General features: G+C 68.8%; 56 protein-coding genes (1 of these 56 only partly in view). 21 read left to right on the top strand and 35 right to left on the bottom strand.

The genetic code is table 11. The features are described 5' to 3' along the window. Window positions 1–191, top strand: partial view of an RNA polymerase sigma factor gene (locus ACIQLD_RS13285; protein WP_402608451.1) — the 3' end only. 1,111 nt of this gene lie to the left of the window's left edge; the window shows 191 of its 1,302 coding nt (coding positions 1,112–1,302); its start codon lies beyond the left edge, outside the window; the stop codon is at window positions 189–191. Here ACIQLD_RS13285 and ACIQLD_RS13280 read toward each other — a convergent pair. From ACIQLD_RS13280 to ACIQLD_RS13270, 3 genes are all read right to left on the bottom strand, one after another. Beyond that, a complete protein-coding gene (locus tag ACIQLD_RS13280) occupies window positions 188–550 on the bottom strand; it encodes a hypothetical protein (protein ID WP_402608450.1) in 363 nt (120 codons plus the stop codon). The genes ACIQLD_RS13285 and ACIQLD_RS13280 overlap by 4 nt on opposite strands. A gap of 16 nt (window positions 551–566) precedes the next feature. Continuing rightward, entirely contained in the window at window positions 567–1,499 is a 933-nt protein-coding gene (locus ACIQLD_RS13275) for a hypothetical protein (protein ID WP_402608449.1), read from the bottom strand. A 193-nt stretch (window positions 1,500–1,692) separates the two neighbouring features. Beyond that, window positions 1,693–2,271 (bottom strand): TetR/AcrR family transcriptional regulator, encoded by a 579-nt coding sequence (locus ACIQLD_RS13270; RefSeq protein WP_402608448.1) that lies wholly within the window; start codon window positions 2,269–2,271, stop codon window positions 1,693–1,695. 86 nt (window positions 2,272–2,357) lie between these two features. On the opposite strand from ACIQLD_RS13270, the gene ACIQLD_RS13265 reads away from it, so the two are divergent. Further along, window positions 2,358–3,359 carry an SDR family NAD(P)-dependent oxidoreductase gene (locus ACIQLD_RS13265; RefSeq protein ID WP_402608447.1) on the top strand — a complete coding sequence of 334 codons (1,002 nt, stop codon included), beginning with the start codon at window positions 2,358–2,360 and terminating at the stop codon, window positions 3,357–3,359. Between the two features lie 107 nt (window positions 3,360–3,466). Further along, complete coding sequence (locus ACIQLD_RS13260) at window positions 3,467–3,847, top strand: VOC family protein (RefSeq protein ID WP_292767690.1); 381 nt, start codon at window positions 3,467–3,469, stop codon at window positions 3,845–3,847. Between the two features lie 52 nt (window positions 3,848–3,899). On the opposite strand, the gene ACIQLD_RS13255 is transcribed toward ACIQLD_RS13260, so the two are convergent. After that, window positions 3,900–4,505 (bottom strand): flavin reductase family protein, encoded by a 606-nt coding sequence (locus ACIQLD_RS13255; protein ID WP_402608446.1) that lies wholly within the window; start codon window positions 4,503–4,505, stop codon window positions 3,900–3,902. Between the two features lie 12 nt (window positions 4,506–4,517). Between ACIQLD_RS13255 and ACIQLD_RS13250 the strand changes: the two genes are divergently transcribed. Beyond that, window positions 4,518–5,261, top strand: coding sequence for an ArsR/SmtB family transcription factor (locus ACIQLD_RS13250; protein WP_402608445.1), 744 nt, complete (start codon window positions 4,518–4,520; stop codon window positions 5,259–5,261). A 9-nt stretch (window positions 5,262–5,270) separates the two neighbouring features. Here ACIQLD_RS13250 and ACIQLD_RS13245 read toward each other — a convergent pair whose 3' ends face one another. From ACIQLD_RS13245 to ACIQLD_RS13220, 6 genes are all read right to left on the bottom strand, one after another. After that, window positions 5,271–5,531, bottom strand: coding sequence for an NUDIX domain-containing protein (locus ACIQLD_RS13245; protein WP_402608444.1), 261 nt, complete (start codon window positions 5,529–5,531; stop codon window positions 5,271–5,273). A 37-nt stretch (window positions 5,532–5,568) separates the two neighbouring features. After that, on the bottom strand, window positions 5,569–5,727 hold the full coding sequence (locus ACIQLD_RS13240) for a hypothetical protein (RefSeq protein WP_402608443.1): 159 nt from the start codon (window positions 5,725–5,727) through the stop codon (window positions 5,569–5,571). Window positions 5,728–5,762: 35 nt separating this feature from the next. Continuing rightward, entirely contained in the window at window positions 5,763–6,485 is a 723-nt protein-coding gene (locus ACIQLD_RS13235) for a 3-keto-5-aminohexanoate cleavage protein (RefSeq protein ID WP_402608442.1), read from the bottom strand. 44 nt (window positions 6,486–6,529) lie between these two features. Beyond that, on the bottom strand, window positions 6,530–6,760 hold the full coding sequence (locus tag ACIQLD_RS13230; protein WP_402608441.1) for a hypothetical protein: 231 nt from the start codon (window positions 6,758–6,760) through the stop codon (window positions 6,530–6,532). A gap of 96 nt (window positions 6,761–6,856) precedes the next feature. Further along, window positions 6,857–8,053, bottom strand: coding sequence for a MalY/PatB family protein (locus tag ACIQLD_RS13225; RefSeq protein WP_402608440.1), 1,197 nt, complete (start codon window positions 8,051–8,053; stop codon window positions 6,857–6,859). A 216-nt stretch (window positions 8,054–8,269) separates the two neighbouring features. Then, on the bottom strand, window positions 8,270–9,334 hold the full coding sequence (locus tag ACIQLD_RS13220) for a hypothetical protein (RefSeq protein ID WP_402608439.1): 1,065 nt from the start codon (window positions 9,332–9,334) through the stop codon (window positions 8,270–8,272). A gap of 126 nt (window positions 9,335–9,460) precedes the next feature. Here ACIQLD_RS13220 and purL point away from each other — a divergent pair, with 126 nt between their 5' ends. The 3 genes from purL to ACIQLD_RS13205 all read left to right on the top strand — a co-directional run bounded on the left by purL (window position 9,461) and on the right by ACIQLD_RS13205 (window position 12,346). Then, window positions 9,461–11,794 (top strand): phosphoribosylformylglycinamidine synthase subunit PurL, encoded by a 2,334-nt coding sequence (gene purL / locus ACIQLD_RS13215; protein WP_402608438.1) that lies wholly within the window; start codon window positions 9,461–9,463, stop codon window positions 11,792–11,794. Next, window positions 11,791–11,946 (top strand): hypothetical protein, encoded by a 156-nt coding sequence (locus ACIQLD_RS13210; RefSeq protein ID WP_168441047.1) that lies wholly within the window; start codon window positions 11,791–11,793, stop codon window positions 11,944–11,946. Before purL ends, ACIQLD_RS13210 begins: the two co-directional genes overlap by 4 nt. Before the next feature lie 76 nt (window positions 11,947–12,022). Continuing rightward, window positions 12,023–12,346 carry a cupin domain-containing protein gene (locus tag ACIQLD_RS13205; RefSeq protein ID WP_402608437.1) on the top strand — a complete coding sequence of 108 codons (324 nt, stop codon included), beginning with the start codon at window positions 12,023–12,025 and terminating at the stop codon, window positions 12,344–12,346. 9 nt (window positions 12,347–12,355) lie between these two features. Here the strand turns inward: ACIQLD_RS13205 and ACIQLD_RS13200 are convergent, their stop codons facing one another. After that, the gene (locus tag ACIQLD_RS13200) at window positions 12,356–12,928 is read right to left on the bottom strand and encodes a TetR/AcrR family transcriptional regulator (RefSeq protein ID WP_402608436.1); all 573 of its coding nucleotides are present in this window, start codon (window positions 12,926–12,928) and stop codon (window positions 12,356–12,358) included. A gap of 69 nt (window positions 12,929–12,997) precedes the next feature. Between ACIQLD_RS13200 and ACIQLD_RS13195 the strand changes: the two genes are divergently transcribed. The 4 genes from ACIQLD_RS13195 to ACIQLD_RS13180 all read left to right on the top strand — a co-directional run bounded on the left by ACIQLD_RS13195 (window position 12,998) and on the right by ACIQLD_RS13180 (window position 17,228). Continuing rightward, the gene (locus tag ACIQLD_RS13195; RefSeq protein ID WP_402608435.1) at window positions 12,998–15,544 is read left to right on the top strand and encodes an MMPL family transporter; all 2,547 of its coding nucleotides are present in this window, start codon (window positions 12,998–13,000) and stop codon (window positions 15,542–15,544) included. Window positions 15,545–15,751: 207 nt separating this feature from the next. Then, a complete protein-coding gene (locus ACIQLD_RS13190) occupies window positions 15,752–16,102 on the top strand; it encodes a TraR/DksA family transcriptional regulator (protein WP_402608434.1) in 351 nt (116 codons plus the stop codon). Between the two features lie 39 nt (window positions 16,103–16,141). Further along, window positions 16,142–16,579 (top strand): VOC family protein, encoded by a 438-nt coding sequence (locus tag ACIQLD_RS13185; protein ID WP_402608433.1) that lies wholly within the window; start codon window positions 16,142–16,144, stop codon window positions 16,577–16,579. Between the two features lie 25 nt (window positions 16,580–16,604). After that, window positions 16,605–17,228: a hypothetical protein gene (locus tag ACIQLD_RS13180; RefSeq protein ID WP_402608432.1), complete on the top strand. Its 624-nt coding sequence runs from the start codon at window positions 16,605–16,607 to the stop codon at window positions 17,226–17,228. 6 nt (window positions 17,229–17,234) lie between these two features. Here ACIQLD_RS13180 and ACIQLD_RS13175 read toward each other — a convergent pair whose 3' ends face one another. The 7 genes from ACIQLD_RS13175 to ACIQLD_RS13145 all read right to left on the bottom strand — a co-directional run bounded on the left by ACIQLD_RS13175 (window position 17,235) and on the right by ACIQLD_RS13145 (window position 26,024). Further along, a complete protein-coding gene (locus tag ACIQLD_RS13175) occupies window positions 17,235–18,320 on the bottom strand; it encodes a tartrate dehydrogenase (protein ID WP_402608431.1) in 1,086 nt (361 codons plus the stop codon). 84 nt (window positions 18,321–18,404) lie between these two features. Further along, complete coding sequence (locus ACIQLD_RS13170) at window positions 18,405–19,433, bottom strand: ABC transporter ATP-binding protein (protein ID WP_402608430.1); 1,029 nt, start codon at window positions 19,431–19,433, stop codon at window positions 18,405–18,407. Beyond that, a complete protein-coding gene (locus ACIQLD_RS13165; RefSeq protein WP_402608429.1) occupies window positions 19,430–20,452 on the bottom strand; it encodes an ABC transporter ATP-binding protein in 1,023 nt (340 codons plus the stop codon). Before ACIQLD_RS13165 ends, ACIQLD_RS13170 begins: the two co-directional genes overlap by 4 nt. Next, window positions 20,449–21,351: an ABC transporter permease gene (locus ACIQLD_RS13160; RefSeq protein WP_402608428.1), complete on the bottom strand. Its 903-nt coding sequence runs from the start codon at window positions 21,349–21,351 to the stop codon at window positions 20,449–20,451. Before ACIQLD_RS13160 ends, ACIQLD_RS13165 begins: the two co-directional genes overlap by 4 nt. After that, window positions 21,348–22,313 (bottom strand): ABC transporter permease, encoded by a 966-nt coding sequence (locus tag ACIQLD_RS13155; protein WP_402608427.1) that lies wholly within the window; start codon window positions 22,311–22,313, stop codon window positions 21,348–21,350. Before ACIQLD_RS13155 ends, ACIQLD_RS13160 begins: the two co-directional genes overlap by 4 nt. 43 nt (window positions 22,314–22,356) lie before the next feature. Continuing rightward, on the bottom strand, window positions 22,357–24,057 hold the full coding sequence (locus ACIQLD_RS13150) for a peptide ABC transporter substrate-binding protein (RefSeq protein WP_402608426.1): 1,701 nt from the start codon (window positions 24,055–24,057) through the stop codon (window positions 22,357–22,359). Window positions 24,058–24,164: 107 nt separating this feature from the next. After that, entirely contained in the window at window positions 24,165–26,024 is a 1,860-nt protein-coding gene (locus ACIQLD_RS13145) for an alpha/beta hydrolase family protein (RefSeq protein ID WP_402608425.1), read from the bottom strand. Between the two features lie 166 nt (window positions 26,025–26,190). On the opposite strand from ACIQLD_RS13145, the gene ACIQLD_RS13140 reads away from it, so the two are divergent. After that, on the top strand, window positions 26,191–26,910 hold the full coding sequence (locus ACIQLD_RS13140; RefSeq protein WP_402608424.1) for a TetR/AcrR family transcriptional regulator: 720 nt from the start codon (window positions 26,191–26,193) through the stop codon (window positions 26,908–26,910). Between the two features lie 149 nt (window positions 26,911–27,059). On the opposite strand, the gene ACIQLD_RS13135 is transcribed toward ACIQLD_RS13140, so the two are convergent. Both ACIQLD_RS13135 and ACIQLD_RS13130 read right to left on the bottom strand, forming a co-directional pair. After that, window positions 27,060–28,160, bottom strand: coding sequence for a M20 family metallopeptidase (locus ACIQLD_RS13135; protein WP_402608423.1), 1,101 nt, complete (start codon window positions 28,158–28,160; stop codon window positions 27,060–27,062). Beyond that, window positions 28,157–29,032 (bottom strand): alpha/beta fold hydrolase, encoded by an 876-nt coding sequence (locus tag ACIQLD_RS13130; protein WP_402608422.1) that lies wholly within the window; start codon window positions 29,030–29,032, stop codon window positions 28,157–28,159. The genes ACIQLD_RS13135 and ACIQLD_RS13130 overlap by 4 nt, the downstream gene beginning before the upstream one ends. Before the next feature lie 202 nt (window positions 29,033–29,234). On the opposite strand from ACIQLD_RS13130, the gene ACIQLD_RS13125 reads away from it, so the two are divergent. The 3 genes from ACIQLD_RS13125 to ACIQLD_RS13115 all read left to right on the top strand — a co-directional run bounded on the left by ACIQLD_RS13125 (window position 29,235) and on the right by ACIQLD_RS13115 (window position 31,747). Beyond that, window positions 29,235–30,071 carry a hypothetical protein gene (locus ACIQLD_RS13125; RefSeq protein WP_402608421.1) on the top strand — a complete coding sequence of 279 codons (837 nt, stop codon included), beginning with the start codon at window positions 29,235–29,237 and terminating at the stop codon, window positions 30,069–30,071. Between the two features lie 72 nt (window positions 30,072–30,143). Then, window positions 30,144–30,902, top strand: a complete 759-nt coding sequence (locus ACIQLD_RS13120; protein WP_402608420.1) for a spermidine synthase — start codon at window positions 30,144–30,146, stop codon at window positions 30,900–30,902. Further along, a complete protein-coding gene (locus tag ACIQLD_RS13115; protein WP_402608419.1) occupies window positions 30,899–31,747 on the top strand; it encodes an SMP-30/gluconolactonase/LRE family protein in 849 nt (282 codons plus the stop codon). Before ACIQLD_RS13120 ends, ACIQLD_RS13115 begins: the two co-directional genes overlap by 4 nt. A 93-nt stretch (window positions 31,748–31,840) precedes the next feature. Here the strand turns inward: ACIQLD_RS13115 and ACIQLD_RS13110 are convergent, their stop codons facing one another. Both ACIQLD_RS13110 and ACIQLD_RS13105 read right to left on the bottom strand, forming a co-directional pair. Then, complete coding sequence (locus ACIQLD_RS13110) at window positions 31,841–32,695, bottom strand: fumarylacetoacetate hydrolase family protein (RefSeq protein ID WP_402608418.1); 855 nt, start codon at window positions 32,693–32,695, stop codon at window positions 31,841–31,843. A 13-nt stretch (window positions 32,696–32,708) separates the two neighbouring features. Continuing rightward, window positions 32,709–33,683, bottom strand: coding sequence for a C-terminal binding protein (locus ACIQLD_RS13105; RefSeq protein ID WP_402608417.1), 975 nt, complete (start codon window positions 33,681–33,683; stop codon window positions 32,709–32,711). A gap of 240 nt (window positions 33,684–33,923) precedes the next feature. Between ACIQLD_RS13105 and ACIQLD_RS13100 the strand changes: the two genes are divergently transcribed. Further along, window positions 33,924–34,670 carry an SDR family NAD(P)-dependent oxidoreductase gene (locus tag ACIQLD_RS13100; RefSeq protein WP_402608416.1) on the top strand — a complete coding sequence of 249 codons (747 nt, stop codon included), beginning with the start codon at window positions 33,924–33,926 and terminating at the stop codon, window positions 34,668–34,670. Next, complete coding sequence (locus ACIQLD_RS13095) at window positions 34,663–35,013, top strand: nuclear transport factor 2 family protein (RefSeq protein WP_402608415.1); 351 nt, start codon at window positions 34,663–34,665, stop codon at window positions 35,011–35,013. The genes ACIQLD_RS13100 and ACIQLD_RS13095 overlap by 8 nt, the downstream gene beginning before the upstream one ends. A gap of 114 nt (window positions 35,014–35,127) precedes the next feature. Here the strand turns inward: ACIQLD_RS13095 and dinB are convergent, their stop codons facing one another. Further along, window positions 35,128–36,324, bottom strand: a complete 1,197-nt coding sequence (gene dinB, locus ACIQLD_RS13090) for a DNA polymerase IV (RefSeq protein ID WP_402608414.1) — start codon at window positions 36,322–36,324, stop codon at window positions 35,128–35,130. A 117-nt stretch (window positions 36,325–36,441) separates the two neighbouring features. Between dinB and ACIQLD_RS13085 the strand changes: the two genes are divergently transcribed. Further along, entirely contained in the window at window positions 36,442–37,272 is an 831-nt protein-coding gene (locus tag ACIQLD_RS13085; RefSeq protein WP_402608413.1) for a hypothetical protein, read from the top strand. Between the two features lie 190 nt (window positions 37,273–37,462). Here ACIQLD_RS13085 and ACIQLD_RS13080 read toward each other — a convergent pair whose 3' ends face one another. Genes ACIQLD_RS13080 through ACIQLD_RS13065 form a run of 4 tightly spaced genes read right to left on the bottom strand, consistent with a single transcriptional unit; the run spans window position 37,463 to window position 41,607 of the window. After that, window positions 37,463–38,314 (bottom strand): SDR family NAD(P)-dependent oxidoreductase, encoded by an 852-nt coding sequence (locus ACIQLD_RS13080; protein ID WP_402608412.1) that lies wholly within the window; start codon window positions 38,312–38,314, stop codon window positions 37,463–37,465. Window position 38,315: 1 nt separating this feature from the next. Further along, entirely contained in the window at window positions 38,316–39,392 is a 1,077-nt protein-coding gene (locus ACIQLD_RS13075; protein ID WP_402608411.1) for an enolase C-terminal domain-like protein, read from the bottom strand. Further along, window positions 39,389–40,159, bottom strand: coding sequence for an SDR family NAD(P)-dependent oxidoreductase (locus tag ACIQLD_RS13070; RefSeq protein WP_402608410.1), 771 nt, complete (start codon window positions 40,157–40,159; stop codon window positions 39,389–39,391). The genes ACIQLD_RS13075 and ACIQLD_RS13070 overlap by 4 nt, the downstream gene beginning before the upstream one ends. 53 nt (window positions 40,160–40,212) lie before the next feature. After that, window positions 40,213–41,607, bottom strand: coding sequence for a hypothetical protein (locus tag ACIQLD_RS13065; protein WP_402608409.1), 1,395 nt, complete (start codon window positions 41,605–41,607; stop codon window positions 40,213–40,215). 314 nt (window positions 41,608–41,921) lie between these two features. Here ACIQLD_RS13065 and ACIQLD_RS13060 point away from each other — a divergent pair, with 314 nt between their 5' ends. From ACIQLD_RS13060 to ACIQLD_RS13050, 3 genes are all read left to right on the top strand, one after another. Next, the gene (locus tag ACIQLD_RS13060; RefSeq protein ID WP_402608408.1) at window positions 41,922–44,648 is read left to right on the top strand and encodes a LuxR C-terminal-related transcriptional regulator; all 2,727 of its coding nucleotides are present in this window, start codon (window positions 41,922–41,924) and stop codon (window positions 44,646–44,648) included. 142 nt (window positions 44,649–44,790) lie between these two features. Beyond that, window positions 44,791–45,441, top strand: a complete 651-nt coding sequence (locus ACIQLD_RS13055) for a GntR family transcriptional regulator (RefSeq protein ID WP_402608407.1) — start codon at window positions 44,791–44,793, stop codon at window positions 45,439–45,441. A 5-nt stretch (window positions 45,442–45,446) separates the two neighbouring features. After that, window positions 45,447–46,286 carry an SDR family NAD(P)-dependent oxidoreductase gene (locus ACIQLD_RS13050; protein ID WP_402608406.1) on the top strand — a complete coding sequence of 280 codons (840 nt, stop codon included), beginning with the start codon at window positions 45,447–45,449 and terminating at the stop codon, window positions 46,284–46,286. A gap of 124 nt (window positions 46,287–46,410) precedes the next feature. On the opposite strand, the gene ACIQLD_RS13045 is transcribed toward ACIQLD_RS13050, so the two are convergent. The 8 genes from ACIQLD_RS13045 to ACIQLD_RS13010 form a co-directional block, all read right to left on the bottom strand. After that, window positions 46,411–48,576, bottom strand: coding sequence for a peptidase C14 (locus ACIQLD_RS13045; RefSeq protein WP_402608405.1), 2,166 nt, complete (start codon window positions 48,574–48,576; stop codon window positions 46,411–46,413). A gap of 108 nt (window positions 48,577–48,684) precedes the next feature. Next, window positions 48,685–49,608 (bottom strand): GNAT family N-acetyltransferase, encoded by a 924-nt coding sequence (locus ACIQLD_RS13040; RefSeq protein ID WP_402608404.1) that lies wholly within the window; start codon window positions 49,606–49,608, stop codon window positions 48,685–48,687. After that, entirely contained in the window at window positions 49,605–50,561 is a 957-nt protein-coding gene (locus ACIQLD_RS13035) for a hypothetical protein (RefSeq protein ID WP_402608403.1), read from the bottom strand. Before ACIQLD_RS13035 ends, ACIQLD_RS13040 begins: the two co-directional genes overlap by 4 nt. Further along, complete coding sequence (locus ACIQLD_RS13030) at window positions 50,558–51,571, bottom strand: hydroxyacid dehydrogenase (protein WP_402608402.1); 1,014 nt, start codon at window positions 51,569–51,571, stop codon at window positions 50,558–50,560. The genes ACIQLD_RS13035 and ACIQLD_RS13030 overlap by 4 nt, the downstream gene beginning before the upstream one ends. A gap of 8 nt (window positions 51,572–51,579) precedes the next feature. After that, window positions 51,580–52,641 carry a dihydrodipicolinate synthase family protein gene (locus ACIQLD_RS13025; RefSeq protein ID WP_402608401.1) on the bottom strand — a complete coding sequence of 354 codons (1,062 nt, stop codon included), beginning with the start codon at window positions 52,639–52,641 and terminating at the stop codon, window positions 51,580–51,582. Then, window positions 52,641–53,675, bottom strand: coding sequence for an NAD-dependent epimerase/dehydratase family protein (locus ACIQLD_RS13020; protein ID WP_402608400.1), 1,035 nt, complete (start codon window positions 53,673–53,675; stop codon window positions 52,641–52,643). Before ACIQLD_RS13020 ends, ACIQLD_RS13025 begins: the two co-directional genes overlap by 1 nt. Window positions 53,676–53,694: 19 nt before the next feature. Next, window positions 53,695–54,600: a carbohydrate ABC transporter permease gene (locus tag ACIQLD_RS13015; protein WP_402608399.1), complete on the bottom strand. Its 906-nt coding sequence runs from the start codon at window positions 54,598–54,600 to the stop codon at window positions 53,695–53,697. Then, window positions 54,597–55,502 carry a carbohydrate ABC transporter permease gene (locus ACIQLD_RS13010; protein ID WP_021200218.1) on the bottom strand — a complete coding sequence of 302 codons (906 nt, stop codon included), beginning with the start codon at window positions 55,500–55,502 and terminating at the stop codon, window positions 54,597–54,599. Before ACIQLD_RS13010 ends, ACIQLD_RS13015 begins: the two co-directional genes overlap by 4 nt. Window positions 55,503–55,663: the final 161 nt, after the last annotated feature.

The raw sequence follows: 55,663 nt of genomic DNA, 5'->3' as shown, positions 1-55,663 counted from the left end.
CCGAAGCTCTCGAGAGCTCGCTGGGAGGACACCACCTCTACTCAGCGGTGCGGGGAGATCTCCTGCAGCGCCTCAAGCGCGACGAAGAAGCGAGCTCCGCGTTTCGCGATGCCGCACGCACCGCTCCGACGGAACGCGAGCGACGGTCATACTCCCAGCACGCTGACGACATCGCCTCGGCATCGACCTAGCCTGCGGCGGGATCAAGCGCGTTCTCGTCAATGATGCGAACTCGTCGAGGGGAGAACACCAACACGGCTCGGTGTACGAATGATTCCTCACTCAACGCAGGGAGACGAGCCAGCTCCATTGCCCCCGTCACCACCCTCATCACCAGAGCCGCGAACACAAAGACCGGCCCAATCCATGGCACCTCGGACCCGAACTGGAATCCCACAGCGACAACGCCGCCCACGATGACCACGTTGACGATCGCTACGACTACGCCCAGACCTCGAGGGAGGGTCATCCCGGAACTGATACCGATACTGACCCCCAGGGCACAGATGACGAGGTAGACAGCGAGCTCGCCGCCGATCTCCAAGATCATTGCCATCGCTCCTTCGTCAGCATGTCACCCTCATGATGACCCCTGGCACCGGCGCAGCAGTGAAGAACAAGCAGGTCTTAGGGTTGTCTCCCTGAGCGATATGCGCCTGAGCCACAATGTATGAGCCAAAGACGGCGCACGCCTGGAACACCTTCGGCAGCGCCTTTGCGAAGATTCCACACATCCCGACCGCAGCCGTGTAGTCCCGGACCCGCGAGGTTTCAGCACGCGTGAGCTTCATTCCCCAGATCGGGCCGTTCCAGATCCAGCTCGGATCAGCCACCACCGGGTACGCGGTTGTGGCGCTCGGGGTCACAACCTGGAACAGCTCATCCCCTCGCACCTCGTACCGCGTTTCCACCGCGGCACCATTCGCGTCAGTCGCCCACGGAGCGGCGACAGGAACGTAGTCGCCGGTCTCGTCCAAGAAGATCACTTCACCGGTGTCACTCTGGTACGGCTGATAGCCATCCATGCGGTATCCGAATTCGCGTGGGCTCTCGGCACCGCCCAACACGGTCTGGATGCGCGTCGATCCGTCGGCGAGCGTCTGCACAGCAACTGCATCACCCGAACTGTCGTCGGCAGTGAAGACGACGGTGCCATCCTCAGCCACCACACCATCGCTGATGGGGATTTCGTCAGGTAGCTCGATCGCCCGACTTTCCGTCTGGGTGCCTCCATCAATCGGCACACTCACAACGACGTTCTCTTCAGCCGAAAGCGGTACTGCCGCTGAAATCTCCCCTACCGTCGTGCTCAACTGGCCGCCCTGGACCATCCCCGGCTGGGACAGAGTCGTTGTCGGGGTCGCCGCCTCAATCGTGGCCGCGACAGACTCCGCGTCGTCAACGTCGCTGTCCGACGCATGAGCCGGCAAAGCCATCGTTATCGTGAGGGCAATGGTGGCGGCTATCGCCACGAGGAGTTCGCGCGTTCTTTGCATCATCTCTGGGGTCCATTCACTCGTAGCGGCCCGCCGATAGTTGGCCTCGCCTGTCAAGCTTGGCCATATGAGAAATGAAAGCATACATATGAGGACGTTACTGATATGCTGCGTTCGGTCAAGCCGCATACGCCACCCGTCACGTGGCCGCGAGCGCCTCACGCCTCATCGACCACACGCCGACGAACGCAGTGCCTCAGCGACCAGCAACCGCAATCCCCCGCAGCAACCGCACCACGGTCTCCTCCACCCGCTCCGCACTTAACGGCTGCCCGATCAGCGCAGAGTACGACGCCATCGCGATGAACTGATCTGCGATCGCGGCCGCATCCACATCCGCCCGCACGTCCCCGTTGGCACGCCCGCGCGACACCCGCTCGCCCACCCACTCACGGATCGGCGCCGCCAGCCGCTCGTTCAACACCAACCCCAGCTCGGGATCGGCCGCCGTCACCTCGATCAGCGCCCGCGCCAGCGCCACGCCCTCGGGGCGAGCCAGTCCGGCACTCATCGCCGAGAACCACGCCCGCAGATCCGCTCCGAGGTCTGCCGTCATCGGCACCGACACCTCGGCTCCCGGCAGCGCCCCCTCGAGCAGCGCCTCCCCGAGGATCGCGGCCTTCGACGGCCACCACCGGTAGATCGTCTGCTTCGAGACCTCCGCTTCGGCGGCGAGGCCCTCGATCGTCACGGCCTCGTAGCCGTCTGCGGCGAGCGCACGCCGCATCGCGTCCAGTACGGACTGGCGGGCTTTCTCACTTCGAGGACGGGGCACCTTTCGAGCGTACCCAGGCGTACACTGGAACATAAGTAGACGCACCGTTGCGAAACCTGCACGGGACCCGAACAAGGAGAAAGAGCATGGCCCTCACCGCACACTCCACCATCGGCGACTGGATGAACGACCCGACCGGCGGACCTCTCATCCGCGGACTCTTCGAGAAGACGGGCGCCGACCCCGAGCTGCTCACCCCCGTGCTCGGACTCCCCCTGCAGCAGCTCGTCGCGATGAGCCAGGGCCAGCTTCCCCAGTCGGTCGTGGACGACCTCGTGCGCGCGGCCAACGGCGGCGAGATCCCCGAAGACGACGCCTCCGAGGGTTGGATCGAGAAGCCCACCTCCGGCCGCTTCGCCGGCAAGACCGTGATCGTGACGGGCGCCGCGTCCGGTATCGGCAAGGCCACCGCCTCGCGCATCGTCCGTGAAGGCGGACGCGTGATCGCCAGCGACATCGCCGCCGAGAAGCTCGACGCCCTCAAGGCCGAGCTGCCGGATGCGGACATCGTCACGGTCGCGGGCGACCTCACGAAGCAGGACGCGATCGACGCCGTCATCGCTGCCGCGGGCGACCGCATCGACGGCCTCGCGAACGTCGCCGGCATCAACGACGACTTCTCCCCCGCGGGCGAGACCCCGGATGCCGTCTGGGACCGCGTCATCGCGATCAACCTGACCGCTCCGTTCAAGCTCATGCGCGCGGTCATCCCTGTGATGGAGGCAGCCGGTCGCGGTGCGATCCTCAACGTCTCGAGCGAGGCGGGCCTGCGCGGCAACGCCTCGGGCAACGCCTACACGGCCAGCAAGCACGGCATCATCGGCGTCACGAAGTCCGCAGCCTTCATGTACGGGCCGAAGGGCATCCGCGTGAACTCCGTCGCCCCCGGCGGCGTCGCCACCGGCATCCCGATGCCCCCGCACATGTCGGAGTACGGCTCCGGCCGTTTGGCCCCGTTCCAGCAGGCCATCCCGACCGTGGCGACCGCCGAGCACCTTGCCGCCTCGATCACGTTCCTGCTGTCGGACGACGCCGTGAACATCAACGGCGCCATCCTCGCCTCCGACGGCGGATGGTCGGTGCAGTAAGCCCGCACCCGCGAGATCAACGCCCCGCCGACCCGAACGGCGGGGCGTTTCTCGTATCCGACATCTCCCGATAGCCGCGTCCGCACCCTCCACCTACACTCGACGTCATGCTGAAGCTCGTGTCGGTCGTGATCCGCGTGACGGACCTCCCTGCGCAGTCCGCGTTCTGGAAGGCAGCCCTGGACTACGTCGAACGCGATCCGGCCGAAGACGACTGGGTCGTGTTGAAGCCGCGCGACGCCGACGCTCCCTGCATCGCCCTCGACGCCCACCACTCCGAGCGCATACTGCCTCCGCGCATCCACCTCGACATCTACGCGGAGGACCAGAGCGCCGAAGTGCGACGGCTCCTCGACCTGGGCGCACGCGAGGTGCACTGGGACGGCCGCCCGGCCGACGCCGACTACGTGATCATGGAAGATCCCGAAGGCAACCGCTTCTGCATCGTCGACCGGCCCGACTGGGCGGGCTGGGGCGGCAGACGTTGAATCGGGCCTCGGGCCATCCGCACGACCTGTCGCACATTCCGGACTGAACGATTCACTGTTCCGCGCGAAAGCTCACCCCGACCCTCTCGCCTTGCGAGAAGTAGTGCCGGAACGTGTAATACACCGGGTTCCAGGCGTCCAGGTCGATGTGCGAGGTTCCCGGCACCGTCAGCGCCTGATGCACGTGCGTGCGCAGGACCTTCGCGTGGACGATGGTGGCGTCTCCGTCCTCACCCAACGGCGTCATGTTCGTGACCCGGGCCTCCATCTGAACGGGGCATTCGGCGATCCGCGGGGGCAGAACCACCCCGCTCGGCCGCGGAGTGAATCTGCCGAGCGTCCACTTGTCCGGCTCATACCTGTACTTCTCCCGCTTGTGGCGCGGGACTTCAGCAACCCCGGTGGTGTCGGCGATCCTCTCGATCGACTCCCACAGCGGGGCGTCGGGCAGGTTGATGACCAGCTCACCGTTCTCGCGGAGATTGCGCATCGCCCGGCCCGAATTGCTCAACCCCAAGACATAGGTGTCATCCAGAGCCCAGGTTGAGGAGATGGGAGTGATGTTCGCTGTTTCGTCTCCCGGCATCAGCGTGCTGAGCAGGGCGACGGGGGTCCCGAAGTAGAACACGGAGGGTTCGATTGCCAGAGTCGGGTTCATGAGGTCCAGTCTGTGGCGGGAACGGTTCGGGCTGGACCGAACAATGCCGGCGATAAAGTTCTTGCAATGAAGGAAACGAGTAGTCCGGAACTGGCGGCGACGGCCGCCGTCTTCGCCAACGACGCCCGCGCGTCGATGCTGCTCCTGATGCTCGATGGAAGGGCATGGACGCTCACTGAACTGTCCAAGACCGCCGACATCGCTCGGTCGTCAGCGAGCGAGCACGCCGACAGGCTGCTGGACGCCGGGCTTGTCGAGGAGATGCGGCAGGGTCGGCACCGCTACCTCCGGCTCGCCGGGACCCCCGCCGCTGAACTGGTCGAGTCACTCGCAGCATTCTCCGGTCGCGTCCGGCCTGCCAAGCCGTCACTCGACGCCCAACACCGTGACCGCGCCATCAGGGAGGCACGTACCTGTTACCGCCACCTCGCGGGCAGACTCGGCATCGCACTCACCGACGGTATGCACGCGAAGGGCTTGATCGAGTCAGACTTCTCGCTCACCCCGCCGGGACGGGCCTGGCTGACGTCGCTCGGCATCGACCTGCCGAAGCATCCGAAGCGCACTCTCACCCGTCCGTGCCTCGACTGGACGGAACGACGCGAACACCTGGCCGGGCTCGCCGCAGACATGCTCCTCGCGACGTTCAAAGAGAAGGCATGGATCGAACAGGTTCCGTCCAGCACCCGCGCGGTGCGGCTCACCGCCGCGGGACGGGAGGGTCTCGCGGACCTGCTTTCGACAGACCGCTTCTGACGGCACGCCCTAGTCGGCTCCGGCCAACATCCGGTCGACCCAGAGCGGATGCGGCAGCTCTGCGACTTCGGCGCGCGTAAACCATCCGACCTCGTCCGGATCCTCCCCCGGCTCGACCCCACCACCGATCAGACCCCATTCCTCCGAACCCGCCGTGCGTGCGAGAAGGAAACGATCGCCCTCGCGGATCACCGCGGTCACGCCCGGCAGCAGCAACAGGTCGTGACCGATCCGCACGCGGATCGACCGGACATAGTCAGAGAGGGGCATGCCGCGAGTCTAGGTGGCGGTGCTCGACGCCCTCCGGTCACACCTGACCGGAGCGCCCGTCCCTCGCCATCGCCTGCCGGTGCGATGTCAGCGCCGCGCGCACGGCCGAATAGATCACCAGCCACGTGACGAGGATCCCGATGAGGATGTACGCGAGGTTCATCAGAAGGAAAGGAAGGAGCGAGTCAGCGAACATCGCCCCAGGATGGCGCACGACGGGCACCGGACCGGTCAGACTCCCCGCATCCGCGCCACGGCCGCCCGCACCAGCGCGGTATTCCCCGGCGCGGGCGCACCGTCGGGAAGCAGCAGGGTGTCTTCCAACCCGATGCGCGAGGCCAGCCCGAGCTCGGCCGCGAGGTCGAACACCGGCCACGTCGAGCCCTCTTCGCCGTGGAGCAGGATCGGCAGATCAGGCTCCTCGAGCTCGACGTGCGCGATCATCCCCTCGGCGTGCTCGCGCAGCATCTCGGTCGGCTCGTCGGGAAGCTCGATCAGCACCCGCAGGCACTCACCTCTCACAGGCGAACGTTTCCACACCTCGAAACCGGCCGCGTCCCACAGTCCGGCTTCAACCGCGATCCCACGCTTCAGCAGCAGAGCGGCTACCTCGTCAGCGCCGGCCTCGTGCCAATTGACCGATGCGTGATCGGGCAGCTCCGTCCACGACTCGATCGCGGCGAGACGACGCGCGACATCGGGCTCCGCCCACGCCCCCGTGGTCGCCCCGACCGGCACGCCGGGAATCGCGGCACGCACCGCCCGCACCCACCGCGCGACATCATCGGCAGCGAGACTGTCCCGACCCGCCGCATCCTTCGGGTGCACGTGCACCTCTTGCGCCCCGGCAGCCACCGCACGCGCGGCGTCGTCGGCCACGACCGAGGCATCCGCGCTCAGCCACGGGTGCTCGACCGCATCACGGGCGCCGTTGACACATACCTGCAACTGCATCCGACGCGCAGACCGGGCAGGAGGGTCGGAGTCCGACGCCACCGTCAACGGCCGATCAGCTCGCGCGGGTGCAGATCGTAGGCGGAGGAGTCGGCCGACGGGCGCTCTTCCGTCCGCACCGTGTGCTCGACCTGACGTGCGACCGCCGCACTGCGACCGACCTTCACCGCCTCGGCTTCGCTCTCGAAACTGCTCCCCAACGTCTGCGATTCCCCTTCGATGCGGTTGAACCAGATACCGTTGCGGTGGAATGTCTCGATGTCGCCTGCAGCCATGGCGGGATCCCTTCTCTCGTATCCTTTTCTACGTGAGACCACCGACACGGCAGAGGGGCTTGACAGCCTCCACGGCGCCGCCCGAGCACCCCCGGCTCAGACCGTAAGACCAGCCCGGCGCACGGCATCACCCATCGCCACGAACGCCTCTTCGAGGATCGGACGCGGTGTCGCGAAGACCACCCGAACGTGGCCCTCGGCGCCACGCCCGAGCAGCCTGCCCTCGGTCAGCACGACCCCGGCCCGCTCACGGAAGAACTCGGCCGGCGGTCCCGGAATCCCCAAGGCGGCAGTGTCGATCCACCCGATGTACGTCGCCTCGGGCACGCGATACACAGCCCCGGGAAGATGCTCGTCCACCAGCCGCGCGAGCTCGTGCCGCGATCCGTCGAGGTACGCGATCACCTCCGTCAGCCACGGCTTTCCCGCCCGATACGCCGCCGTCGAGGCCACCACGCCGAGGGTCGCCGCGCCATGCTGCACCGCGAACCCGAACCGCTTGTACAGCTCCTGGTCGGCATCGTTCGACGTGATCAGCTGCGCGGTCTTCAGCCCCGGGATGTTCCACGCTTTCGAGGCACTCGTGCCTGTGACTGTGTGCGCGGCGGTCGCCGCCGACACCGACGCGTAGGGCACGAACGGCGCACCGTCGTAGCGCAGCGGTGCATGGATCTCATCCGCGAACACCCGCCCGCCGTGGCGCTCGACGATCTCCGCGATCGCCTCCAGCTCTTCCCGACCGACGATCGTGCCGGTCGGGTTGTGCGGGTTGCAGAGCACGAGCGTCCGCGCCCCTGCAGCGAACGCCTCGTCGATGCGCTGCAGATCGTGCTGCCAGCGTCCGTCGATCTCGACGCCGGGGACCTCGATCACCGGATGCCCGATCGCCGGCAGGTATGTCAGGAACGGCATGTACGCCGGAGTCGGCACGATCACGGGCGACCCCGCGGGCGCATACTCCTGCACCGCGACACCGAGCGCCGCCATCACGTCCGAGACCGGATGCACACGCTCGGGGTCGACCGCCCAGCCGTACTCATCCTGCATCCACTCGGCCGTCGCCTCCCCCAGCTCCGCGGCCTGCGGAGGGGAGAGGTAGCCGAGATTCTCGTCGTCGATCGCGCGATGCAGTGCCTCGGCGATCTCGGGAGCGACCCCGAAATCCATCTCCGCCACCCACGCCCCGATGCGACCGGGATGCAGACTCCACTTGCGACTCTGCGGCCGATCGAGGAAGAGACGGGTGCGCGCATCGAAGGGATGCGACGGTTGCGAGGAACGGTCCGTGGTCATGATTTGGGTGCCCGCCGGCTCAGCCGACGGCGTCGATACAGGACGCGTGCAGGACGCGGATCTCGGACACGGGGACTCCATTCGCAACGGCTCCGACCAATCTACGGACACCGCTGTGCCGTCGCATTTCGCGTTTCCATCCATGACGGCCAGGTCGAGCGGAAGCGGCCGGGCCGAGCGGAAGCGGCCGGGCCGAGCGGAAGGGCGAGGCCGCGATCACTGCGGGGCGGGGCGCCCACGGGTCAGGTGCTCGACGGCCATGGTTGCGATCGACGTCATCGTCGATGCATCCTCACCTTCGGACGTCGTGAAGCGGAGCCAGTCGGCGCCGACGCGAACATCGAGAACGGAGCGCCCATAGAAGTCGGTACCGGAGAGCGCGGTGTCTGCACCCTCGATGGAGACGGGGCTCCCGCCGTCGAGTTCTTCGAAGGCCCAGGCACCGGACGGGAGCGTGGTGAGGGTGACCAGGGTGGCGTCGTGGTAGATATCCGAGCCTTCCGCGTACATGCAGTACTGCCCTCCGCCGTTCACGTAATACACCTCTGCAGGAATGCCCCACACTCCCAGCGTGGTGAACTCCACGATCTCGACATGTGTGCCCACCAGGGCGGAGACCTCCTCCCCCGTGAGCATGGTCTCGCATCGGGCTGCGGCGATCTCGCTCGCACCGTATTCGAAGTCTCGAAGTGTGCCCGCTGCGGTCGCAAGCAGCCCTTCCATTGCTTCACGCACGCGATCCTGGTCGCCTTCGACGAGGTCGGGAGCCGTGAGCGCCCCCGTCAGCAGAACGTCACCGTCTCGAAGCGTGAACATGCACCCTCCTTCGTAGCACCGGACGACGATGTCGACGTTGCCTGCCGCCCCGCGACTCGCCGCACCGTCGAGGATCATCTGCGCATCGGGGACCATCGCGACCGACCAGTAGGTGTCCTGCGACTGCGAATCGAACCTCGCCGGATCGCCCGCGGAACAGGCGATGCCTCCCGCCCTCTGCATCATGTATTGCGCAGGACCCGGGTACCAGTTCGGCGAGGACGTCAGCCCCATGGTCTCGCTCACCCCTCCCAAGGATTCGCCCAGCAGGCCGGTGGTGACGCTGTCCACCTCGGCACAGGTGACATCGAACGCGGCCACGGGTGCCAGTATCGGCTCGACGGTGGGAGTGGGCGTCGGAGTCGACGACGCCCACGGGCTCGGCGACACCTCGGGCGCCGGGGAGCACCCGGTCATGACGAAGACGGCGACGAGGCTGACGACAGCAAGAGGACGCAGATGCACACGATCAGCGTAGAAGGCGGCCGATGAACCGCTACGTGCGCCACGGCAACGATCCGGCGTCGAAACCGCAAGACGCCACGCCGGTAGACTGAAGCTGCCCCGCCGGCCCCTTCCTTTGGAGTGCGCGTGACCACCGCCCCTGCACCTTCCCACCAGCACGTCCCCGACTCCGTCGAGAACGCGATCGCGACGCCCGAGAAGGAGCAGCCGTACGCGGCCCTCGGACTCAAGCCCGACGAGTACGAGCGCATCAAGGAGATCCTCGGACGCCGCCCCACCTCGGGCGAGCTGGCGATGTACTCCGTCATGTGGAGCGAGCACTGCTCGTACAAGTCGTCGAAGAACTACCTCCGTCGCTTCGGCCAGAAGGTCTCCGACGAGATGAAGGAACGCCTGATGGTGGGCATGGGCCAGAACGCGGGCGTCGTCGACGTCGGCGAGGGCTGGGCCGTCACCTTCAAGGCCGAGTCGCACAACCACCCGTCGTTCATCGAGCCCTTCCAGGGTGCGGCGACCGGCGTCGGCGGCATCGTCCGCGACATCATCTCGATGGGCGCCCGCCCGGTCGCGGTCATGGACGCCCTGCGCTTCGGTGCGGTCGACCACCCCGACACCGCCCGCGTCGTGCACGGCGTGACCAGCGGCATCAGCTTCTACGGCAACTGCCTGGGCCTGCCGAACATCGGCGGCGAGACGGTCTTCGACGCCGTCTATCAGGCCAACCCGCTCGTGAACGCGCTCGCGGTGGGCGTGCTGCGTCACGAAGACCTCAAGCTCGCCAACGCGACCGGCGTCGGCAACAAGGTCGTCCTGTTCGGCGCGCGCACGGGTGGCGACGGCATCGGCGGTGCGAGCATCCTTGCCTCCGACTCCTTCGACTCCACCGGTCCGACCAAGCGCCCCGCGGTGCAGGTGGGCGACCCCTTCGCCGAGAAGGTGCTCATCGAGTGCTGCCTCGAGCTGTACCGCGGCGAGCTCGTCGAGGCGATCCAGGACCTCGGTGCCGCCGGCATCTCGTGCGCGACCAGCGAGCTCGCGGCCAACGGCAACAGCGGCATGAAGGTCTCGCTCGACAACGTGCTGCTGCGCGACCCCACGCTCACGGCAGAGGAGATCCTCATGTCGGAGTCGCAGGAGCGCATGATGGCGATCGTCGCGCCCGAGAAGCTCGACGCCTTCCTCGCGGTCGTGAACAAGTGGGAGGTCGAGACCTCCGTGCTCGGCGAGGTCACCGGTGACGGACGCCTCATCATCGACTGGCAGGGGGAGCGCATCGTCGACGTCGACCCCTCGACGGTCGCGGTCGACGGCCCCGTCTACGACCGCCCGGTCGCCTACCCGACCTGGATCGACGCCCTGCAGGCGGATGCCGCCGAGAACCTGCCCCGCGCGAACGACCCGGAGACGCTGCGCGAGCAGTTCCTGAACCTCGTCGCCTCGCCGAACCTCGCCGACACGAGCTGGATCACCAACCAGTACGACTACTACGTGCTCGGCAACACGGCCCTGAGCTTCCCCGACGACGCCGGCATGATCCGCGTCGACGAGGAATCCGGCCTCGGCTTCGCGGTCTCGACCGATGCCAACGGCCGCTACTGCCAGCTCGACCCGTACGCGGGCGCACAGCTGGCCCTCGCCGAGGCGTACCGCAACGTCGCCGTCACCGGTGCCGTGCCCACGGCGATCACCGACTGCCTGAACTTCGGCTCTCCCGAGAACCCCGAGGTCATGTGGCAGTTCGGTCAGACGGTCGACGGCCTCGCCGACGGCTGCTACGAGCTGGGCACCCCGGTCACCGGCGGCAACGTCTCGTTCTACAACCAGACCGGCGACGTGCCGATCCACCCGACCCCGCTCGTGGGTGTGCTCGGCATCATCGACGACGTCTCGCGCCGCATCCCCTCCGGATGGCAGGACGAGGGCCAGAACATCTACCTGCTCGGCACCACCTCGACCGAGCTCTCGGGCTCTGCCTGGGCAGAGGTCGTGCACCAGCACCTGGGCGGACTGCCGCCGAAGGTCGACCTCGCGGGCGAGAAGCGCCTCGCCGGTCTGCTCGCCGCGGCTCGCGACGAGTGGCTGATCTCCTCGGCGCACGACCTCTCCGAGGGAGGCCTCGCGCAGGCACTCGCCGAGGGCGTCATGCGTTTCGGCGTCGGAGCTCGCGTCTGGCTGAACGAGATCATCGAGCGCGACGGAGTGGATGCCGCATCCGCCCTGTTCTCCGAGTCGACCGGCCGCGTGATCGTGACCGTGCCGCGCGAAGACGACGTGAAGTTCCGCGGCCTCTGCGAAGGACGCGACTATCCGGTGATGCGCATCGGCGTGACCGACAGCGAGGGCGCGAAGCTCGAGGTGCAGGGCGTCTTCACCGTCTCGGCCGCCGAGCTTCGTGAGCGCTCGCAGGCCACCCTCCCGTCGTACTTCGGCCCGACGGTCACAGAGCAGGTCACCGCATGAGCGACGTCAGCCGGCAGAACCCGAACGACGAGGACTACGGCGACCTCGGCGAGAAGCGCAACCGGCGCATCCGCATCGTCGCCTGGACCGTCATCATCGCGCTCATCCTCGGCGGTGGCGGCGCGACCGTGCTGACGCTGCTCCTCGGCTGAAGCACACTCGAGCCGGCACGCCACCTCTCGACCGCTCCCTTCCGAAGGCGTACCCTCGGGCGGGAACGGAGGCACCATGAGCATCCAGCCCGTCGACGTGGCCCACGACGAAGACATCGAGGGGTACATCCTCGGCTCGCCCGTGAGCATCATGCGCGAGTTCATCGCAACTCCGGGGAGAGGGCCGCGTCTTCATCGTCATCCGTACGCCGAGACGTTCGTGATCCACCACGGCCGTGCGCTGTTCACGGTCGGCGAGGAGCAGGTTGTCGGCATCGGCGGGCAGATCCTCGTCGTCCCGGCGCTCGTCTCGCACCGGTTCGAGGTGCTCGACGGCGGGACCTACGAGGCGACGCACATCCACGCGAACGACCGATTCGTCACCGAATGGCTCGAGTGACGCGAGGTCTCAGCGGGTGAAGAGGTACCTCGTCAGCTCGATGATCCCGTCGGGTCCGTGGCTCTCACGTCCGAGCGATTCCACGATGATCGCGCCCAGGATCGCCCGGCCGATCTGCGCGATCGGGGCGTCTTCCGGCAGCTGACCGTCGCGGATCCCCCCGCGCAGCCGCTCGGACAGGTGCTGCTCGACCCCGAGGCTCGCCCCGAGGTGCGCACCGACCGCGGCGTCTTCGGCGGCGGCCGCGACCAGGGACTGCAGCAGCGCCTGGCCCTGCGTGCTCGCGAGGATCCCGAAGACCGACTGCAGCCAGGTCTCGACGTCGGCGAACAGGTCGCCTGTGTCTGGTACGACGAAGTCGACGGGGATGAGGCGGCCGTCCACGAGGCAGTCGGCGATCAGCGCTCCGCGCGACGGCCACCAGCGGTAGATGGTCTGCTTGCCAACCCCGGCTTCCTTGGCGATGCCCTCGATCGTGAGCCGGTCGTACCCCTGGGCATGGAACAGTCGGGAGGTCGCATCGAGGATCGCCTCGCGCGCCGCCGTGCTGCGCACGGGCCCGCTCCGATGCTCGTTGACCATGGACTCAGGATAGCCACAGATCTCTAGACGAGACGTGCCGTATGATCTTCGAGTCTGAAGGAGACCACTGTGGCATCACTGCTCTACCGTCTGGGTTCGTTCGCTGCGCGCAAGGCGTGGACGGTGATCGTCTCGTGGGTGCTGATCCTCGGTATCGGCGTCGGCGCCTTCCTCACCCTCGGCGGCACGCTGAGCAACAGCTTCGACATCCCCGGCACCGCCTCGGGCACGGTCATCGACGAACTCGCCGACAAGCTTCCGGACACCGCCGGCGGCACCGGCACGGTCGTCTACAAGACCGAAGACGGGTCGCCCTTCACCGACGAGCAGAAGAAGGAGATCTCCGCCCTCGCCGTGAGCGCCGAAGACCTCGACGGCGTCGCCCGCGTGATCGATCCGTTCGACGCGCAGACGCAGCAAGACGAGCAGGCGCAGAAGATCGCCGACGGCCAGACCCAGATCACCGACGGCCGCGCCCAGCTGGATGCCGCCCAGACCCAGCTCGACGACGGCCGCGCGCAGCTCGAAGCCGGTCTCACACAGCTCACGGCCGCCCGCACCCAGGCCGAGCAGTCCGGCGCGGGATCGGCACAGCTCGCGGCCCTCGACGCGCAGATCGCGGCAGTGAACGCCCAGCTGGCTCAGGTCGCAGCGCAGAGCGCCCAGCTCGACCAGGCCCGCATCACCCTCGACGACAACGCCGACCAGGCGGAGCTGGGCTCGACCCTCCTCGATCTCGCGGACGGCATCGGTGTGGTCTCCGAAGACGGATCGACCGCCATCGTCAACATCTCGTTCGTCGACCCGCGCCTCGAACTCTCCGAAGAGGTCAAGCAGGGCGCGATCGACCACTTCGAATCCGCTCCCATCGACGGCGTCGAGGTCGACTTCGGCACCGACATCGCACAGGGCGTCCCGGAGATCTTCGGCATCGGCGAGGCGGTCGGCCTCGCGTTCGCGGCGATCGTCCTCATCGTGATGCTCGGATCCCTCATCGCCGCCGCCCTCCCGATCGTCACCGCGATCGTGGGCGTGGGCGTCGGCGTCACGGCATCCCTCGCCTTCTCGGGCATCGTGAACATGGCCTCGGTGACCCCGGTGCTGGGTGTCATGCTCGGGCTCGCGGTCGGCATCGACTACTCGCTGTTCATCGTCAACCGGCACCGCAAGCAGCTGCTCGCCGGGGTGCCGGTACGCGAATCCATCGGCCTCGCCACGGGCACCTCCGGCACGGCGGTCGTGTTCGCCGGAACCACCGTGATCGTCGCGCTGCTCGCCCTCAACGTGACCGGCGTGCCCTTCCTCGGACTCATGGGCACGGTCGGCGCGGTCTGCGTCGCGGTGGCCGTGCTCGTCGCGATCACCCTCGCCCCCGCAATTCTCGGACTCGTCGGCACCCGCCTGCTCAGCCGGCGCGCGCGGGGCACGATCGGCCAGGAGCACGCTGCGGGCAAGCCCGTGAAGCGCATGTCGACCCTCCGCGCGATCGTCACCGCCCTCGTGAGCGTCGTCGCCCTGCTGATCATCGCGATCCCCGCCATGTCGATGCGCCTCGGGCTGCCCGACGGATCGAGCGAGCCGAGCGACTCCACCAGCTACCGTGCGTTCCAGACCGTCGACGAGCAGTTCGGCGAGGGCGCGAACGGACCGCTGCTGGTGACGGCGACCCTCGACGAGGCGGTCAGCGACGACGACCTGCTCTCCACGCAGGTCACGATCGCCCAGGCCATCGCCGACCAGGACGACGTGGTGGCCGTCGCGCCGATCGCGACGTCGGACGACAACACGCTGCTCGCGTTCCAGGTCGTGCCGAAGGAGGGGCCGAACAGCGCCTCGACCGAGAAGCTCGTGCAGGACCTGCGTTCGATGCCCGCGATCGGCGACGGCATCACCCTCGGCGTCGCGGGTCAGGCCGCGATCAACATCGACATCTCCGAGGCCCTGGCCGGAGTCCTGCCGCTGTACCTCGTGGTCGTGGTCGGGCTCTCGCTGCTCATCATGATCGTGGTGTTCCGGTCGCTGCTGGTGCCGATCATCGCGACCGGCGGGTTCGTGCTGTCCCTGTTCGCGACCTACGGGCTGATCGTGGCGGTGTTCCAGTTCGGCTGGGGCGCCGAGATCATCGGGCTGCACAGCACCGGGCCGATCCTCAGCTTCCTGCCCGTGATCCTCGTCGGCATCCTGTTCGGGCTCGCGATGGACTATCAGCTGTTCCTCGCCTCCGGCATGCGCGAGGCGTATGTGCACGGCGCCTCGGCGCGGGATGCCGTCGCCCAGGGCTTCCGTGCCGGCCGCTCGGTCGTGATCGCCGCCGCCCTCATCATGGTGTCGGTGTTCGGCGGGTTCATCTTCTCGGAGTCGACCATCATCCGCTCCATCGGCTTCGGACTCGCGTTCGGCGTGCTGCTCGACGCGTTCGTGGTGCGGATGCTGCTGATGCCGGCACTCATGCACCTGCTCGGACGCTCGGCCTGGTGGCTGCCGCGCTGGCTCGACCGCATCCTGCCGAACGTCGACATGGAGGGGGCGGCGCTCGAACGCGATCACCCCGGGATGAAGGCCGTGGCCGTGCCGACGACGACCGACTCGGTGCCGACGAGCCGCACCTCCGCCTGATCGGGAGCTCGGAGACACCTCGCCCGGCGGAGTTCTCCGTGTCGGGAGGAGGGTTCGGGGGCGAAACTTCCGCCCGACACGGAGTTCTCCGCCCGACACGGTGCCCCACACGGAGCACGACCCCGACGTCACCGGAGTTCTCCGCCCGACACAGTGCCCCACACGGAGCACGACCCCGGCGTCAGAGGCCATGTCTAGAGTGGGCGCATGACCGCCGACGCCCGGGAACGCCTGCTCGCGCTGCGCGCCCACGCCGAGGCACGGGTGCAGGCGACGGCGGTGACCCTCGATGAACTCACCCACGACCGCGCGGGCTCGAACGACGACGACGAGCACGACCCCGAGGGCGTCACCCTGTCGTCGGAGTGGTCCCGCCTGACCGGTCTCGCCGAAGCCGCAGCGTCTGAGCTGCACCAGGTCGACGAGGCACTGGCCCGCGTGGATGCCGGCACCTACGGAATCTGCGCCAACTGCGGTAAGCCGATCCCCGGCGGGCGCCTGGAGGCTCGACCGTTCGCGGAGTACTGCGTCGCCTGCGCCGAGAGACTCGGCCGATAAGCCCTGACGCGGGCGACGATCGCGAGTAGCATCCCACCCATGCCCATCACACTCGAGAACGTCGGCATCGCCGTCCGCGACCTGGAAGCCACCATCTCCTTCTTCACCGACCTGGGCCTCACGGTACTCGGCCGCGACGAGGTGAGCGGGGAGTGGGCATCGACCGCCGTCGGGCTCGACGGCAACCACGCCAAGATCGCGGTGCTGCAGACCCCCGACGGACACGGTCAGATCGAGCTGTTCGAGTACATCCACCCCGACGCGATCGAGACCGAGCCGACCCTGCCGAACGAGATCGGCATGCACCGCATCGCCTTCTCGGTCGACGACATCGACGAGTCCCTCGCCGTCGCCGCTCGCCACGGCTACCACTCGCTCCGCGGCGTCGCGAACTACCAGGACGTCTACAAGCTCACGTACCTGCGCGGCCCCAGCGGGATCCTGGTGATGTTCGCGCAAGACCTCACGAAGAGCTGAGGCCGGCGCCGACTACGATTCCTGTGTGGACAAGCAGACGACGACCGCCCTCCTGCGGACCGACTTCTACCCGGTGTTGAAGGCGCAGGGGTTCGCACGCACCGGAGACATCCTGCGCCGCGTCGACTCCCCCGTCGTGCACGTCGTGGAGGTCGTGCACCAACCGCGGCGCGGGGTGTTCCGCGTCGACCTGGGCGTGCACCTCACGCTGCTCGGCGACGTGTCGCACCATGCGATCGATCCGGCGAAGATCCGCGGGGCCGACTGCGCCTGGCGGTCATCGATCATCCCGGGCTTCCGCAACGACCACGACCCCGACTTCGTCTACGGCTCGACTCCCGAGGAAGCGTCCGAGTCGGTCGCGTTCCTGGTCTCCGAGTGGGACCGGCAGTCGAGCGCGTTCTTCGGTCCCCTGACCCGCTGGCCGGAGGACTTCCACGAGGCCGCGTGCGCGGCGGTCGCCGATCCACCGCACCCCGCACATCTGCTCACCTGGGCCCGGGTCGCGGCGCTGGTCGGCGACGTCGACCTCGCTCACCGCTGTGCCGAGGTCGCCCTCCCGAGCGTCCCCGAGCGCGCGACCGGACTGCGCGAGAACCTGGAAGCGATCCTCCGCGATCCGCGGACCGCGGTACCGCAGCTGCGCTGACGCCGGTCAGACGGTCGCAACGGCCTCGGCGATCGCCGCACCCAGCTCGGCCGTCGTGGCTGTGCCACCGAGGTCGGGCGTGAACGGCGCCGTATCCGCTCCCCTCGCCAACACGTCTTCGATCGCGGCGAGCACGGCGGCACCGGCCTCCTCGAAGCCGAGGTGCTCGAGCATCATGGCCCCGCACCAGATCTGACCGATCGGGTTCGCGATGCCCTTGCCCGCGATATCGGGCGCCGAACCGTGCACGGGCTCGAACAGGCTGGGGAAGAGCCCCTCGGGGTTGATGTTGGCGCTGGGCGCGATGCCGATCGTGCCGGTGCAGGCCGGCCCCAGGTCGGAGAGGATGTCGCCGAACAGGTTGCTCGCCACCACCACGTCGAACCAGTCGGGGTGCAGCACGAAGTTCGCCGTGAGGATGTCGATGTGGAACTGGTCGCGCCGCACGTCGGGGTAGTCGGCACCGACCGCGGCGACCCGCTCGTCCCAGTAGGGCATCGAGATCGAGATGCCGTTGCTCTTGGTGGCAGAGGTGAGGTGCTTCGCCTCGCGCCTCTGGGCCAGGTCGTAGGCGTAACGCAGCACCCGGTCGACACCGGTGCGGGTCATCACGGTCTCCTGCAGCACGAACTCGCGATCGGTGCCCTCGAACATCCGCCCGCCGATCGAGGAGTACTCCCCCTCGGTGTTCTCGCGCACGACGTAGAAGTCGATGTCGCCCGGCGCACGGCCCGCCAGCGGCGAGACGACTCCGGGCATGAGCCGCACCGGCCGCAGGTTCACGTACTGGTCGAACGCCCGGCGGAACTGGATGAGGCTTCCCCACAGGCTGACATGGTCGGGCACCACGTCGGGCCAGCCGACCGCACCGAAGAAGATCGCGTCGAAGCCGCGCAGGGTCTCGAACCAGTCGTCCGGCAGCATCTGTCCGTGCTGCTGCCAGTAGGCGGCACTCGCGAAGTCGAACTCCTCGAACTCGAGCGCGATGTCGAAGCGGGCAGCCGCGGCCCGCAGCACGCGCAGCCCTTCGGGCATGACCTCGGTGCCGATGCCGTCTCCGGCGATCACGGCGATGCGGTGGGTGGTCGTCATGGGGTTTCCTTCCGGTGGGGCTTTCGAATCGCGCAACTGGTCGCAAACCGCAGCGAAATGGGACCATCTGCGCGATTCGAAAGCTCAGAGGACGTCACGCTCGGCGGGGTGGTGGCAGGCGACTCGGTGCGAGTCACCGGGGGCGGCGATTGCGGGTTCGGCGAGCTCGGGCACGACCTCGGCGCAGATCTCGGTGGCCTTCCAGCAGCGGGTGCGGAAGCGGCACCCGCTCGGAGGCGACACCGGGCTCGGCACGTCGCCGGTCAGCACGATGCGCTCCCGCGCGCGCTCTGCCCGCGGGTCGGGCACCGGGATGGCGGAGAGCAGCGCCTGGGTGTACGGATGCAGCGGCCGCTCGTACAGCTCGTCGACCGGCCCCTCCTCCACCAGCTTCCCGAGGTACATGACCCCGACCCGGTCGCTGAGGTGCCGCACCACCGAGAGGTCGTGCGCGATGAAGAGGTAGGTGAGTCCGAGGTCGCGCTGCAGGTCGTCGAGCAGGTTGAGCACGCCGGCCTGCACGCTGACGTCGAGCGCACTGACCGGCTCGTCGAGCACGATCACCTCGGGTTCGACGGCGAGGGCCCTGGCGATCCCGAGTCGCTGCCGCTGTCCGCCCGAGAACTCATGCGGGAAGCGGTCGGCGTGCGCGGGGTTGAGCCCGACCTGCGCGAGCAGCTCTTCGACGCGGCGGTCATGGTCTCCACGGTGCAGACCGTGGATCACGAGGGGCTCGGTGAGCGTGGCCCGCACCGACTTGCGCGGGTTCAGCGAGGCGTACGGGTCCTGGAACACGAACTGCACTCGCCGGCGCAGTGCCCGCAGTCGCGAGCCCTCGACCCCCGTGATGTCGTCGTCGCCGAGCCGGATGGAACCGCCGTCGCTGGGCTGCAGCCGCGCGACGCTGCGCCCGAGCGACGACTTGCCGCAGCCGCTCTCGCCCACGAGCCCGAACGTCTGTCCACCCTCGATGGACAGACTCACATCCGACACCGCCTGCACCACATCGCGCGTGCGGCCGAACAGCCCGCCGCCGATGCGGTACTCCTTGACGAGATTCTGCACGGTGAGGCCGGTGCTGCGCACCGAGCCGCTCGTGACGGAACTGCTCATGATGCCGCCTCCTTCTGCCACTCGTCGACGCGCACGCACGCCGCCGTATGGCCGTCACCGACCGCGATCGGCTCCGGCACGGCCACGTCGCAGCGTCCGACCACCGCGTGCGCACATCGCGGCGCGAAGCGGCATCCGACCGGCCAGGCCGTCGCCACCGGGGGTTGTCCGGCGATCTGGTACAGCCGTTCGTCGCGCGACGCCCGGCGGTCGATGCGCGGCAGCGAGGCCAGCAGACCCGCGGTGTAGGGGTGGGCGGTCTCGTAGAACAGCGGATCGACATCGGCCGTCTCCACCAGGCCGCCCGCGTACATCACGAGCACGCGATCGGCGGTGCCGGCCACGACCCCGAGATCGTGCGTGATCAACAGCACCGTGGTGCCGGTGCGGCGCTGCACCTCGCGCAGCACCTCGAGCACCTGCGCCTGCACCGTCACGTCGAGCGCGGTCGTGGGTTCGTCGGCGATCAGCAGGTCGGGCTCGTTGGCGATGCTCATCGCGATCATGACGCGCTGCCGCATGCCGCCGGAGAACTCGTGCGGATAGCGGTCGACGCGCAGTTCGGGCGACGGGATGCCGACCAGGTCGAGCAGCTCGATCGCCCTGGCGCGACGCTCGGCCGCGGTCGACTCCGGCGTGTGTACCCGCACGGCTTCGACCAGTTGCTCTCCCACGCGCATGACGGGGTTGAGCGCGGTCAGCGCATCCTGGAACACGATCGCGATGTCCTTGCCGCGGATCTCTCGCAGCTCGTCGTCCGCGAGTCCGACCAGTTCTTTGCCGCGGAACCTGATCGACCCGGTGACGACGGCCTTCTTGGGCAGCAGTCCCATGATCGCCATCGCGGTCATGGACTTGCCCGAACCCGATTCGCCCACGATCCCGACGGTCTCGCCCTCGTGCAGCACGAAGGAGACGCCCTCGACGGCCTTCGCGAGTCCCGCGTCGGTCGGGAAGCTGATCGACACGTCCTCGACCTCGAGGAGCACGGCACGGGTGTTCACGTCGGCGGCGCTCACAGGTTCTTTCCCTGCGGGTCGAGCGCATCGCGCAGTCCGTCTCCGATGAAGTTCACGCAGAGCACCGTCACGAGGATGAAGAGGCCGGGGAAGTACAGCAGGTACACCTGGGGCGTGCCGACGTAGCCGGCCGCCTGACTGAGCATCGACCCCCAGCTGGTCTGCGGCGGCTGCACCCCGAACCCGAGGAAGCTGAGCGTCGACTCGGCGATGATCGAGGATGCCACGGCCAGGCTCATCGCGACGGCGATGACGCCTGCGAGGTTCGGCAGCAGGTGCGAGATCACGATGCGAGGGCCGGAGGCGCCGATGCCCCTGGCCGCGTCGATGAAGTCCTTCTCCCGCAGCGACAGCACCTGTGCCCGCACCACGCGGGCGATGTAGGTCCATCCGAGTGCCGTGAGCGCCAGCACGATGGTGGTCGGAGAGGGTCCGAGGCCCTGCAGGATCACCGCGAGGAGCGCGATCGCCGGCACGATCAGGAACAGGTCGGTGATGCGCATGATGAGCTCGCCGATCCACCCGCCCACATAACCCGCGATCGCGCCGAGCGCGGTGCCGACGACCGTGGCGAGCAGCGCGACCGCGAGTCCGATCGCGAGCGACACCTGCCCGGCGAACAGGATCTCGCTGAGGTAGTCGCGGCCCAGCTCGTCGGTGCCGAGCCAGTGCTCGGGCGAGGGAGCCGTCGGCCCGAGCAGCAGATCCTGCTGCCCCTGCGCATACGGCGCGATCAGCCCGGCACCGAAGCACGCGATCAGCAGGATCACCAGCACGATCAGGCTCACGACGCCGAGCCGGTGCCGGAGGAAGCCCTTCAGCAGTTGACGGGTGGGCGCCTTCTGCGGATCCTGCTCCGACAGCAGCTCCTCACTCCCGGCGATGCCTGCACCGCTCATGACAGCCTCACTCTCGGGTCGAGCACCGCGTAGGCGATGTCGGCGATCAGGTTGCAGAGGACGACCGCGACGGCGACCACGAGCATCCACGGCAGCAGGACGAACACGTCACCCGCGACGAGCGACTGCAGGAAGAGCCGCCCCATGCCGGGGATCGCGAAGATCTGCTCGGTGACGACGAGCCCGCCGATCAGGATCGCGGCGTCGAGCGCGACGACCGTGACGAACGGAGCCATCGAGTTGCGCACCGCGTGCTTCCAGATGACCTGGCGCCGGGGAACGCCCTTCGCCCGTGCGGTGCGCACATAGTCGCTCGACAGGGCATCGAGCATGGCAGCCCGCCCGAACCGGCTCCACGACGCGACGAGCGCGATCATGAGGGCGGCCACCGGAAGCACGAGGTGGCGGATGTAGTCGAGCACCCCGGTCTGTCCGGGAGAGTTCAACCCGATGAAGAACAGCGGCGGCTCGCTGAGCCCGAACGCCTCCTTCGGCCAGACCGCGAAGGTCTGGATGAGGATCAGCCCGAACCAGAAGGCGGGCATCGCGATGCCGATGTACGAGGCCCCGGTGAGCAGGTTGTCGCCGAGGGAGTACTGCCGCACGGCGGAGTAGACGCTGATGCCCCCGGCAATGAGGATCGCGACCAGCAGCCCCCAGAACGCGAGCTGCAGCGTGGGCCACAGCGCCTCCCCGATCAACGGCAGCACAGGGGTGCCGGTGCGGGTGCTCACGCCCCAGTCCCCGGTGACCATCGCCCGCAGCCAGAGGAAGTACTGCTCGGGGATCGACCGATCGAGTCCGAGCCGTTCCACCTCGCGGGCGAGCGCCGTCGGATCCTGCGCCAGGCGCAGCTTCGCGAGCGGATCGAATGTCGCCCTGACCGCCCAGAACAGGATGAACGAGGCGACGAGGATGACCGGCACCGAATACAGCACCCGTCGTGTGATGAAGGTGATCACGTCGTCGCCTCGTTCCTGTCCTGACTGCCGAACCCGAGCGGCCTCAGCCGGCCAGGCCCCACTCGGCGAGGTTCCAGAACGGACCCTCGACCGGGTTGATCTGCAGCGGACCGCCGACCTTGTCGCTCCACAGCAGCACGTTGGGCACGGTGTCCAGCGGGAGAGACGGCACGTTCTCGGCGATCAGCGCGTCGGCGTCGTGCGACGCGGAGATGCGAGCATCGGTGTCGAGTTCGCTGTCGACCTGGCCGAGCAGGTCGTCGAGACCGGGGATGTTCGTGCGGTAGAAGTTGATGCCGGAGAAGCCGTTGGCCTCGCCCGGGATGTTGACCGAGGAGAACGTCGAGCTGAGCGTGGGGTCCGGGAAGGTGTCCACGAGCGCCCAGAGTCCGGCCTGGAAGTCGCCCTGCGGGGCGATCGTGCCGAACAGGTCGGCCGGAGTCACCTGGTCGATGGTCATCTCGAATCCGGCATCCTTCAACTGCGACTGCAGCACCTGCACCGTGAGGTCACGGCGCTTGTTGCCGGCCAGGGTCTTGATCGAGAACGTGGCCGTCTCGCCGCCCTTCGCCCAGACGCCGTCGGAGTTCTTCGCCCATCCGTCGCTCTTCATGAGCTCATCGACCTTGTCGAGGTCGAGCGTGTACTCGGAGAAGTCGTCGGCGGCGAACGGCGCGACCATCGGGGTGTTGAAGCTCTGCTGGGCCTTGTCGATGCCGAGGCTGCCGAACAGGCGCTTCACGATGGCGTCGCGGTCGATCGAATAGGCGAGCGCCTGACGCACCGGGACCGAATCGAAGGGGGCGACGGCGTTGTTCAGCCAGATCGCCTCGAGGTTGCCGCTGCGGGCGTCGACCTGAGACTTGATTCCGGGGAGCCCCGCCTCGATCTGGGTGAGGGCGTCGAGCTGCGGCGACGGGTACAGCGCGCTGACCTGTCCGCTCTTGAGCGCCTGGAACGCCGCCGTCGTGTCGGGCAGGAACAGGAAGGTGACCTTGTCGAGGTGCGGCTTCTCACCCCAGTAGTTCTCGTTCGGGACCAGCGTGACCGAGGTGCCGCGGGTCCACTTCTCGATCTTCCACGGGCCGCCGCTGAAGTCGTAGCCGTCCGACATCAGCGCGCTGCGGTCCTTGCCGTCGAGCAGGTGCGCCGGCATCAGGCCGTAGACGCTGAACAGCGTGCGCCACCCGGCGTACGCCGAGCTCAGGTTCACCACGACCTTCTGCGGGTCGCTCGCATCGATCGATGCGATGCGGTCGTAGCCGGTCTTGTCGAAGATGTCGTCGCCGTCACGGATCTGCAGTGCGGTGTACTCGAAGTCCGCCGAGGTGATGGGCTCGCCGTCGGACCACACGGCGTCGGGGTTGATCGAGTACGTGATGGTCTGGGTGCCGTCGTCGGCGACCTCGGCCACCGGTTCCTCGGTGACGAGGTCGGAGGGCACAGGCACCCACTCCTCGTCGACCTGACGCGTCTGGAAGACACCGGGCAGGGTCGGGGTCTGCATGATGTAGCTGCCCCAGATGGAGCCCGCGCAGGTGGCGATCCAGTCGGCGCAGTCCGGCTCCTGCTCGGCGCCGATCACGAGTTCCCCACCGTCGACGACGGCGACATCGCTGGGTTCGGGAGTCGAGTTCGATGTGGTGCAGGCGGTGAGCGAGCCGACGAGCGCGGTGACGGCGAGCGCGGCGACGAGTACGCGACGGGATGAGGGTACGACGGTGCGAAGGGGTGATTTCGACATGGACGGATCTCCAGTGATCGAGCGACTGAGGGGGCAGTGCGAACGTGCTGTCGTGCGGGTAGTGGTCTGACTCTAGAGCCGACCGGAGGAGATAGCAAGCACTTTAGTCAATGTTCGTGACTAGGAGTGAGATCAGTGCTGTCCCAGCGCTCTCCGGCGAGCGTGCGGAGGGCCAGTTCGTGCATGCGGCGCTGATCGTGAGCAGCCCCGTTGAGCCCTGTCGGCTCGTGGCCGCCCTCGAAGATCTCCAGCACGGCGTCGCCACCGCGGGCGCGCAGCCGGTCGACGTAGCCCTGCACGCCCACGACTGGAGTGCGGGTGTCGATCGAGCCCTGGTTGACCCAGACGGATGCCGTGACGTCGTCGAGGTACGAGATGGCCGAGAAGCGCTCCACGAGCTCCGGCGGCACCCACGAGCTCCAGACCGTGCGGACCGCGGGGTTCATGGCGTCGATGGTCACCGACCAGTCGGCGACCGCGACGTGGGCGAGCCCTCCGGCGAACAGCTCGGGGAGCCTCCCGACGCTCAGCAGCGTCATGTGTCCGCCGTATGAGGCACCCGTGACGAAGGTCGAGGCGGGGTCGGCGAGACCCTGCTCGCGCAGCCAGGCGATCGCGGCGGAGACATCCTCGATCTCCCGGTCGCCACCCGCGTTCCAGAAGCCCTCGCGGAAAGCACGACCGAAGGTCACGGAGCCGCGGTAGTTCAGCGAGGCGTAGGCGAAGCCGGCATCGATCCAGGCCTGGGCGGAGGGGTTGTAGGCATCGACGGCCACGAGCATCGGTCCGCCATGGATCTCGAGCACGGTGCCGAGCGACTCGCGTCCCGCGGGACGCCCCGACCACAGCTGCACGCGGGTACCGTCGGCGCTCGTCACGAGGGTCGACGTGAGCGGCTGCCCCGGCGGCACGGCCGCGGGCGCGATCAGCACGGTCTCGACGCCGTCGGACGCGACCTCGGTCACGTGGATCGGCACGTCCCAGCTCGAGCGCAGGGCGCGGACGGCACCGTCGGGCGCGTAGTAGGACGTCCAGTAGAACGGATGCAGGTTGGCGATGTCCGGCTCGGCGAAGCTCCCCCCTTCGAGCACCGTAGGCACAGAACCGTCAGCCTCGTCGAGTTCGATCAGACGGTGGATACCGCCGTCGACATGCAGGGCGAGGATGCGGCCGCCCGCGGCGTTCCAGTCGAGGGCGATCACCTCTCCGGCGAGGTCGGGCAGGTCGAAGTCGTGTCGTTCCCCGGTGCGCGGGTTCCAGACCGCCGGCCGCGAGAAGCCGCCGCGCTCGGTGTTGAGCAGCAGCCGGTCGTCGCCGGTGACCGAGGAGAACCGCACGGCGCGGATCGGGCCGTCGGGCAGATCGTCGAGCGTGGCGACGGTGTCGCCGGTCACACCGTCGACCACCGTGATCAGAGGACGACGGATGCCGGGGTTGTGGTCCGTCGTGTCGATCGACACGAGCGAGGCGTCGGCGGCCGGAAGTCCGAACCACGCCTCGACGGGATTCGAGTAGACGACCCGCGGCTCGCCCCAGGGGGATGCGGGGATCACCAGCACGTGGAAGCCCTCCTCGTCGACCACCGTGGCCACCAGGGCGGAGCCGTCGAACGACATCGCGAGCCCGCGGAGCACGTAGGGGTCGCGTCCCGGGGTGAGCTCGACGCGCTCGGAGCCGTCGGCGGATGTCGCGACGAGGGTGCCGACCTCGGAGCCGCCGCCGTCGTCGAGATCGACGATCCATCGTCCGTCGTTCGTGACGATCGCGCCCATGCTCACGGCGAACGGCAGAAGTGCACCCGGTGCTTCCGGCGCATGCCAGAGGCGACCGCGCGCGCCCTCGGGGTGGTTCTCGACCACGAGGGCGCGGTCGACCGGGCCGACGGACGGGCGCACGGTCAGGAGGTACGGAACCGCAAAGCGCTCATCGAGCGTCTCGGTCGTGGATTCTTCCGGGGTGTGCAGCATCCTTGCTCTCTCCTCGTCGTCGCCAATGGCGTTGACTATAACACTGGCTAACGTCGTTTGGACAGGGCCATCACATTGTCGATGACGCTGACAGACACCGTGACGAGGGTGAGGTACCGTGATCTCTGCGTGACCGATACCGGTGACGAGCGAACGGAGGAACTCGATGGCGACTCGGAAGACCGCGGAATCGGCGAAGACGCCTGCACGCGCGAAGAGCACCACCACCGCACGCCCCCGGCGCGCACGAGACTCACTCAGTCGGGAGATCATCGTCGCAGCTGCCGACCGGGTGGTGGAGCGCGAAGGCCTCGACCGCCTCACGTTCCAGGCGATCGGCGAAGAGCTCGGCGCGCACCCCACGTCGATCTACCGCCACTTCCGCGACAAGGACGAGCTGCTCCTCGCCCTCATCGACACCCTCCGCGCCCGCTCGTACAGCGGCGCGATGGTGCGCACCGACGACTGGCTCGCCGACCTGCGCACGCAGGCGCACCTGATCCACGACCACTACATGCGCTACCCCGAGTTCGCGCTGCAGATGGCGCTGCGCCGCCCGACCGACCTCTCCTCGATGGAGTACTCGATCGGCGCACTGCGCCGCGGCGGGTTCGACCGGGAGCAGGCGACGCTCTACGCACGCGCACTCGGCCAGCTGATCCGCTCGGCCTCCAGCATCCAGGCCGCTCTCACCGCTCTTCCCGCCGACGTGCAGGATGCCGACGAGCTCACCTGGCAGATGGACCTGCGCAAGATCGACGCCGAGGAGTTCCCCGAGATCGCCTGGGCCGGCGAGGTGCTTCCCGATGTGCGGGACCCACGAGCCTGGGAGACCGCGCTCGACCTGCTTCTCGAGAGCATCGCCCGCCACGCCCCCGGCACCTGAGACCGCGCCTGTCGGGGCCTGAGCACGCACCTGTCGGGGCCTGAGCACGCACCTGTCGGGCGGAGAACTCGCTCTCGAGCGGAGGAATCTCGGGTAAGGAGTCCGCCCCACAGGGAGAACTCCTCCCGACGAGAGAGGTGGCACGCGCCTCAGTGCACGCGAGCGGCCGCCAGCTCGTCGAGCATCCCGGTGAGCAGATCGATCCGCTCCACCATCGAGTCGACCGAGACCCACTCGTGGTCGGCATGAGCGCCGGCTCCGCGGGGTCCGAGTCCGTCGAGCGTGCGCGCCCCGACCGCGGCGGTGAAGTTGCCGTCCGAGGCTCCACCAGCCGACACGGCCTCGACCTCGGCATGCCCCAGGCGCCCCGCGACGAGCCGCGCACAGGCGAGCAGCTCCGCGGACGAGCTCTCCTCCATCGGCGGGCGGTTGATGCCGCCGATGACCTCGACGCTCACGCCGTCGGTGTGCGGATCGAGGCGCTGCATCTCGGCATCCACCCGTTCCAGCTCGTCGAGCGTCCAGGCGCGCACATCGACGCGCACCTCGGCATGCTCGGGGATGACGTTGGTCACGGTGCCGGCTCGCGCGACGGTCGGGCTGACGGTGGTGCCGCGCTCGTCGTCGGCGAGGTCGGGCAGGGCGAGCACGTGGTGCGCGAGCTCGGTGAGGGCACTGCGCCCCTTCCACGGTTCGAGTCCGGCGTGAGCGGCCCTGCCGGTGAGCTCGACCCGGTAGATGCTGCCCCCGCGGCGGGCGATCTTCAGGGCTCCGTCGAGGCTCGGCTCCAGCACCAGTACGGTGCCGGTACGCGCAGCCTCCCGCTCGATCAGGGCGCGCGAGGTGAGCGAGCCGACCTCCTCGTCGCTCGTGAGCAGCACAGCCACCTCACCGGGGTTCGCGACGCGGGCGAGCGCGGCGGCCATGATGACGATGCCCGCCTTCATGTCGAAGACGCCGGGGCCGGTGGCGGTATCGCCCTCGAGGCGGAAGGGCCGGTCGACAGTGGTGCCCTTCGGGAAGACCGTGTCGAGATGGCCGAGCAGCAGCACCGAGGGGGCAGGCCCGCCCGACCAGAGCAGGTGGTCCACGCCGTCGACGGTCTCGATCGTCCCGGGTTCGCCCACCACGGGATCGAGCCACTCCCGTACCAGCCGCTGCGCAGCCGCGAGGCCCGCCGCATCGCCGGTGGGGGTCTCGATCGAGACGAGTGCGTCGAGACGCTCGATCGCCTGTGCACGTGCGGTCATGCGGCCACCTCCGTGGTGAGAAACGAGCGGAGGGCGGAGGCTGTGGCCTGCGGCGCCTCTTCCGCGAGATAGTGATCGGCCGCGATCGACGCCCCGGTCACCCCCGGAGCGAACGGCGCCCAGGTCGCGAGCACGTCGAAGTTGCGGCCCACGTAGCTGTGCTCACCCCAGAGCGCGAGCACCGGGATGTCGAGGGTGCGTCCGGCCTCGCGGTCGGCGCGGTCGTGTTCGAGGTCGATGCCCGCGGCGGCACGATAGTCGGCACCAGAGGCGTGTACGGTGTCGACGTCGAAGCAGCGCAGGTACTCGTCGTACGCATCAGGCAGCGCGTCGCCGTCGTATCGACGTCCGGTGAAGCGGCTGCGCAACCAGGTCTCGCGGTCGGCGGAGATGAGCGCCTCCGGCAGCCCGTCGCTGCGGGCCAGGAAGAACCAGTGGAAGTAGGCGGTCGCCATCTCGCGGTCGACGTTTTCGAACATGTGCAGCGTCGGCACGATGTCGAGCACTGCGAGCGCAGTGACGGCATCCGGATGATCCAGCGCCAGGCGGTGACCGACCCGCCCTCCGCGGTCGTGCCCGACCACGGCGAACCTGCCGAGGCCGAGCTCGCGCATGAGGGCGATCTGATCGGCGGCCATCGCGCGCTTGGCATAGCTCGCGCCGCGGGGCTTGGCGGAGTCGCCGTAGCCGCGCAGGTCAGCGGTCACGACGGTGTGGTCACGCGCCAGGTCGTCGGCGACGTCGTTCCACATCGCCTTCGTCTCCGGATACCCGTGCAGGAGCAGCACGGCCGACCCCGAACCGCGCACCTCGGCCGCGATCTCGGTGCCGTCGCAATCGATCGTCAGCGACGTGCGGGGTGTGGTCATCATCGTCCAACTCTCCGATCCAGCATGCAAGTCAGTTGCGTTGACTATATCAATGACCAAGTATTTCGGAAGCCCCGCACCCGCCTTCCTCCGCCCCGGTCGCACTTTCTGCCGCCTGCCGCATCCGAAAGCGACCAAAAGTGCGACCGGAAGGTGAGAACCCGGGAGTTCGTGCGAGCCCACCGAGAAGTAGGCTGAACGCATCATGCAAGAGTTCTTCCAGTGGGCGGGCAACTTCTGGTGGCTCATCTTCCCGATCATGGGAATGGCCGGCGGGGCCGCGAAGGCGTGGGAGCGGGGCTCCAAACGCCGTCACGAGCGACGCCTCGAGACGCTCAAGGTCAAGGCGCAGCTGAAGACCGCCGAGATCGAGGCCCGTGCTCTGACCCAGCAGGCCAAGCGCCGCGGACCCTCCGTCGTCGACACCACGGCATCCGTCGCGCCGAACGATCTGGTCGCGCGCCTGTTCACCGAGCACGATGAGATCACCGCGCGGTGGCTCGACTACGAACTCGACGTCGCGAAGCTCATCGCCTTCCCCGCCATGAGCGACGGACGCCAGCCCCTGACCGCCGCTTTCCTGCGCGCGAAGAAGACGGCGGATGCGCTGCGTCCGTCCTCTGCCGACGCCAAGGTGTCCGAGCAGCAGGTCACGGAGTACCTGCAGGCCGTCGGCGACTACGCGGTGGCGTTCGAGATCGCCGAGAAGGATGCCAGACGCCTGCGCGATTCCACGTTCACCGAGCCGGAGCGCAAGCGGCTCGACCGCGCACAGCAGCTGCTGAAGGTCGCGGTCGACGAGTCGGCCACCCAGGCCGAGCGCAACGTCGCCTACAAGCGTGTGCGCGAAGAGCTCGACGGCCTCATCCTGCTCTCCGACGAGGCGGTCACGGTGCTCGAGAAGCAGGTGGCCCGCGAGATCTCCGCCCCGGCCGAGCCGTCGGCATCCCCTGCGCCCACCGCCCCGGAGTCCGCCGCCCCAGCGACCTCCACCCCGGAGCCCGAGCGGATCAAGCTGCCCCGTCGCGACGATCAGTCCTGACGCGCGACCACACCCGCGGGTTCCCCCCGCACCCCGTCCATCCGGACGAACGACGACGGAGGCATTGCTGCAGTGATCACTCGGTTCGAAGAGCTCGACTGGCAGGCCACCCCGATCGGCGACCTCACCCTGCGCAGGCGCACGGAGCCGGCGGTGGGACAGGAGATCTACGAGGTCAAGCTCGGCGACGAGTACCTGATGTCGAGCCTGTTCACGGTGGCGGAGGAAGAGCTCGCGGATCTGGGCCTGGCTGCGGTCGCGGGCGAGGGCCTCTCGGTGCTGGTCGGCGGGCTCGGGCTCGGATACACCGCTGTCGCGGCGCTGCGGGACGCACGTGTGACGTCACTCACGGTGATCGACCGCCTGGGCGCCGTGATCGGGTGGCACGAGCGCACGCTGCTCCCGGTGTCGGCCGAACTCGTCGGCGACGCGCGCACGACTCTGGTCGAAGACGACTTCTTCGCGGTCATGCGGTCGGCACCCGCAGAGGGGCAGGGGGGATACTCGGCCATCCTTCTCGACGTCGACCACTCGCCGCGTCACCAGCTCGACCCGACACACGCCGACCTGTACGACGCCGCCGGGCTGCGTGCACTCGATCGGCATCTCGCCGCCGACGGCATCTTCGCGCTGTGGTCGGATGACCCGCCCGACGACGACTTCATGGTCGAGCTGAACGCCGTGTTCGATGACGCGGTCGCTCATGTCGTCGACTTCACGAATGCCGTCACCGGGGGAATGTCGTCGAACACCGTGTACGTCGCGCGCAGTCGCGGTGAGCACGGCGCCTCCGAGGCCGCCGCCCTGCCGCACGCCGGCGAGGACGCATGACCCCCGAGAACGTCACCGGACCCGTCGCGCATCACGCCGAAGGCCCCATCTGGTCGCCGGGGTGGGGCGGGCTGCGCTGGGTCGACGGGGAGGCCGGCGACCTGCTCGCACTGCGCCCCGACGGCGTGACCCGTCAGCACATCGACGACGAGTACCTCGCGTTCGCCCGTCCCCGTTCCGGCGGAGGGCTCGTGGCCGTCGGGGCGCGCACCCTGTATCTGGCCGACGATGTCGACGGTGAGGTGCGGGCCGTGGCCTCGCTGGGCACTGATCCGCAGGTGCGCATGAACGACGGATGCTGCGATCCTCGCGGCCGCCTGCTCGCAGGTTCCATGGCCTACGACGCGGCCCCGGACGCCGGAACCGTGCTGCGGGTCGGTGCCGACCTCACCGTGACGACGGTGCTGCCGCAGACGACGGTATCGAACGGCATCGGATTCTCGCCCGACGCCAGGCGGGCCTACTACGTCGACACCCTGACCCATCGCATCGATGTGTTCGATGTGGTCGAGGGCGAGCTGCGAGGACGCCGCGCCTTCGCCCGCCTCCCGCACGAGCAGGGGCTGCCGGACGGCCTCACCGTCGCCGCCGACGGCAGTGTCTGGGTGGCTCTGTGGGACGGGAGCGCTGTGCACGGCTACGACGCGACCGGCGCCTTGGTCGCGCGCATCGAGCTGCCGGTGCCGAAGGTGACCGCGTGCACGTTCGGTGACGATGACCTCGGCACGCTCTACATCACGACGTCGGCGCAGGGTCTTGGCGCCGATCACGGCACCGAGGCGGGTTCGGTGTTCGCCGTGCGACCGGGCGTGCACGGCATGCCCGTGACACCGTTCGCCGGCTGAGACCCTGGATCCCGACGACCTCTGCCCGAGGCACGGTGCACTCAGCGAAAGGAACCGTGCCCCGGGCACAGGCCGCCGGGTGGGACGCGTCGCTCAGCCGAGGTGCACCCGCTCGGTGCGCTGGTGCTGGTGGCCGAGGCCCTCGATCTCGATGGTCATCTCGTCGCCGTCCTGCAAGTACGGGAACCGGCCGGACAGCGCGACGCCCTGCGGGGTGCCGGTGTTGATCACGTCACCGGGCTCGAGCACCAGATACTGACTCAGCTCGTGCACGATCTGCAGCACGGGGAAGATCATGTCGGCGGTCGACGAGTCCTGCCGCGCCTCACCGTTCACGAAGGACCGCAGCCGCAGCGCCTGCGGATCGAGCTCGTCGGCGGGGACGAGCGCGGGCCCCAGCGGGTTGAACGTCTCGGAGCACTTGCCCTTCGACCATTGCCCGCCTGACACGTCGAGCTGGTACGCGCGCTCGGACACGTCGTTCGAGATCGTGTAGCCGGCGATGACATCGCGTGCGGCCTCCGGTGACGACAGGTAGCGCGCCGTCTTGCCGATCACGATCGCCAGTTCGACCTCCCAGTCGACCTTCTCGGCGCCGGGCGGCAACAGCACGACGTCGTTCGGACCGACGACCGTATTCGGATGCTTGAAGAAGATCACCGGATGCTCGGGCGGCTCCGATCCCGACTCGGCCGCGTGGGCTGCGTAATTCTGCCCGATGCAGACCACCGCGGTGGGGCGGGCGACCGGGGCGCCGATGCGCAGCCCGTCGACGTCGGCGGTGGGGAGCTCGCCGCGACCGAGGGCTTCGCGCACACGGGCGATGCCGTCGGCCGCGAGGAACGCGCCGTCGATCTCGGTGGTGAGAGATGCGAGGTCGTAGGCGACACCGCCCTCACGGACGTAAGGACGTTCGTGGCCGGCGCGGCCGAGTCGCAGGAGTTCCATTTCGGTCCTTCGGTCAGCGCGCGGCGGCGTAGGTCGGGTTGACGATCGGCACGGACTCCCCGGCGCGGTGGCGGATGACGTTCTCGGCCGCGTGCACGGGAAGATCCGCCAGCGCCTCGGGCGAGTACCAGGCGGCGTGCGGGGTGAGCAGCACGCTGTCGAGATCACGCAGCGGGGAGTCTGCGGCGAGCGGCTCGCCGGCGAACACGTCGAGGGCGGCAGCACCCACGTGTCCGGAGTGGAGCGAGGCGGCGAGCGCCTCCTCGTCGATGAGCGGGCCACGGCAGGTGTTCACCACGACCGCTCCCGGCTTCATGGTCGCGAGGGCGGCCGCGTCGATCAGGTGGCGGGTGTCGTCGGTCAACGGCACGTGGAGGGTGAGGATGTCGGCCTGCGCCACAGCATCCGGGATCTCGACGAGTTCGCAGTCGGCCTCGCGCACCGCGTCGCCGGAGGCGTACGGGTCGGCGACCAGCACGCGGAACCCCAGCGCGCGGCAGCCACGGGCCACCATCGAGCCGATGCGGCCGAAGCCGAGCACCGAGACCGTCGTGGCCGAGGGGCGTACGGCGAGCGGGCGGGCGTCGACGGCCTTCCAGGTGCCTGCGCGCACCGCGCGGTCGTAGGCGGGGAGGCCGCGGGCCTGGGTCATGATCATCGCGATCGTGTGCGCGGCGACCTCTTCGATGCAATAGTTCGGGGTGTTCGCGACCGCGATGCCCCGGGCGGTGGCCGCTTCGACGTCGACCATGTCGTAGCCGATGCCGACGCGGCTGATGATGCGCAGGTTCGGCATGCGGTCCATCACCTCGCCGGTGATCTGCGCCCACTGCACGACCAGGCCCTCGGCGTCGGAGCCGAGAGCGGCGATGTCGTCAAGGCTTCCCGAGGCGGCGCGCTCGGCACGCAGCCCCGCCCGCCGGAGGGTGTCTTCGATGACAGTTCCCGGCAGGTCGCAGTCGCTGACGAGGATCAATGGCGTGGTCATGGGTGCGATGCTATAGCATCTAGCAGTCTGTTGCACGGCGTGGGCGTGGGGCGTGGGGGCACGGGCGGGCGCGGGGGCACGAGGCACAGGCAGGCACGGGCGAAAACCCAGATGAACCGGTCGCACGTAGGCGCGTCGCGCCTCAACACGCCGCGGGCGTCGCAGGTGGTCTCCGTTTTCGCCTCGGCACCCGGGCGCCGCCTGCCCGACAGCTGAGAAATTTGCTATAGCATCGAATCCATGACTCGTCGTGCACTGATCACGGGCGCCAGTTCCGGTATCGGAACCGCCGCCGCTCTCGAACTCGCCCGCGAAGGTGCCGCCCTCTGGATCACGTATGCCGGACGAGAAGCCGAGGCCGTACGCATCGCCGAGGAGTGCCGCGCTGCCGGGTCGCCCGAGGTGCACGTGTCGCGCCTCGACCTGCGTGAACGCGCATCGATCGACGCGCTGATCGAGGAGATCACGGCCGCGTGGGGATCCCTCCATGTGCTCGTCAACAACGGCGGCGTCTGCCCGTACACGCCCTACGACGACATCGAGTTCGACGAGTGGGACATGGTCCTCGAAACCAATGCACGCGGCACGTTCTTCCTTACCCGCGGCGCTCTCCCGCTGCTCCGGGCCGCCGAGGGTGACCGCTCTGTGATCAACATCGCCTCGATCGCCGGCCAGGTCGGCGCGTTGCAGACCGGCATCCACTACGCCGCGAGCAAGGGAGCTATCCTCGCGATCACCCGCAGCTTCGCGCGGCACCTCGCTTCCGAGGGCATCCGCGTCAACGCCGTCACGCCCGGACCCGTCGCGAGCGCGATCACCGACCAGCTGCAGGGTGCAGGGCGCGAAAAGCTCGAAGCCGGCATCCCGCTCGGCGCGTTCGGACAGCCGGAAGACGTCGCCTGGATCATTGCATCACTCGCTTCGGAGCGGGCCCGGTTCATCACCGGTGCCACCTACGACGTCAACGGAGGAGTTCGCATTGACTGACCGCACCGCCCTCGACCGCTCCGCCCTCGATACCGTGCAGGCGCAGCTCGACGCGTTCAACGCACACGACCTCGATGCGTTCGTCGCGACCTACGCCGCCGATGCCGTGATCACCGGGGTCGCCGCCGAGCCCGTGATCGGCTCCGTCGCGATCCGCGCGTTCTACGAGCCTCGGCTGCAGAACCCCGAGCTGTCATGCGTGATCGAGACCAGCGTGCTGTTCGGCACCCGGTGGGTCGTCGCGCAGGAGCAGGTCATCAACGCGGGCATCGCCACCGAGACCATCGCGACCTTTGACGTCGTGGACGGGCTGATCGCCCGGGCGTCGATGCTCAAGGCCTGACGCGGGGCGTCGCGGGAAGAGATCTCCCTGTCGGGAGGCGATCTCCCTGTCGGGAGGAGCCCTCCTACTGAGGAGTCCTTCCGACAGGGAGCTTTCCTCCCCACACGGTGCGGCTCACTCGTGCTCGGGCAGGATCGGCGACGACCAACCGGGGTCGCTGCCGAGTTGCGCCGCTCGTGAGACTGAAGTCGCGCCGTAGCGGTCGCGCAGGGTGTCGAGCACGGTGTCGAGGCGGGCTTCGTCACCCCAGTCGATCGGCAGCTCGGGCTGCACGCGATCGGCGCGGTCGAGCTGCGACAGCGAGATGCCGATCAGGGTGATGCCACGGTCGGTGATCTCAGCCCGCGCTGCGCTGAGCAGCATGCGGGCGACGGTCAGCAGCACGGCGGTGCGATCGGTCGGTGCACGGAGCGAGCGGGAACGGGTCGCCTTCGAGAAGTCGCCGAAGCGCAGACGCAGCACGACCGTGCGGCAGACGCGGTCGCCATCGCGGAGGCGGCGAGCGAGACGGTCGACGATCTGCGTGAGGATGAGGTCGAGTTCCTCAGCGGAGCGGAGGCGCGTGCCCAGAGCACGTTGCGATCCGATCGACCCACGGCGACGCGTGGTGTCGACAGGCCGCGGATCCCGCAGACGAGCGAGCGCGTGCACGTGCGCCCCCGTGGCCTTGCCCAGCATCCGCTCGGCGGTGGCGGCCTCCAGCTCGGCCAGCTCTCCGACCGTACGGATGCCGTAGCGGTGCAGCTTCTCGGCCGTCACCGCACCCACACCCCACAGGCGCTCCACCGGGAGGGGAAGCAGGAACTCCTCCTCGCGCTCGGGCTCGACGACCAACAGGCCGTCGGGTTTGCTCACGGCGCTGGCGACCTTGGCGAGGAACTTCGTGCGTGCGACCCCGACCGAGATGGCGAGCCCCGCCTCCGCTCGCACGCGTTCACGCAGCCGTGCCGCGATCTGCTCGGGACTGCCGGCGATGCGCCTCAGCCCTCCGACCTCGAGGAACGCCTCGTCGATCGACAGCCCCTCCACGAGCGGGGTGGTGTCGCGGAAGATCGCGAACACGTTCTTGCTGGCGGCCGAGTACGCCTCCATGCGGGGCGGGACGACGACGGCATCCGGACAGAGCTCCCGCGCCTGCCGCCCTCCCATGGCGGTGCGCACACCGCGCGCCTTCGCCTCGTAACTCGCGGCCAGCACCACCCCACCACCGACGATGACGGGACGGCCGCGCAGTTCGGGCGCATCGCGCTGCTCGACCGACGCGTAGAACGCATCGAGGTCGGCGTGCAGCACCGTCGCTCCCCCACGCATCCCGTTCTCCTGTCGACGTGCGGATCGTCGCACGAACCGGGGACATCGGGATGGGCGGCGACCTCGCCCTCTCGCCGAGGACGTCGCAGTGTCCGTGCTCGCGGATATCGTCGGCGCGTGCCGGAACCGGTGAAGCAGTGGTGGGCGCGACGGCAGTTCTCCCGCGGTCGCGCCGTTCCGTATGACGTGGGCACCTACCGCGCCGGGTGGGCGGCATATCCGGAACTGATCCGGCAGTATCACCCCGAACTGAACCACGGCATCGTTCTGTCGCAGATCCCCCTCGCCGCCGACGTGCTCCTGTGCTGGGAGTGCACGGTCGGTCATCGGTTCGCCGCCACCCCGACCGAGCAGCGCGAGCGCCCAGGGCAGGTGCGGCGCCGTTCGGCGTGGTGCCCCGAGTGCTCTGCGCTCGCTCGTCCGCAGCCGGTCGTGCTCGGTGAGGCCCGCGCCCTCCCCCGTAAACCCCCTCGCCCGGTGCCCGCGCTCTGCACGAAGACGCCCGACCTGCCTGCGGGCACCGCGTTCGTCAGCGAGTGCGCTCCGAAGCCCGCATCCGCGGCCGAGGGCCGCCTGCGAACGGAGCTCGCGGCGGCGATCGAGTTCGACGCGACCGTGAACGCCGCGAAGGTGTCGCGCCCGTTCTTCCGCCACACCGAGGTCTGGCCCGACATCGTGTTTCCGGAGCTTCGTGTCGCGCTCGAATACGACACCGTCGGTCGTCATGGCCTGGAACACGTCGGCAAACGGCAGGACGCCGATCTGCGCAAGGATCGGGCGCTCCGTGCCGCGGGCTGGGAGGTCATCCGCATCCGCACCGGGAAGCTCGAACCCCTCGGCCCGCACGACCTGGCGCTGTCGTCGGTGAGTGCGAAGAGCGTCGCCCGCATCGTCGACGAGCTGCGGGCGATCCGTGGGGCGCTGCTCGTGGACGCGTACCTGCGGTGACGAACACTGCGATCGAGTCAGTGGCCCTCGCGTCAGTGGCCCTCGCGTCGGTGGCGCACCCTGACAGGAGGAAGACTCGGTGTCGGGAGGAGAATCCTGGGCAGATCTTCCGCCCGAGGCGGAGTTCTCCGCCCGTGCCGAAGCGCCGGAGATGCCTGCTCGCATGCCCCCTGCACCTATCCGAGGTGACTCAGCCCTCGAAGCGCTCCCGCAACCCCGGGTCGATGGCGATGTCGCCGAACGACGCCGTCCAGGCCCCGTCGACCGCGATCGACTGCCCCGACAGGTAAGGGGCCTCATCCGACAGCAGGAACGCCGTGAGCGCTGCCACTTCTTCGGCGCGGGCGATGCGTCCCATCGGCGGACCCTCGGCGAGGGCACGCTCTTCGGCAACAGGGTCGGCGGCGCGCGCGATCTGCGCTTCGAGGTGCGGGGTGCGCACACCGCCGGGAGCGACAGTGTTGGCACGGATGCCGAGGGCGCCGTACGACACGGCCACGCTGCGGGTGAGGGCGTCGATGCCTCCCTTAGTGAACTCGTAGGCGGCGTGGTCGGTGAAGCTGGAGCGTCCGTGGATCGAGCCGATGTTCACGATCGCGCCCGGCATGCCCTGATCGACGAAGGCCGAGACGGCGGTCGAGCATCCCCAGATGTAGCCGAAGCCGTTGATGTCGAGCACCTCGCGCACGGTGTCTTCGTCGAGCTCGTGCAGCGGCGTGCGCTTGGTGATGCCGGCGTTGTTGACCCAGCCGGCAAGGGGCGCTCGGGCGCGGGCGGCAGCAGCGGCGCGCTCGTGCGCCGTGCGATCAGCCGCGTCGCCGAGCACGACCTCGGCCACGATGCCCTCTTCGACCGTGCCGGATCCCGGCGAACGTTCGAGCCCGACCACGGTCCACCCGTCGGCGGTGAGGCGTTCGGCGATGGCGCGGCCGATGCCCTTTCCACTGCCGGTAACGACCACGCTGCGGTTCACGACGCTGCGGTTCACGACGCTGCCATTCACTGCGCTGTGGTTCTCAGAGCTGCGGGCAGAGCCTGTCATCTCAGTCCCTCTCGAATCGGAAGACGGTGGGATCGAGCGCGAAGCCGAGGCCCGCCGCACCGGTCGGCCCCACCCTGCCGTCGAACGACGGACCGCCGAGGATGAACGACGGCGCGGGATCGTACGGATTGCCCCCTCGGGCGAACGTCTCCACCCCGATGCCCAGGTGCGCGGTGACCTCAGGATAGACGTGCCCCGACACCGGCACACCTCGTTCGGCAGCCCACGCGATCATCTCGCGCGCCGGGGTCACGCCGCCGATCGCGACGACGTCGAGCCGCAGCACGTCGACACCGCCGACCTCGACCAGCGCCTTCAGCACGGCAGGGTCGGTGACCTCATCGCCCACGGAGACGGGGAGTCCCGACTTCCGGCGGATGCGCGCGACCCCCTCGGCGTCTTCGGGGAGCAGGGGGTCTTCCAGCCACGCCAGGCGCGGGTCGCCCCACTGCGCGATCTCGGCCAGCGCGGTGGCGGTGTCCGGCCACCCGAAACCCACATCCACGACCAGACCGGTCGCATCGGGGAGCTCGGCGTTCAGCAAGGCGAGCAGTTCCCGCATATATGCCGGATCCGGAATGCGGGAGATCTTCACGTTCGTCCAGCCCTCCGCCTGCGCGAGAACCTCATCGGCCACCTCGCGTGGAGACCGCTGCGCAGACGGATACGCGGCGACCAGCATCGATTCGCGTGGGGCGTCACCTGTGCCGAGCAGCGTCCACAGCGGCACACCCGCACGACGCGCGGCGATGTCCCACAGCGCGATGTCGACGAGGCCGATCGCGCGTCGCCCCAGGCCCACCCGTCCGACGATGGCGCTGCCGCGCAGCATCCGCTCCCACGTCACCGCGGGGTCGTCGGCATCCGCACCCACCGCGTGCACGGCGACGAGCCGGTCGACGATCTCGGCCATCGGCGCCTCCCGCGAGAGGCAGTAGGCGACCCCAGCCGTGCCGTCGTCGGCCGTCGCCTGCACCGCACTGTACTCGCGGCGGGTCACCGTCATCGCCCCCAGGTGCAACGGCGCCGGAAGCGGCAGCACGGCAGTGGCCGTGTCGATGCGGGCGATCGCGCTCATTCGGGCTTCTTCGCCAGCGGCACGCCGTAGTCGACCATGAAGCCGCCGTCGACGTAGAGCGTCTGGCCGTTCATGTAACGGGACTGGTCGGAGACGAGGAAGCTGACCGCCGCGGCGATCTCGCTCGCGTCGGCCAGGCGCTTGGCGGGGATGCGCGACAGGATCGTGTCGAGGCTGAGCGTGCCCGCCTCGACGCCCTGGCGGAAGACACCCGTGTCGACGTAGCCGGGAGCGACCGCGTTGACCCGCACCCCGCGCGAGGCCCACTCGGCACCCGCGGTCGAGGTCAGACCGATCACCGCCGCCTTCGTCGTGGCGTAGGGGGCCCGACCGGCCGAGCCGCGCGACGAGATGGAGGAGATGTTGACGATGCGACCCTCGCCGCGCTCCAGCATCCTCTTCCCCGCCGCCTGCAGCGCCGAGAACACTCCGTGCAGGTTGACGTCGACCACAGCCGCCCATTCGTCCCAACTGAGATCCTCGATGCCACGGTGGCGCTGAATGCCCGCGTTGTTGACGAGCACCTCGATCGGTCCGAGCTCGGCTTCGATCTCTCCGAACACGCGGTCGACGCCGGCATGGTCGGTCACATCGAGCTCGCGCCACAGGATACCGGCGGGGTTGTCGCCGGCGGTGAGCCCGGGCACGCGATCGGCGGCGACCACGACATAGCCGTCCGCCGCGAGACGCTGGCCGATCTCCCATCCGATTCCGGCGGATCCTCCGGTGACGACGGCGACGGAGCCGGCGGGGGTGGCGGCGGTCATTGCTCTCCTCAGTCCGATCGAGATTTGCTATAGCAAGTGTATCGGGAGCACCGTCAGCGGTCGAGCAGATCGGCCACGACGGCGACCGCATGTTCTTCGAGCAGATCGAGCGCACCCGGCGCCAGGGGTGTCTGCCAGGCCTGATATGCGCCGCGGTCGTAGGCGTCACGCGTCGGCAGATACACGAAACCGGGGCCGTTCGTGAGGTTCATCACCACGATCGGCGTCTCGGGGAACCGCGCGCGCAACGTGGTCTGCAACCGCGAGTACGCCTCACCCGGATGCCCCACGATCACGGCATCGCCGAGCCTCCAGGCCCAGACGGGATGCGGCACGTTCGGACCGTCGATGTACCCGTCACGCAGGTTGCGCGCGCGGCCGAGACGCTCCTCCCGCGAACGCGGGTCGATGTCCTTCCACTCCTCGGCGAGCTCGTCGAGCGTCGGCAGGTCGCGCAGCGGAAGCGCGACGCTCGTGACCGAACCGGCCGCTCCCTCCCCGCCGTCCGCCGCCCGGCCCGTCCAGATCGCGAGCGGTGCACCGGACTCGACGACACCCTCGAGCGTCAGCTCCTCGCCGGGAACGGGGAGTGCGTCCAGCGCCGCGAGCACCGCGTGCCCGAGCGAGCGTCCGTGTCGATCGGCGACCGCGACGTCGCCGGTGTACTGCTCGCGCGGAGCCAACTCTCCCGATGCCCCCTGCACGAACAGGCAGGGCGCTCCCGTGGCCGACTCGACGATCTCTCGCATCGCCCCGACATAGTCCGGCGACACCTCGCGATTCTGCCAGGCGAGCGTGGTCGGGTGGCACGCGTAGTTCACGAGAGTGCCGCGCACCGCACCATCGATGCTGAGGCGCCCGATCGTCACGGTGTCATCGGCCTCGCCCTGCGGGTTGTAACCCACCAGCGCGCGGCCATCGACGTCGAGCTCGCGATCGGCGGCCAGGGTGCAGGTACCGGTCGTCCACTCGATGAGTCCGGGGACCGCGCCATCGAGCGCCTCGCGTCCGGCCGCAACCCCCGCTGCGGCGAGCGCTTCGAGATACCCCGGGATCAGCTCTCCACCCGGCAGATGCGCATCCGCGGCACAGAGCACGGCACCCGCGTGGGTGTGCGAGAGCGAGAGCATCAGCTGATCGGGGTCGAGCCCGAGACCGTCCAGGATCGCCCCGCGCACACCCTGCTCATCGGCGACGCGACGCCACCAGGTGCCGTCCACCGCGAGCAGCACGCGCGGGCGGTCGTCGGCGGCGATCACGGCGAGCGCGGTCAGCTCGAACGGACGATGCGCCCCCTCGGACCGCTCCCAGTCGGCGGGCCCCCAGTTCTTGGCGCGGATACCGACAGGCGGGGTGATGTCGCGTCGGGCGACGCCGATGCGTGCCCGCGTACGGGGGATGCGCATGCGGTCGCCGAGATGAATCGCCGCCACCATCGCATCATCCATCGAACGCCCCGCCTCACAAGCAACCTTTGCTATAGCAGAGCCTACCGGCCGACGCGGTCCGATGATGCCCGTTGGCAGTTGCGCCGTGACGCATCTCACCTGAGCAGAGAAAGAGAAGAAGGTGGTCACCGAGGCTGGGGACCTCGGTGACCTTCGGAAGAGGACGAAGACCGACGCCGGCGCCCGCGTGGGGTTCAGGTGAGCCGCGTTATAGATGTCGATCAATGCCCTGATCCGCTACTCGCGTCCCCCCAGCGCGAGAGTCTGATCACGTCGCACGTCGTTGTCGACGCGCGACGGCAATTGCGTCCTGGATGCCATGTCTCAGGTTCGTTCCCGATCGCGCCCAGTCCGTACCTGGCTCGTACTCGCTGACGCGCGTCCATTACACGCGATCAGCGCGATCGGCACGTGAAACTTCACCCGTATGGGGTGAAGAACCCCGACGGCGGTGCTACGTTGACCGTGTGTCGTCCTCCCGCGCGGCTCCGCAAGCCGCAGTACACGCGCGCTTCACTCCGCCCGCTCGGCAAGGCGACTCGGTCGAAAGGCCACGGCTGAGAGCTATCCTCACGTCGGCCGTCGCCCGTCGGAAGTTGACAGTCGTGAGCGCGCCCGGCGGGTACGGCAAGACATCAGCGGTGGCCGACTGGGCCGCGAACACCGACACAACCGTCGCATGGATCACGCTCACCCGCTTCGACAACGACCCATTGCGGCTGGCCTCCGGAATCTTGTCCGCATTGCAGGCTGCTGCACGAAGATCCACCGACACGCAGTATGCCGCGCTCCTCGCACTCGATCCCCACCCCACCGACCTCGGCGAGACCTACCACGCCCTCTGCGAGACGATGGACGAGTTGGAAGGGCCTGTCGTGCTCGTCGTCGACGACGCGCAGCGCGCAGGGGCGCCGCAGCAGTGGGGATTGCTCGACGCGCTCATCGATACCGCGCCGCCCTCATTGCGACTCGTGCTCATCGGCACGACGCTGCTCCAGATGATGCTCTCGCGCCAGTTGCTCGCCGAGCCGGACTCCCTCATCGGGACGAGCGACCTGGCCTTCGACGAGAAAGAGATCGAGTCGCTGATGCCTGAGGGGCCGGGCGGCATGGCGCCGGGCTCGATGCTCGATCTGACCGGAGGCTGGCCGATGGCGGTGCGCGTCGTGCTGCTCGGCGGGGCCCGACCGGCTCGGACGAGAGCTTTCGCGGAGAATCCGTTGATCCGCGAGTACCTGAATGACCACGTCTTCTCGCAGCTTCCCTCCGATCTGACGCAGTTCATCCTGGACACCACCCTCGGCGTCGAACTCACGCCTCCTTTGGCAGCAGCGCTCTCCGGTCGAGCAGACGCCGCAGCCGTTCTGGAGGAATGCGCACGACGGGGGATGTTCCTTGATCGCTTCAGTGACGAGCGTGGACCGGTCTACCGTTGGAACTCCATGTTCGCCCGTCAATGTCGCGCGATCAACGAGTCCGTCTCCCCGGGCCGCACCAAGGTGTTGCACGGCATCGTCGGTGTGCACCTCGTCGATACGGATCCATTGGCTGCCGCACACCACTTCCTGCGCGCCGAAGATCCTGCTGCCGCATATGAGACGATCCTCAACCGCTGGGTAGGACTTCTCGTCAATTCCGAAGCGACCGCACTCGATCAGCTCTGCGCGCTGTTCCCTGCGGGCTACGCCGCAGACCCCTGTCTCACCCTGATCCGTGCGTGCGCTCAAGACGTCCTCGGGCAACACGAGTCCGCGCGCATGCTCTTGGGCGAGGTTGCGGCGTCCGACCAGTCAACGAGTACCCCCGACTATCGGACAGTGCTCGCTGTCGCGCGTCTTTTCCTCCTGCAGGAACGACGAGAGGTGGGCGCAGCACTGGACGAGATGTCCGCCCTCCTCGTCGAGAACACGGGGCGATTCCACCGAGATCGGGCCGCCCTGCTCTACGTTCTCGGCTGGGCCCACATGCGGCAACGCAGCCGCCCGCAGCGGATCATCGAACTCTTCACCGCCGCCATCCGCGAAGCCCAGATCAGAGGAGAGGAAGAGCTCGTGCTGCGGGAGAGGGCTCATCTGGCGCTGACGCTGGGGTGGGCAGGGCGCATGACTGAGGCGCGCGCCCTCCTCCCACTTCTCGGTGACCGCATGGAGAGTCCTGAATCGCCCTGGACGTACTACGCCGGAGGAAGCGGCGGATTGACGGCGGCCTACGCCGCCTATTGGTCAAACGATCTCGACGAGGCGATGACGCAGAGCCTCCGCGTCATCCACAGCGGCTCCACGGCACTCTCCCTGGCCGGGGTCGCGCGCATCTTCTATGGGCTCGCTGCAGCAGCGTCGCGCGAACCCGCTCATTTGCGGATGGCGGCGCTCCAGATGCAGTCCCTGCCCGGCAATGAGACATATGGGTGGTCTTGGCCGATGTTCCGGAGGATGCTGACCGCTCTGCTCGAGGAGGCCGGCGGGCGCCGCGACCGCGCCGTCGCCATCGTCAGCCGCGCGGGTGACATCAGTCGACTCCCGCTGGTCACAGTCTCTTTCGCCGGCATCCTGCGACGGTCGGGAGATCCGGTGTCTGCGGTTGCGCTCCTGCGCAATGCCCGCGAGCACGTCGACATCTCATACGTACGAGTCGCGATGCTGACGACAGAGGCGCTCCTGCATCGGCGACGCTCGGAGACCGGCCTGATGCACGATCTCTGCGAGCGCGCGCTCGAGATCGCCGCCTCGGAAGACATCCGGAGGCCGTTCTGCGACGGTGAGCTCGAACTTCGCCAGCTTCTCACCGAGCACATCTCCCGGGGTACGCAATTCGAGGACTTCATCGCTCTCTGCCTGAGATCGCGGACGGAAGGCTCCCCGCTTGAGTCCCTCTCCCCCCGGGAGCGAGACGTGCTCGATCAGCTGCGGACCACCCGCACCATGCCGGAGATCGCCGCGCGCCTCGGTATATCCCTGAACACGCTGAAGACTCATCAGCGAGGCGTTTACCGCAAACTGGGCGTGGTATCCCGCCGCGAGGCGATCCGATTCTTCGCGTGAGCACGCCGGGCCCATGCCGACTTCCGTCCCGGGTTCCGACCCGACCGCGCCGTGTCCACTCATCCGGAAAATGCCATAGCATCGAGCGAACGAATGCGCGCCCGCTCGACGAGACGGAACCGCGGATCGAGAAGGGCACCGAATGCGCAGCGTCTCGGATCAGAACATCGCCGAACAGGTCGCAGACGAGCTGCGCGCGGCCATCCACTCCGGAGAGCTCGCCCCCGGCGAGCGCCTCGTCGAACGCAAGCTCGCCGACCGGCTGGGCGTCAGCCATATCCCCGTGCGCGAGGCTCTGACCCGCCTCGCCGAGGAGCGCCTCATCACCCGGGAGCCCCGCCGCGGCGCCCGCGTCGCCCAGCTGAGCGCACAAGACCTCCAGGAGATCTCGAGCCTGCGGATCGTGCTCGAGCAGTTCATGGCGATCCGCGTGCAGGAGCGGTGGAACGAGGAATCCGCCGCCCGCCTCGGTGCCATCATCCAGGCGATGGCGGATGCGGCACCCGGCGACATCGACGAGGTGCTGCGCCAGGACCGCCTGTTCCACGAGACGCTCGCCGACCTCGCCGAGCACCGCTTCCTCGACGAGTTGAGCGGCCAGCTGCGCGGACGCATCACCGGTTTCCTGCATGCCGCCAACGCCGCCCTCGACCCTGCCGAGCAGGAAGAGCATGTGCGCAGCCACCAGCAGATCGTCGATGCCATCGCGAGCGGCGACCCCGAGCGGGCGCGGGCCGTGATCGCCGAGCATGTGACCAGGGCGGTCGAGCGCATCACCCCCACGGCGGAGTGACCGCGATGACCGCGCAGACGATCGTCCTCACCGGAGCCTCCGACGGGATCGGAGCGGCAGCCGCCCGCCAGCTCGCGTCGTCCCCGCATCGCCTCATCCTGGTCGGGCGGTCGGTCGAGAAGACCCGCGCCGTCGCCGAAGACGCGGGCGCTGCGTGGTTCACCGCCGACTTCGCACGCCTCGACGACGTGCGGGGGCTGGCTGCGAAGATCGCGGATGAGGTCGGAGACGGCGGCATCCACGTGCTGGCGAACAACGCCGGTGGCATCTTCGGTGACCAGACCCCCACGGTCGACGGCTTCGAGAAGACGATGCAGGTCAACCACCTGGCACCGTTTCTGCTCACGAACCTGCTGCTGCCTCAGCTGTTGAAGGTCGAGGGTGCGGTCATCAACACCTCCAGCATCGCCCACCGCCTGTTCGGGCACCTCGACGTCGACGACCTCGACAACCACCACCGCTTCAGCCCGAACAAGGCCTACGGCGATGCGAAACTCGCGAACGTGCTGTTCGCCAAGAGCCTGCACACGAAGTTCCATGCCGACGGGCTGAGTGCAGTCGCGTTCCACCCCGGCACCGTGCAGACGAACTTCGCCTCGGACTCGTCGAGCATCATGCGGCTGCTCTACCGCACGCCGCTCAAGCACCTCATGCTCATCGGTGCAGACAAGGGCGGCGCGACCCTGCGCTGGTTCATCGAGGGAACCCCCGATGAGACCTGGTTCTCCGGCGCTTACTACGACGAGCGTCAGCTGACCGCGAAGGTCAACCCGCAGGTGAACGACGCGGCTCTCGCCGAGGAGCTCTGGCAGCGCAGCGCCGAACTCGTCGGCCTCCCCGCCTGACGTCCGGCGCAGGGACGCCCCCCCCGAGTGCACGGGTTCTCGCCGAGTGCACGGCTCCTTCACGTCGAGAAGCCGTGCACTCGGCAGCATCCGGTGCACTCGGCGCCAGGTCGCGGGGGCGGGGTCAGACCACGAGGTTGGCGGTGTCCACCACGCGCGGGCCCTCCGTGGGGAAGGTAGTGCGAGTCACACCGGACTCGACGTTGCCGGTGTGCAGCAGGGTGGACGAGCCCCCGAACGCGGCATCCGCCAGCTCCAGTGCGCCGCCCTCGAACCGGCTGCCGACCGCGCGGTAGTGGGTCGCGCCCTTCGTGACCGCGACGTGGGTCGCCGCGCCCTCCGCGCGGAAGGTGCTGTCGGAGAGCGTCAGATGCAGCTCGCCGTCGCCGGTCCGCGAGATGCCGGTGCCGCCCTTGATCGCGACGTCCGACCCCGCGATCTCCACCGCCTGCCGCTCTCCTCGTGCCGCGGCGATACGCGCGTTGCGGAGCGTCGAGCCCTCGAACCGCAGACGCTCCGACGACGACACGATCGGCGCGGCATCGTCAGCCGCCGTGAGTGTCGAGCCGCGGAACGTGACCGCACCTGCACCCGCGATCTTCATGCCGCCGACCCGGTCGAACACGGTGTCGACGAACGTGACCGGCGTCTTCACCGTGGCGTTGGTGAGTTCTCCCGGAGCGACGAACGTGAAGTGCGAGTCAGCGATCACGGTCGGCCGCGCGGAGTTGTCGGACGCCTGCGAGATCACGAGGGTGTCGGATGCCGTGCACCCGCGCAGCTGCGCGCCGTCGGCGTTGATCCACAGCATCCCCGAGCCCGCGAGCGAGGGCTTGCCGATCACCTGCACGTCTTCGAGGGTGAGGTCGGTGATGCGCACACGCGCGACGAACCACGAGCACACGTGCTTGCGCACGGTGATGCGCTTGGCCGCAGAACCCCAGGCCGCACCGGAGTTCGCGAACGTCATGAGTCCCGAGTTGCCGGTGTACGTGAGGTCGTGCTCGTACTGCCCGTGCGTGACGAACGGACCCTGGTCATCGCCGTCGCCGTGGCAGTTCTCGACCAGGCAGTAGGCGCTCGCGGTGAAGTCGTTCAGGTGCCGGGCGTTCGCGGTGTGGCAGTTAGCGACATATCCGTAGAGGCAGTAGATCTGCTGCGTCAGGTAGCCGGCTCCGCCCCAGGTGACCGAGGTCGGGTTCTTGAGCGTGCAGCTCACGGTCGAGTAGTAGGTGTTCCATCGGCGCTGGATGAGCGGCCAGAACGTGCCGGTGCCGTCGATGTGGTCGACGTCGCAGCGCACCGCGTACTCGAACGCCAGCGGGTGCGATCCCGTGTACTCGTCGGTGCCGGTGCCGAGGAACTTCAGGTTCGACACCGTCACGTCCTGCACCGGCACGACCCGGCGCCAGGTCATCGTGCGGTCCTTGCCCAGCGGCCAGCCGTTCTTGTAGTTGATGCGGATGTGCGTGCCGTCGACGATCTGGGTGACCTGCACCATGCGCTGCAGTTCGCGCTCCCAGCGGCCCGACAACGCGTTCACCTCTGCCGCGTACCAGTCGCCGACCGCGAAGAACGACGAGTCAGCGACCGGGAAGACGTCCCCGAGATCCGGCACGACCTCGCCGAGCTTCGCCTCCTGCACGGCATCGGTCACCTCGCCGCGGAAGAACATGACCGCCGCGAACGGATCGTCCTTGCCGGCGTTCTCGATGCCGACCGTGGTCATGAGGTGGCCGCCGAAGTCGAAGGCGATGTTCGACCGCGAGAACTTATGGCGACGCACGAAGTTGAGGGGGCTGTGCCCCTCGATGCGGTGGATGCTCGCATCGTTCACCATGGCGTCGAGCGCGTCGTCGGCGTTGACGCTCGCATCCATGATCCCGAACATCCGGAAGTCCACGACCCCGCCGTGCACGAGCAGCCAGGCTCCGCCCTTGGGGCCGGCGAGCACCGTACCGCCGTTCGCCGCCGGAGCATCCTTCTTCACGAAGCGATATGTCCCATCGCCGCCGTCACCTGCAGCGGCGTATCCGGTCGTGCGGACCAGGTCGCCCTCCTTGCCCTTGCGCTTCGCGAGCGTGGTCGCCGTGCCGCCGTTCGCCACCGACGACGATCCCGAATCTCCCTGCGCCACGATCGGACCGGCAGCCTGGGCCGGAGTCTGCGTGCTGACGGCAGCCACGCCCCCGATCGCCGCCGCACCGAATCCGGCGAGCAGCATGCGCCTGCTGCGCAGGGCAGCCGTGTCGTTCTTCTCCTGCGGGGTCATGCTCATCTTCTGGGCCATGCTCATCCTCCTTGCGGCGTCATCGCCGCGGTCAGGCGTCCGGTCATCTCGGCCGGGCCGCATCATCCGATCGATCCCCAGTCCCCAGTGCTTCTCCGAGCTGGTCGCTCAGAAGTAGTCGCCCGCCGTGAAATGGCGGATACCGTCGAGTCGTGCCGCGCGCCTCAACGGACGGATCATCCCGGTGCGGTCGTCCTGCCGCACGGCCTCGGGCGCGAAGGCACGGAGCGCGCGACCCCCCTCCGGCAGGGCGGGGACGGCGAGCTCGCACGAGGTCACCCCGGCGGAGCGCCAGTCGACGGCGATGGCGGAGAGCAGCTCTTCGCGCACCTCGTCGCCCTCGATTCCCGGGAGCACGGCGCTCTCCAGGAGCACGCCGACCTCGCCGTGAGACTCCGCGATCGCGTAGCCGATCACGGTCGATCCCTCAGCCCGGTGGTACAGGGTCGCACCCCGCATCCGCACCGCCGCCATCGCCTCATCACGGTCTCCGCGCACCGGAGCGAGCACGACCCTGCCGTCCCGCGAACACGCGTAGACCTCACGCAGCGCACGGAGGCTCCCGAGACCGACGGTCGCACGCTCGATCCGCGCTACGGCCCCGACGCACGCGGGTGCTGTCCAGGAGCCGGCCAGAGTGCGCGCCATCGAGAAGGTCTCGAACCCGCTGGAGCGATACACCTCCGGGGTGCCGGTGAACAGCAGCGCCCAATCGGCGTCGTGCCCCGCCTGCAGGGTCGCTGTCACGAGTCGACGGGCGAGGCCGTGTCCTCTCGCCCGCTCGGCCACCGCGACGCTGCCGATGGCGTGCACCTCGGCGATGCCGCCGTCCGATTCGCGCAGTCGCTTGGGCAGGCCGTAGATCGAACCGCACAGGCCGTCATCGTCCTCGGCGACGAGGGTGTGCGCGAGCCGCTCATCGTCGATGAGCCACTGGTCGGGGGCGAGCGGAGGCGTGAACACCGTCGCCCACAGTGCGCTGAGAGCGTTCTGATCCTCCGCACACGCGGCACGGATCATCGGCACGCTCACGCCTCACCCCGCGCGATGCCGGCCGCACGGATCGTGTTCGCCACGACCGCCCGCGCCTCGTGCCAGGGTGCAACGGTCAGCCCGCGCGGCGCCGCATCGAGCAGCGCACGGATCAGGTCACGGAAACCCAGCGTCTCGTTCGGCCCCTCACCCTGACCGCCACCCACATCGAGAGAGATAGAGCGGATACCGGCGGCCGTCACCACATCCACCGCATACGCATCCGCGCCCGGCGTCCCGGTGACGAGCACCTGCACCGGCACTTCGCGCTCCGCACCGGGAACCCGCAGCCGGCCGTCGATGCCGGCAGCATCCTCCGACGCGGTCGTCGATCCGGGGCGCGTGCGCCTCCAGCCGGATCCCGAGACGAGAGCCGCCCCGGGCAGCAGCACATCAACCATCTCCCACGCGTGCACCCCGACCGTCACGGCCGTACCGCCCCCACGCTGCGGGTCGTCCTGCCACGCTCGATCCGGCCGCTGGAAGGCCGCGTTGTCGTGCTGTGCATGCACACGGAGCGCGAGCACCTCGTCGCCCGCGACCTGCCCGGCCAGCGCGGCGAGCGCCGGGGCGAAGCGCAGGACGGAGCTCGTGCCGACGGAGACCGACGATGCCGCCAGTGCACTGTCGGTCTCGGCGAGTCGAGCCTCGGTGGCGGCGATCGCCTTGTTCACGAAGACCGGAGCTTCTCCACCTCCGAGCACCCGCAGGAAGCCCCCGACCTCGTGCGGACGCGGTGTCGCGATGACCAGGTCCGGACGAAGCGCCCTCAGCGCATCGACCGAGGCCACCCCCGCGCCTCCGAAGCGCAGGGCGAACTCCTCGGCCGCCCTCGCATCCGCATCGTGCACCCCGACGACTTCGGCGCCGAGGGCGCGAACGTTCGCGGCATCGCTGTACGGGTGCGAGTGCGCGAGTCCGGCGAAGGCCACCCGCAGCGGCGTGCCGGTCATGCCATCGACGACAGCTGGTCGCGCGAGATGGCGTGCACGAGGGGGAGCCCGGTGGCGAAGGCCTCGACCTCGTCGGCGACGATCCGCCCCTGACGCCGTCGTCCCTGGCTCGTGCCCGCGGCCCGGTGCGGGGTGACCAGCACGCCGGGAAGCGCGCGGAACGGGCTGTCCGCGGCGAGCGGCTCCTCGTCGAACACGTCGATCGCGGCGCTCAGCCGTCCCCGCTGCAGCTCGTCGATCAGCGCCGCCTCATCGACGATCCAGGAGCGCGCGGTGTTCACGAGCCCCGCGCCGTCGCGCATCAGCGCGAGCTCGCGCCGACCGATCAGGTGGTGGGTCTCGGGCAGCGTGGGCGCGTGCACCGCGACGATCTGCGCGCGCTGCAAAACCTCGTCGAGCGGCACGAGCTCGGCTCCGAGGGCGGCGGCAGCAGCTGCATCGAGCGTCGGGTCGACCAGCAGCGGCTCGGCGCCGAGCGCTCGGATCAGTTCGAGGTAGGCCCGCCCGGTGCGCGATGCCCCGATCACGGCGATGGGGGTGCCGAAGATCTCGCGCTGCACCCCCACAGCTGCGGCGTCGTACCAGCTGCCACCGGTGCGCAGCGCATTGTGCATCTCGGGCACCCGGTGCAGCAGGGCGAGCGTGAACGTCAGCGACACCTCAGCGACCGATCGCGCCATCCCTGCACCCGCTTGCGTGATCAGCACACCGCGGTCGAACAGCTCATCGGTCGCGAAGGGCTTGATCGTGGCGCCGGTGTGCGCGATCAGCTCGAGCTTCGGCAGCGTGGCGAGCACGGCCGTGTCGAACGGGCCGACACCCCAGCTCGTGACGACGATGCGCGCCTCGCCGAGGTCTGCATCCGTGAGTCGGTCGACACGCACGAACCGGCCGCCCAACGCCTCGGCGACCGCGCGCAGTCGATCGGCATCCTCATCGGAGAAGAACTCCGCGAAGAGCTCTTCCGAGACGACCGCGACCACGGTCGGCGCACTCCCTTCGACGCTCATGCCGCCACTCACCTCAACCAGGCCTCGAGGTTCTCGGCGATGAAGGCGTCGTCGTGCAGGTCGGGGTATGCGTGACGCACCCGCTCGATCTCCTCCGCCTGCCCCGGCGAGAGCCCCTCCGCGGGGTCGAGGCACCAGGTGCCCTCGAGCAGACCCTGCTGGCGGAGCATCTCGTGCACACCGGCGATGACGCCATGGAAGTCGTTGCCCGGATCGAACACCGCCTGGTTGACGTCGACCATGTCGGAGGCGACGAGGCCCAGCTCGCGGTAGGCATCTTCGTCCCCGTCCATCGCCCGCTGTGCGCGTTCGAGCAGCGAGACGGCGGCACGCGTGCCCACCGCCCACTGGCCCAACAGCCCGCCGACGAAGCGGAGGGTGCGCGGGCCGGACGGCGACTCCACGTGGAACTCGGAGAGCAGGTCGGCCACGATCGCATCGTCGTTGCCGGTGTAGAGCGCGATCTCATCGGCACGACCGGAGGCGGCGACGCCCCGGACCAGCTCCAGCGTGCGGTACCGGTCGAAGGGAGCGGCCTTGACGGCGACGACGGCCGGGATCGAGGCGAACTCGCGCCAGAAGTCGCGGTCGAGAACAGGTCCGCCGATCGCGGTCTGCAGGTAGAAGCCGACCACCGGGAGCACGTCGCCCACTGCCCGGGCGCGTTCGAGCAGAGCCCGCTCGTCGGCACCGGCCACGCGAGGGCTCACCAACACGGCGTCGTAACCCAGGTCGCGGGCGAGTTCGGCTTCGGCGACCGCCTGGGCCGTACCGCCGGCGACACCCGCGATCCGCACCACATCGGCGTCTGCGCGGGCATCCAGCTCCTCTGCGGCGAGCGCGAGGACCGGCTCGAACAGGGCATGCTCGGGATCGCGGATCTCGAACTGGGTCGTGTGCACCCCGACCGCGATGCCCCCGGCACCGGCGTCGAGGTAGTAGCGGGTGAGGGCGCGCTGGCGCCGCTCGTCGATGCGTCGCTCGGCGGTGAGGGCGAGCGGATGCGCAGGGATCACGGCGCCGCGGGCGAGGGTGGCCGCGGCCTCCGGGCGCAGGGTGGGAACCGCCATCAGAACTTCCCGTCCCGCACGGCCCACTTGGTCGGCTTGGCGATCATCGGCAGCTCCTTCTCGATCCAGTCGGCCTGCAGGCCGATCAGGGTCTCGGCGGAGACCGCCGGGTATCCGAACAGCGCCATGCACCGGCGAGCGTCGCTGAGCAGCGCGGTGGGCTGCGGCTCGTCGACGATCTCGACCTCGCGGTCGAACAGGGTGCCGAAGCGGCGGGCGATCGACTCGACGCTCAGCAGCTCGGGGCCGGTCAGGTTGATCGTGAAGGGGTCGGCCGAGGCGTGCACGAGGCTGCGCAGCACGACCTCGTTCGCGTAGCCCTGCCAGATCACGTTGACGTTGGCGGTGGCGACCGACACGGGCTGCCCTGCGTGCACCGCGCTGCCGATGTCGGCGAGCACGCCGTAGCGCAGGTCGACCGCGTAGTTCAGGCGGATGATCGCGACCTTCGTGCCGCGTTCCTGGGCGCCGAACTCGAACACGCGCTCGCGCCCGAGGCACGACTGCGCGTATTCGCCGATCGGCGCGGGCTGCACCTCTTCGGATGCTCCGCCCGAAGATGCAGGCAGGAACGGGTAGACGTTGCCGGTCGAGAGCACCGAGATCGCGCTGTCGCGGTAGCGGCGGGCCACGCGGTCGGGCAGAGCGGCGTTGACCTCCCACGCCCACGACGCGTTGGTCGCTGCGCCGAACTTCGCACCGACCATGAACACCACGTTCGGGGCATCCGGGAGGGATGCGAAGTCGTCGTTCTCGATCAGATCGAACGGGACGACCTTCACCCCGGCGGTCTCCAGACGCTCGCGGATCGCGGCATCGCCGAAGCGCGAGACGGCGTAGACCGTGTCGCCCTGGCGCCCGGCGGCATCCATCCCGCGGCGCGCGAGCATGGCCAGGGTCGGGCCCATCTTGCCGCCCGCCCCCAGGATCACGAGGTCGCCCGCCCCGCGCGCGAGATCGGCGATCAGGGCAGCGCTCGGTGTCGCGAGCGCCTCCTCGAGCTCCGCCTCGGAAGTGAAACCGTGCTGAGTCATGTGGTGCTTTCCCTTCTTCTCAGCCCTTGATGCCCGTACCGGCCACGCCCTCCTGCACGTACCGCTGAGCGATGAGGTACGCGAGGAAGATGGGCAGCAGCGCCACGACCGACCCGGCGAGCATGGTGCTCAGCGGAACGTTCTGCTGCTGCAGCGACGAGATGCCGACGGTGAGTGTGAACATCGCGTTGGACTTCGCGATGATGAGCGGCCACAGGAAGTCGTTCCAGTGCCACAGGAAGACGAAGATGCCGAGGGTCGCGAGGATCGGCTTGCACAGCGGCAGCACGATGCGCAGGAAGATGCGGAACTCGCCCGCGCCGTCGATGCGGGCGGCCTCGAACAGCTCGTCGGGCAGCCCCTGGATGAACTGGCGCATCAGGAACACCGCCTGCGCGTTCGCGAGCGACGGCAGGATCAGGCCCCAGTAGGTGTCGACGCCACCGAGGTTCGCCATCAGGATGAAAGTCGGGATGAGGGTGACGTGGAACGGCACCATCACCATCGCGAGGAACGACCAGAACATCACCTCTTTGCCGCGGAAGCGCTTCTTGGCGAAGGCATAGCCGGCGAGTGCCGAGAGGAACAGCACCGCGACGACCGAGACGAGGGAGTAGATGAGGGTGTTGCCGAGCCAGCCGAGGATGTTCTGCCCGGCGAGCACCTGCTCGTAGGCGTCGAACGAGATGTCCTGGAAGGGCAGCAGCGACCCCGGGAGCTCGACGACCATGCCGGGCTTCAGGCTCAGCACGACCATCGCGTAGAACGGGAAGAAGCTGAGGATGCCGGCCAGGCTCAGCCAGATCCACCGGCCGACGATCCCCCAGCCGGTGGGCTGGAGCGCGCGGTAGGCGCGGCGCTGCTTCGTCGACATCTTCGGCGGTGTCGTCGGGGTCTGGGTCGGCGGCTGCAACAGAGCGGTCATTTCTGCTTTCCGATCACCAGGCGCTGGATGAGCGCGACGACGAGGGTCATGACGAACAGGGCCACACCGATGGCGGCCGCGTAGCCGTAGTCGAAGTAGCGGAAGCCCTGGTCGTAGAGCATGTAGACGAGCGAGTAGCTGGCGTTCGCCGGCCCACCCTGGGTCATCACGTAGATGACGTCGAACACCTGGAACGCGGCGGTCGTCTCGATCACCGCCAAGAAGAAGAACGTCGGCCGCAGCACCGGGAGGATCACGTAGCGGAAGCGCTGCCAGGCGTTGGCGCCGTCCATCAGCGCCGCCTCTTCGAGCTCGCGCGGCACGTCCTGCAGCGCGGCGATGAGGATCATCATCCCGTAGCCGAATCGCGACCAGACGCCGACGACGACGATCGCGGGGATCACCAGGACGGTGCTGCCGAGCCAGGATCCGCCGAGACCGAGGGGCGCCATCAGCGCCGACCAGGGTCCGTTCGCGGAGAAGATCCAGACGAAGATCGACCCGGCCAGCACGAGCGAGGTGATGACGGGGAGGAAGAAGATCGAGCGGAAGAAGCGTGCGCCGCGGAAGGCCCGACGCACGCCGAGGGCCATCACGGTCGAGAGCACCAGCGCGATCGGCACAGCGCACACCGTGTAGATGAGCGTGGTGCCCATCGCCCGCCAGAACAGCGGGTCGGCGATCATGCGCTGGAAGTGGTCGAGACCCCGCCACGAGATCTCACCGGTGATGTCGTAGTCGAAGAAGCTCAGCGCGACTCCGGCGATGCTCGGGCCGAAGCGGAAGGCGATGAACAGGAGGAAGGCGGGGAGCACGAACAGGAACGCGATCCGCGCCTCTCGTCGTGCGAGCACCCGCGTGACCCGCCCTGCGGGCTTCTTCGCCGTGGTTGCCGTCGTCATCAGTGGTACCTCACGTGGGGGGAGTGAAGGGGTGCGGGGGGGGGGGGGGGGCGCCGCCCCCCCCCCCCCCCCCGCGGCTGATCATGGACGAAAGGGAGCCCCCCCCCCGCGACCCCGCCCACACCGACGACAGCCCCGGCAAGCCCCAGAGGGAGCCCCGC

The sequence above is a fragment of the Microbacterium sp. NPDC091662 genome (genome assembly GCF_044756705.1).
In the GTDB taxonomy this organism is placed as follows: Bacteria; Actinomycetota; Actinomycetes; order Actinomycetales; family Microbacteriaceae; genus Microbacterium.
Note: the sequence above shows the minus strand (reverse complement) of the source record. Positions and strands in the feature narration are given on the sequence as shown.

Bases quoted from the DNA above. Each gene is read 5' to 3' on its own strand.
- ACIQLD_RS13110 (WP_402608418.1), bottom strand. From the start codon at position 32,695: ATGGAACTCCTGCGACTCGGCCGCGCCGGCCACGAACGTCCTTACGTC.
- ACIQLD_RS13105 (WP_402608417.1), bottom strand. From the start codon at position 33,683: ATGACCACGCCATTGATCCTCGTCAGCGACTGCGACCTGCCGGGAACT.
- ACIQLD_RS13015 (WP_402608399.1), bottom strand. From the start codon at position 54,600: ATGACCGCTCTGTTGCAGCCGCCGACCCAGACCCCGACGACACCGCCG.
- ACIQLD_RS13020 (WP_402608400.1), bottom strand. From the start codon at position 53,675: ATGACTCAGCACGGTTTCACTTCCGAGGCGGAGCTCGAGGAGGCGCTC.
- ACIQLD_RS13230 (WP_402608441.1), bottom strand. From the start codon at position 6,760: ATGGCTGCAGGCGACATCGAGACATTCCACCGCAACGGTATCTGGTTC.
- ACIQLD_RS13055 (WP_402608407.1), top strand. From the start codon at position 44,791: ATGCGCAGCGTCTCGGATCAGAACATCGCCGAACAGGTCGCAGACGAG.
- ACIQLD_RS13080 (WP_402608412.1), bottom strand. From the start codon at position 38,314: ATGACAGGCTCTGCCCGCAGCTCTGAGAACCACAGCGCAGTGAATGGC.
- ACIQLD_RS13280 (WP_402608450.1), bottom strand. From the start codon at position 550: ATGATCTTGGAGATCGGCGGCGAGCTCGCTGTCTACCTCGTCATCTGT.
- ACIQLD_RS13010 (WP_021200218.1), bottom strand. From the start codon at position 55,502: ATGACGACGGCAACCACGGCGAAGAAGCCCGCAGGGCGGGTCACGCGG.
- ACIQLD_RS13190 (WP_402608434.1), top strand. From the start codon at position 15,752: ATGACCGCCGACGCCCGGGAACGCCTGCTCGCGCTGCGCGCCCACGCC.
- ACIQLD_RS13050 (WP_402608406.1), top strand. From the start codon at position 45,447: ATGACCGCGCAGACGATCGTCCTCACCGGAGCCTCCGACGGGATCGGA.
- ACIQLD_RS13175 (WP_402608431.1), bottom strand. From the start codon at position 18,320: ATGACGACCACCCACCGCATCGCCGTGATCGCCGGAGACGGCATCGGC.
- ACIQLD_RS13145 (WP_402608425.1), bottom strand. From the start codon at position 26,024: ATGCTGCACACCCCGGAAGAATCCACGACCGAGACGCTCGATGAGCGC.
- ACIQLD_RS13170 (WP_402608430.1), bottom strand. From the start codon at position 19,433: ATGAGCAGTTCCGTCACGAGCGGCTCGGTGCGCAGCACCGGCCTCACC.
- dinB (WP_402608414.1), bottom strand. From the start codon at position 36,324: ATGCGTGGGGGAGCGACGGTGCTGCACGCCGACCTCGATGCGTTCTAC.
- ACIQLD_RS13035 (WP_402608403.1), bottom strand. From the start codon at position 50,561: ATGACCGGCACGCCGCTGCGGGTGGCCTTCGCCGGACTCGCGCACTCG.
- ACIQLD_RS13160 (WP_402608428.1), bottom strand. From the start codon at position 21,351: ATGAGCGGTGCAGGCATCGCCGGGAGTGAGGAGCTGCTGTCGGAGCAG.
- ACIQLD_RS13060 (WP_402608408.1), top strand. From the start codon at position 41,922: ATGCCATGTCTCAGGTTCGTTCCCGATCGCGCCCAGTCCGTACCTGGC.
- ACIQLD_RS13255 (WP_402608446.1), bottom strand. From the start codon at position 4,505: ATGAACCCGACTCTGGCAATCGAACCCTCCGTGTTCTACTTCGGGACC.
- ACIQLD_RS13245 (WP_402608444.1), bottom strand. From the start codon at position 5,531: ATGCCCCTCTCTGACTATGTCCGGTCGATCCGCGTGCGGATCGGTCAC.
- ACIQLD_RS13135 (WP_402608423.1), bottom strand. From the start codon at position 28,160: ATGACCGCACGTGCACAGGCGATCGAGCGTCTCGACGCACTCGTCTCG.
- ACIQLD_RS13025 (WP_402608401.1), bottom strand. From the start codon at position 52,641: ATGGCGGTTCCCACCCTGCGCCCGGAGGCCGCGGCCACCCTCGCCCGC.
- ACIQLD_RS13140 (WP_402608424.1), top strand. From the start codon at position 26,191: ATGGCGACTCGGAAGACCGCGGAATCGGCGAAGACGCCTGCACGCGCG.
- ACIQLD_RS13115 (WP_402608419.1), top strand. From the start codon at position 30,899: ATGACCCCCGAGAACGTCACCGGACCCGTCGCGCATCACGCCGAAGGC.
- ACIQLD_RS13030 (WP_402608402.1), bottom strand. From the start codon at position 51,571: ATGAGCGTCGAAGGGAGTGCGCCGACCGTGGTCGCGGTCGTCTCGGAA.
- ACIQLD_RS13275 (WP_402608449.1), bottom strand. From the start codon at position 1,499: ATGATGCAAAGAACGCGCGAACTCCTCGTGGCGATAGCCGCCACCATT.
- ACIQLD_RS13260 (WP_292767690.1), top strand. From the start codon at position 3,467: ATGCTGAAGCTCGTGTCGGTCGTGATCCGCGTGACGGACCTCCCTGCG.
- ACIQLD_RS13205 (WP_402608437.1), top strand. From the start codon at position 12,023: ATGAGCATCCAGCCCGTCGACGTGGCCCACGACGAAGACATCGAGGGG.
- ACIQLD_RS13070 (WP_402608410.1), bottom strand. From the start codon at position 40,159: ATGACCGCCGCCACCCCCGCCGGCTCCGTCGCCGTCGTCACCGGAGGA.
- ACIQLD_RS13065 (WP_402608409.1), bottom strand. From the start codon at position 41,607: ATGGATGATGCGATGGTGGCGGCGATTCATCTCGGCGACCGCATGCGC.
- ACIQLD_RS13045 (WP_402608405.1), bottom strand. From the start codon at position 48,576: ATGGCCCAGAAGATGAGCATGACCCCGCAGGAGAAGAACGACACGGCT.
- ACIQLD_RS13200 (WP_402608436.1), bottom strand. From the start codon at position 12,928: ATGGTCAACGAGCATCGGAGCGGGCCCGTGCGCAGCACGGCGGCGCGC.
- ACIQLD_RS13235 (WP_402608442.1), bottom strand. From the start codon at position 6,485: ATGCAGTTGCAGGTATGTGTCAACGGCGCCCGTGATGCGGTCGAGCAC.
- ACIQLD_RS13210 (WP_168441047.1), top strand. From the start codon at position 11,791: ATGAGCGACGTCAGCCGGCAGAACCCGAACGACGAGGACTACGGCGAC.
- ACIQLD_RS13150 (WP_402608426.1), bottom strand. From the start codon at position 24,057: ATGTCGAAATCACCCCTTCGCACCGTCGTACCCTCATCCCGTCGCGTA.
- ACIQLD_RS13185 (WP_402608433.1), top strand. From the start codon at position 16,142: ATGCCCATCACACTCGAGAACGTCGGCATCGCCGTCCGCGACCTGGAA.
- ACIQLD_RS13130 (WP_402608422.1), bottom strand. From the start codon at position 29,032: ATGATGACCACACCCCGCACGTCGCTGACGATCGATTGCGACGGCACC.
- ACIQLD_RS13265 (WP_402608447.1), top strand. From the start codon at position 2,358: ATGGCCCTCACCGCACACTCCACCATCGGCGACTGGATGAACGACCCG.
- ACIQLD_RS13100 (WP_402608416.1), top strand. From the start codon at position 33,924: ATGACTCGTCGTGCACTGATCACGGGCGCCAGTTCCGGTATCGGAACC.
- ACIQLD_RS13125 (WP_402608421.1), top strand. From the start codon at position 29,235: ATGCAAGAGTTCTTCCAGTGGGCGGGCAACTTCTGGTGGCTCATCTTC.
- ACIQLD_RS13075 (WP_402608411.1), bottom strand. From the start codon at position 39,392: ATGAGCGCGATCGCCCGCATCGACACGGCCACTGCCGTGCTGCCGCTT.
- ACIQLD_RS13240 (WP_402608443.1), bottom strand. From the start codon at position 5,727: ATGTTCGCTGACTCGCTCCTTCCTTTCCTTCTGATGAACCTCGCGTAC.
- ACIQLD_RS13225 (WP_402608440.1), bottom strand. From the start codon at position 8,053: ATGACCACGGACCGTTCCTCGCAACCGTCGCATCCCTTCGATGCGCGC.